Origin of the sequence: Neobacillus drentensis (assembly GCF_036965245.1) — a bacterium.
Lineage (GTDB): Bacteria > Bacillota > Bacilli > Bacillales > Cytobacillaceae > Neobacillus > Neobacillus drentensis_G.
Genome location: NZ_JBALPG010000022.1, coordinates 1 through 42,161 on the forward strand (window position 1 = coordinate 1; position 42,161 = coordinate 42,161).

Annotated in this window: 44 protein-coding genes; 8 read left to right on the forward strand and 36 right to left on the reverse strand. The window is 37.6% G+C overall.

Annotation, left to right across the window (positions count from 1 at the left end; genetic code table 11):
- Positions 1-169 precede the first annotated feature (169 nt).
- From V7150_RS06190 to V7150_RS06290, 21 genes are all read right to left on the reverse strand, one after another.
- The gene (locus tag V7150_RS06190) at positions 170-1,357 is read right to left on the reverse strand and encodes a M14 family metallopeptidase (protein WP_335514964.1); all 1,188 of its coding nucleotides are present in this window, start codon (positions 1,355-1,357) and stop codon (positions 170-172) included.
- Positions 1,358-1,454: 97 nt separating this feature from the next.
- Complete coding sequence (locus tag V7150_RS06195; protein ID WP_335514966.1) at positions 1,455-2,429, reverse strand: ROK family glucokinase; 975 nt, start codon at positions 2,427-2,429, stop codon at positions 1,455-1,457.
- A 10-nt stretch (positions 2,430-2,439) separates the two neighbouring features.
- Positions 2,440-2,649: a YqgQ family protein gene (locus V7150_RS06200; protein WP_283919468.1), complete on the reverse strand. Its 210-nt coding sequence runs from the start codon at positions 2,647-2,649 to the stop codon at positions 2,440-2,442.
- Positions 2,650-2,654: 5 nt separating this feature from the next.
- The gene (locus V7150_RS06205; RefSeq protein WP_335514970.1) at positions 2,655-4,370 is read right to left on the reverse strand and encodes a rhomboid family intramembrane serine protease; all 1,716 of its coding nucleotides are present in this window, start codon (positions 4,368-4,370) and stop codon (positions 2,655-2,657) included.
- 294 nt (positions 4,371-4,664) lie between these two features.
- A complete protein-coding gene (locus V7150_RS06210; protein WP_335514972.1) occupies positions 4,665-4,859 on the reverse strand; it encodes a hypothetical protein in 195 nt (64 codons plus the stop codon).
- Between the two features lie 85 nt (positions 4,860-4,944).
- Positions 4,945-5,898 (reverse strand): L-lactate dehydrogenase, encoded by a 954-nt coding sequence (locus tag V7150_RS06215; RefSeq protein ID WP_335514975.1) that lies wholly within the window; start codon positions 5,896-5,898, stop codon positions 4,945-4,947.
- Between the two features lie 127 nt (positions 5,899-6,025).
- Positions 6,026-6,814 (reverse strand): DUF92 domain-containing protein, encoded by a 789-nt coding sequence (locus V7150_RS06220; RefSeq protein WP_335514977.1) that lies wholly within the window; start codon positions 6,812-6,814, stop codon positions 6,026-6,028.
- Positions 6,811-7,377 carry a 5-formyltetrahydrofolate cyclo-ligase gene (locus V7150_RS06225; RefSeq protein ID WP_335514981.1) on the reverse strand — a complete coding sequence of 189 codons (567 nt, stop codon included), beginning with the start codon at positions 7,375-7,377 and terminating at the stop codon, positions 6,811-6,813. The genes V7150_RS06220 and V7150_RS06225 overlap by 4 nt, the downstream gene beginning before the upstream one ends.
- Positions 7,378-7,525: 148 nt before the next feature.
- Entirely contained in the window at positions 7,526-7,675 is a 150-nt protein-coding gene (rpmG, locus tag V7150_RS06230) for a 50S ribosomal protein L33 (RefSeq protein ID WP_256234289.1), read from the reverse strand.
- 195 nt (positions 7,676-7,870) lie between these two features.
- The gene (locus tag V7150_RS06235; RefSeq protein ID WP_335514987.1) at positions 7,871-8,491 is read right to left on the reverse strand and encodes a hypothetical protein; all 621 of its coding nucleotides are present in this window, start codon (positions 8,489-8,491) and stop codon (positions 7,871-7,873) included.
- Between the two features lie 16 nt (positions 8,492-8,507).
- A complete protein-coding gene (locus tag V7150_RS06240; protein WP_335514989.1) occupies positions 8,508-9,767 on the reverse strand; it encodes a glycosyltransferase family 4 protein in 1,260 nt (419 codons plus the stop codon).
- A complete protein-coding gene (locus V7150_RS06245) occupies positions 9,760-10,443 on the reverse strand; it encodes a DUF4912 domain-containing protein (protein WP_335514992.1) in 684 nt (227 codons plus the stop codon). The genes V7150_RS06240 and V7150_RS06245 overlap by 8 nt, the downstream gene beginning before the upstream one ends.
- Before the next feature lie 312 nt (positions 10,444-10,755).
- Positions 10,756-11,415 (reverse strand): phosphate signaling complex protein PhoU, encoded by a 660-nt coding sequence (phoU, locus tag V7150_RS06250; protein ID WP_335514996.1) that lies wholly within the window; start codon positions 11,413-11,415, stop codon positions 10,756-10,758.
- Positions 11,416-11,428: 13 nt separating this feature from the next.
- Positions 11,429-12,202, reverse strand: coding sequence for a phosphate ABC transporter ATP-binding protein PstB (pstB, locus tag V7150_RS06255; RefSeq protein ID WP_335514999.1), 774 nt, complete (start codon positions 12,200-12,202; stop codon positions 11,429-11,431).
- Positions 12,203-12,214: 12 nt separating this feature from the next.
- Positions 12,215-12,970, reverse strand: a complete 756-nt coding sequence (gene pstB, locus V7150_RS06260) for a phosphate ABC transporter ATP-binding protein PstB (RefSeq protein ID WP_335515216.1) — start codon at positions 12,968-12,970, stop codon at positions 12,215-12,217.
- Positions 12,971-13,053: 83 nt separating this feature from the next.
- A complete protein-coding gene (gene pstA, locus V7150_RS06265; RefSeq protein ID WP_335515002.1) occupies positions 13,054-13,941 on the reverse strand; it encodes a phosphate ABC transporter permease PstA in 888 nt (295 codons plus the stop codon).
- On the reverse strand, positions 13,941-14,861 hold the full coding sequence (gene pstC, locus V7150_RS06270; protein WP_420490259.1) for a phosphate ABC transporter permease subunit PstC: 921 nt from the start codon (positions 14,859-14,861) through the stop codon (positions 13,941-13,943). The genes pstA and pstC overlap by 1 nt, the downstream gene beginning before the upstream one ends.
- Before the next feature lie 82 nt (positions 14,862-14,943).
- Complete coding sequence (locus tag V7150_RS06275; protein WP_335515005.1) at positions 14,944-15,867, reverse strand: phosphate ABC transporter substrate-binding protein; 924 nt, start codon at positions 15,865-15,867, stop codon at positions 14,944-14,946.
- A 262-nt stretch (positions 15,868-16,129) separates the two neighbouring features.
- Entirely contained in the window at positions 16,130-18,226 is a 2,097-nt protein-coding gene (locus V7150_RS06280; protein ID WP_335515223.1) for a peptidoglycan D,D-transpeptidase FtsI family protein, read from the reverse strand.
- Positions 18,227-18,399: 173 nt separating this feature from the next.
- Complete coding sequence (locus tag V7150_RS06285) at positions 18,400-19,626, reverse strand: MFS transporter (RefSeq protein ID WP_283919482.1); 1,227 nt, start codon at positions 19,624-19,626, stop codon at positions 18,400-18,402.
- 109 nt (positions 19,627-19,735) lie between these two features.
- Entirely contained in the window at positions 19,736-20,344 is a 609-nt protein-coding gene (locus tag V7150_RS06290) for a superoxide dismutase (RefSeq protein ID WP_335515009.1), read from the reverse strand.
- A 379-nt stretch (positions 20,345-20,723) separates the two neighbouring features.
- Here V7150_RS06290 and V7150_RS06295 point away from each other — a divergent pair, with 379 nt between their 5' ends.
- From V7150_RS06295 to ispG, 4 genes are all read left to right on the forward strand, one after another.
- Positions 20,724-21,419, forward strand: a complete 696-nt coding sequence (locus V7150_RS06295) for a Crp/Fnr family transcriptional regulator (protein WP_335515013.1) — start codon at positions 20,724-20,726, stop codon at positions 21,417-21,419.
- Positions 21,420-21,539: 120 nt separating this feature from the next.
- Positions 21,540-22,313, forward strand: a complete 774-nt coding sequence (locus tag V7150_RS06300) for a DUF1189 domain-containing protein (protein WP_335515016.1) — start codon at positions 21,540-21,542, stop codon at positions 22,311-22,313.
- A gap of 101 nt (positions 22,314-22,414) precedes the next feature.
- Positions 22,415-22,747, forward strand: a complete 333-nt coding sequence (locus tag V7150_RS06305; RefSeq protein ID WP_335515018.1) for a hypothetical protein — start codon at positions 22,415-22,417, stop codon at positions 22,745-22,747.
- Positions 22,748-22,857: 110 nt separating this feature from the next.
- Positions 22,858-23,970, forward strand: coding sequence for a flavodoxin-dependent (E)-4-hydroxy-3-methylbut-2-enyl-diphosphate synthase (ispG, locus tag V7150_RS06310; RefSeq protein ID WP_335515021.1), 1,113 nt, complete (start codon positions 22,858-22,860; stop codon positions 23,968-23,970).
- 297 nt (positions 23,971-24,267) lie between these two features.
- Here the strand turns inward: ispG and V7150_RS06315 are convergent, their stop codons facing one another.
- Positions 24,268-24,612, reverse strand: a complete 345-nt coding sequence (locus tag V7150_RS06315; protein ID WP_420490263.1) for a hypothetical protein — start codon at positions 24,610-24,612, stop codon at positions 24,268-24,270.
- Positions 24,613-24,951: 339 nt separating this feature from the next.
- On the opposite strand from V7150_RS06315, the gene V7150_RS06320 reads away from it, so the two are divergent.
- Positions 24,952-25,554 (forward strand): 5' nucleotidase, NT5C type, encoded by a 603-nt coding sequence (locus V7150_RS06320; protein WP_335515026.1) that lies wholly within the window; start codon positions 24,952-24,954, stop codon positions 25,552-25,554.
- A 39-nt stretch (positions 25,555-25,593) separates the two neighbouring features.
- Here V7150_RS06320 and V7150_RS06325 read toward each other — a convergent pair whose 3' ends face one another.
- From V7150_RS06325 to V7150_RS06335, 3 genes are read right to left on the reverse strand one after another with little or no spacing between them, the layout of a single operon-like run.
- Complete coding sequence (locus V7150_RS06325) at positions 25,594-26,004, reverse strand: Fur family transcriptional regulator (RefSeq protein ID WP_283919489.1); 411 nt, start codon at positions 26,002-26,004, stop codon at positions 25,594-25,596.
- A complete protein-coding gene (locus V7150_RS06330; RefSeq protein WP_335515032.1) occupies positions 26,001-26,852 on the reverse strand; it encodes a metal ABC transporter permease in 852 nt (283 codons plus the stop codon). The genes V7150_RS06325 and V7150_RS06330 overlap by 4 nt, the downstream gene beginning before the upstream one ends.
- Complete coding sequence (locus tag V7150_RS06335) at positions 26,849-27,622, reverse strand: metal ABC transporter ATP-binding protein (RefSeq protein WP_335515037.1); 774 nt, start codon at positions 27,620-27,622, stop codon at positions 26,849-26,851. The genes V7150_RS06330 and V7150_RS06335 overlap by 4 nt, the downstream gene beginning before the upstream one ends.
- 177 nt (positions 27,623-27,799) lie before the next feature.
- Here V7150_RS06335 and V7150_RS06340 point away from each other — a divergent pair, with 177 nt between their 5' ends.
- Positions 27,800-28,057, forward strand: a complete 258-nt coding sequence (locus V7150_RS06340; protein WP_335515226.1) for a DUF2624 domain-containing protein — start codon at positions 27,800-27,802, stop codon at positions 28,055-28,057.
- 72 nt (positions 28,058-28,129) lie between these two features.
- Here the strand turns inward: V7150_RS06340 and V7150_RS06345 are convergent, their stop codons facing one another.
- A complete protein-coding gene (locus tag V7150_RS06345; protein WP_335515040.1) occupies positions 28,130-29,023 on the reverse strand; it encodes a deoxyribonuclease IV in 894 nt (297 codons plus the stop codon).
- A gap of 22 nt (positions 29,024-29,045) precedes the next feature.
- Complete coding sequence (locus V7150_RS06350; RefSeq protein WP_335515042.1) at positions 29,046-30,362, reverse strand: DEAD/DEAH box helicase; 1,317 nt, start codon at positions 30,360-30,362, stop codon at positions 29,046-29,048.
- A 267-nt stretch (positions 30,363-30,629) separates the two neighbouring features.
- On the opposite strand from V7150_RS06350, the gene vrrA reads away from it, so the two are divergent.
- Positions 30,630-31,322, forward strand: a complete 693-nt coding sequence (gene vrrA, locus V7150_RS06355) for a VrrA/YqfQ family protein (RefSeq protein WP_335515045.1) — start codon at positions 30,630-30,632, stop codon at positions 31,320-31,322.
- Between the two features lie 310 nt (positions 31,323-31,632).
- Positions 31,633-32,580: a 4-hydroxy-3-methylbut-2-enyl diphosphate reductase gene (locus tag V7150_RS06360; RefSeq protein WP_335515047.1), complete on the forward strand. Its 948-nt coding sequence runs from the start codon at positions 31,633-31,635 to the stop codon at positions 32,578-32,580.
- A gap of 191 nt (positions 32,581-32,771) precedes the next feature.
- On the opposite strand, the gene V7150_RS06365 is transcribed toward V7150_RS06360, so the two are convergent.
- From V7150_RS06365 to V7150_RS06405, 9 genes are all read right to left on the reverse strand, one after another.
- Positions 32,772-33,887 (reverse strand): Nif3-like dinuclear metal center hexameric protein, encoded by a 1,116-nt coding sequence (locus V7150_RS06365; RefSeq protein ID WP_335515049.1) that lies wholly within the window; start codon positions 33,885-33,887, stop codon positions 32,772-32,774.
- Complete coding sequence (locus V7150_RS06370) at positions 33,865-34,605, reverse strand: tRNA (adenine(22)-N(1))-methyltransferase (RefSeq protein ID WP_335515054.1); 741 nt, start codon at positions 34,603-34,605, stop codon at positions 33,865-33,867. Before V7150_RS06370 ends, V7150_RS06365 begins: the two co-directional genes overlap by 23 nt.
- Positions 34,606-34,756: 151 nt before the next feature.
- Complete coding sequence (gene cccA / locus V7150_RS06375; RefSeq protein ID WP_335515057.1) at positions 34,757-35,122, reverse strand: cytochrome c550; 366 nt, start codon at positions 35,120-35,122, stop codon at positions 34,757-34,759.
- 204 nt (positions 35,123-35,326) lie between these two features.
- Positions 35,327-36,466, reverse strand: coding sequence for an acyl-CoA dehydrogenase family protein (locus V7150_RS06380; protein WP_335515060.1), 1,140 nt, complete (start codon positions 36,464-36,466; stop codon positions 35,327-35,329).
- Between the two features lie 362 nt (positions 36,467-36,828).
- A complete protein-coding gene (gene rpoD, locus V7150_RS06385; protein WP_335515063.1) occupies positions 36,829-37,959 on the reverse strand; it encodes an RNA polymerase sigma factor RpoD in 1,131 nt (376 codons plus the stop codon).
- 41 nt (positions 37,960-38,000) lie between these two features.
- Complete coding sequence (gene dnaG / locus V7150_RS06390; RefSeq protein WP_335515066.1) at positions 38,001-39,809, reverse strand: DNA primase; 1,809 nt, start codon at positions 39,807-39,809, stop codon at positions 38,001-38,003.
- A 43-nt stretch (positions 39,810-39,852) separates the two neighbouring features.
- Positions 39,853-40,122 (reverse strand): DUF188 domain-containing protein, encoded by a 270-nt coding sequence (locus V7150_RS26565; protein ID WP_420490260.1) that lies wholly within the window; start codon positions 40,120-40,122, stop codon positions 39,853-39,855.
- A gap of 446 nt (positions 40,123-40,568) precedes the next feature.
- Positions 40,569-41,378 carry a pyruvate, water dikinase regulatory protein gene (locus V7150_RS06400; protein ID WP_335515069.1) on the reverse strand — a complete coding sequence of 270 codons (810 nt, stop codon included), beginning with the start codon at positions 41,376-41,378 and terminating at the stop codon, positions 40,569-40,571.
- A 35-nt stretch (positions 41,379-41,413) separates the two neighbouring features.
- Positions 41,414-42,046, reverse strand: a complete 633-nt coding sequence (locus tag V7150_RS06405) for a helix-turn-helix transcriptional regulator (protein ID WP_335515072.1) — start codon at positions 42,044-42,046, stop codon at positions 41,414-41,416.
- Between the last annotated feature and the right edge of the window lie 115 nt (positions 42,047-42,161).

Sequence of the window (42,161 nt, forward strand, 5' to 3'; positions counted from 1 at the left end):
GAGCAGAACATAGCCACACTAATCCAAAATGGTAAATATATTTTTTACATTATACAGGATTAACTGATTCATTAATGCGACGCTCCGCCCTTTTCCACAAAAAAACACTTTGATGATACCTTATTGTAATGAGTATATTGGGATATTACAAGCAGGCACGAATGAATATTTAATGATTAAGGGCAGCTAAAAATATCCCTTCTGCACATTTAAGAATTTTGGGAAATTGGGAAAGCGGAAGCGGATTGATTCCTTTGCCCAGCTCTAGTGTAAACCCCGGACGCTTAAATTCTTGAATAAACCAATCTTTATATCCGGCATGGCTGTTTACATAGCGAATTGCACGGTAGCCGCTTACTCTTTCAAATTCCTTTGCAAGATTCTCTGATTCTAAAGGTTCAAAGCCTTCATACCCCCAATAAAATTCCTCCCCTTGGGTGTGAAAGGCTATTACGCAGTCAAATAAATTATTTTTCGCTAAATCAACCATGGCGACTGCTTCAGGTTCCGTTAGCGGTGCAGCCCCGGGGAAGTCTCGCGGTGCAGGTGCCTTTTTCTGTTTGTTTTTCTTGCAAATGTCCCAGTTTGCCGGAAATTGGTTATTCAAATCAATTCCATTAATATTGGCTTTCCAATGAATGAAATCATCGCTTCCCTCGTTGATTTCCATGACATGATCTCGTAAATTGGAACGTGGACCGTTTAAAACGAGATCTACCCCGTCAGGATTGACCATCGGTACAATCGATAACTCGACTTCATTGTACAGTTGAATGGCCTGAATACCTTTCATTAAAGCTCCATTCGTTAAAGAGAGTAAGTACTTATTGACCAGGCTCATCAAAACTATAGTTGTAATCCATTCATTTGCATGGAATGAGGCATTCATATGTATTTTTTTTGCTCCCTTTCCAATCTTGATTTCTTGAATTGGATTACCTAGAACACTGCTGCCAATCGTATTGACGGCGATAAAAGGATATACCCTTATGAAGTTATTGATCAATTTAACCAGACTTTTATAATCACAAGGAGATTTTGAAGTAATAAAAGGTGTCACCATTTTTTCAGGAACAAAAATGGTCTCACCCACTTTTAACTGATCTTCTTCCTTTTTTTGATTAAGTAATAGAAGTGTATCAACAGTTAGTTTTTTGGCATCAGCTATTATCCAAAAGTTATCTCCCTCTTTTATCGTATATGGAACTGTAACATACCCTGGCAATTGAATTTTATCTGCTGCATTCAATTTATCTGGATTAATATTTGGGTTGGAATCTACAATGAGATTTAATGGCAGCCTAAACAAACTGCTGAAATAGGACAATGTATCCCCAGGACGTATAATAACTTCCATTTCCTTCTCCTCCCATCATAAAGAATCATATGAGAGATCATAGAAAAAATGATAAAAAGAAAAGCCCGAATCTTAAAACGGACTTTTGCAAGTAAACCTATTGATTTAATTTATTTTTAATAAGCCAGGCAGCCCCAAGCACACCTGCATCATTTCCTAATGTGGCCAAGGCTATATCGGTGGAATTCCTTACTGCTGAAAAAGCAAATTTTGCAAAGTTTTTATTTACTGCATCTAATAAAATATTTCCAGCTTTTGAAACGCCGCCGCCCAAAACAATTTTTTCAGGATTTAACGTGTTGGCAATATTAGCTAACACGAACCCTAAATGGAAGGAAACTTCATCCAAGACTTTCTTGGCCAACTGATCCCCACTTCTGGCACAGTCAAATACATCTTTAGCGGTGATTTTCCCATTTTCCACAAACAGTTTTCTTAATTCACCTGATGAATCATTTTTATTTAGTTCTATCATCGCTAAACGAACAATTCCAGTGGCTGAAGCAACCGTTTCAAGGCACCCTGTCTTTCCACAATTACAAGGAGAACCACCAGACGGAATCGCTGTAATATGCCCTATTTCACCTGCTGCACCATTTATACCTTGGACAATATTCCCATTAGCAATAACACCACCGCCAACACCAGTGCCTAATGTGACACAAACAAGATCCTTTGCACCGTTACCGGCGCCCTTCCACATCTCGCCCAATGCCGCACAGTTTGCATCATTTTCAATCGCAGCCGGGAGGGAAGATGCCGCTTCAAGACTTTCTTTAAGCGGATAGTTATCCTTCCAGCCTAAATTTACCACGTTTAAAATAATTCCAGTTTCATAGTCTACAGGCCCCGGTGCACCCATTCCAATTCCTACGAGTTTGTCTTTGGTTTCGCCAAGCTGGGCAAGTTTTTCATCGATTGCAGACGCAATATTTGTGGTAATATTCTGTCCTTCATTGGAATTATCCGTAGGAATTTCCCATTTATGAACGATTTCTCCACCCATCGTAATAAAAGCTATTTTAGTAGTTGTGCCACCAAGATCGACACCGGTTATCCATTGTTCTGCCACAAATTCTCACCTATCTTTGTTTACTTTTTTCTTTTTGTATTTGTATTTCATGTCTTAAAATTAAAAGTGCAGTTTGAAATTCCCTCGTTTCAATCAACTGCGCCTGATATAACTCTTTTAATTCTGACTCCATCAGTTCAAGGTCTCCAACACGATCACCAACATAAATAAACGTTCCAAACTGCTTTAAAAATTGCTGAATCTCATAAATCGTTTTCATTTCTGCTATTCATTCCCTCCTACTCCGCCGGAAGATTGAAGATGTTGATTAATTTCACGTACCAAATCAGAATATTGCTGTTGCTTTGGTTCTAGTTTATCCGCCTTCTCTGCATTTACTTTAGCACTTTCTACATCATTTTGCTTCAAGTTGATCAGTGCAAGATTAAAATAGGCTTCATCTAATTTAGGATCAAGCTTGATTGCATTTTGTAAATTTACTTTAGCACTTTCTACATCATTTTGTTCCAAGTTGATCAGTGCAAGATTAAAATAGGCTTCAACAAATTTAGGATTAAGCTTGATTGCTTTTTGTAAATGTTCCTTAGCATCGTTTAGCATTTCCTTCTTGATTTCCACAAATGATAAAAGGAAGTATGTTTTTTCGGATAGGTTGTCTACCCTCTCTTCGGATTCTTTTAAAACCTTGTAGGCATGATCATAATTACCTTGATTAATATATTCTTGCGCCATCAGTAAGTTAGCATTTTCATCATTCGATTCAGCTGATGAGCTAAATCCATAAGTTATTGCTCCCCATACAATCACAGCTGAGACAATAAAAAACAGCATTTGCCATAACAGTTTTTTCTTTTTAGGAAAATGGACAACACCTGCTGCCAGAAATCCACCAGCTAACCCGCCTAGATGAGCGTAAACATCGATTCCTGATGCTGTGAAACTAAAGACAAGGTTTATTCCAAGAACAACGATCAAATTTATACCCATTGTCCGGGAAAATAATTTTGGAAAGATTACACCAAAATACAATAACGCACCGAAACAGCCGTAAATTGCACCACTTGCCCCAGCTGAGATGGTAGAACCAAAGATAAAGCTGGCAATACAACCCGAAACACCCGCAAACATATAAATAAATAGAAAACGAACATTACCAAATATTCTTTCAACCGTCGTGCCAAGAAAATACAATGCAAGGGAATTCATTGCCAAATGCACAAATCCAATATGCAAGAAAATGGGTGTGATAAATCGCCACCAATCACCCTCGTAAATTAATGGGCTTACCATTGCCCCATATTTTATAAGTGTAGAAGTATTGGTGCTGCCGCCATGTAGTTCAAGCCAGAAAAAAACAGCTAACTGAATAATGATAAATAAATAGGTAAAGAAGGGTTTTCCATTAGAAAAAATGGCCCTTTCCGTATTTTCTTTTTTAATAGCATAATCTAATGCTGCTTTCTTTAAGGACTCAACATCCTGTTCAGGATATTCTTCTTCAAAGGAAAAGTAAATCTCTTCCCCCAATCTTTCGGAAATTCTCCCAAAACCATTATCATATTCCCCTTTTGCTAACAAAATTGAGCTAACTGACGTTTTATTTCCTTCCGGATAAACAAATGGTTTTGATAATCGATTTTCATATTCATCAACAGGATGAAATTGACTGATGTAAATATTCATCACGTTTACCTCAGGTCGGCCAAGTTGTTTGCGGACTCTTTCCCCGTTGGAAGCCGTAAACTCAATATCTCTTTGCATGGCATTGCTCCAATCTAAATCATGGAGAAGCATGCGAATAATGGGAGTCTTCTTATTTTCTAACTTTTCAAGCCATAATTCTTTTTGATTATCAAACAATTGAATAATTCGATAACCATGATCAGAGATGAAAGAATAGGCAAGTCTCCAAAAGATGTAACTCTCTCTTTTATTCATATCTCCCCCGCTTTCTATCATAAAGTGCCATTCCGAAGTCATCCATAATGACAATTTGATTATTATTATGTACTCATTTTTACCGCATTACTTTCATTATAAACGAAGTGAGTGGTTTACATTGCTGAAACTACCTGAAATGAAGATATTTAATAATTTCGACAAAGAAAACTCATCGATTAACGGGCCCTTAAGTACGGTTCATGAGGTGTAGTCCGTCAATAAACACAGCTTTTCGACTACGAAGTTATGCTCATGAAGCTTTCCTTAGTGCACTTATACCTGAGGAGGGTATACTACCCTATCGGCCAAAAAGTAAAAAACCATCTGTGGTTTTCACCATTCAGATGGTCTTCCTAATACAGATTGCATTATTTTATTTTTCACGCCAGGAACTCTCATAATGGATCCAACAGCAAGCCGGCGCATCCAGCTGGTGCCAAGCAGCACATTGATAATACGATATCGGTATCGGAATGCTAAATAACCTATGGATCCAATCATAAAAATCGATGTTAACATTCGAGACATCATACATCCCTCCTGCTATTATTCTGTGATGGCGGCAGCTATTTTATCCAAAGTAATTGAAAAAAAAGAGCGGATTTCATTCTAATTAGATATTTTTAAACACAGGCTCCATTGTCTTCTTTAATACTTGTACAGAATTCGTGAATTTTGCCATTTCCTCTTCATTTAAATCAAGTTCAACTACTTCTCTGACTCCTTTTCGGTTTACAACTGCTGGTACACCAATGTAAATATCGTTTTGTCCATATTCGCCTTCAAGATATGCAGAAACAGTAAGAACAGAGTTTTCATTTCGTAAAATTGCCTTTGTAAGTCGAACTAGGCCCATGGCAATTCCATAATAAGTGGCACCTTTCCGCTCAATTATCTGGTAGGCAGCATCACGGACATTTAAAAAAATCTGATTAAGATCTTCTTGATTAAATCCATCTTTATTTTTTGTCCACTCAGAAATGGATGTACCTGCGATATCGGCATGGCTCCAAACAGGAAGCTCTGTGTCACCATGTTCACCTATTATATAAGCATGAACATTCCGAGTATCAACATCAAAATAATCTCCTAGTAAAAAGCGGAACCGTGCGGTATCTAAAATCGTTCCGGAGCCAATTACCCGTTCTTTTGGGAGGCCGGAAAACTTCCAAACTGCATAAGTTAAAATGTCTACTGGGTTGGTGGCAACTAGGATAATTCCATCAAATCCACTTGCCATAATTTCTTCGACAATACCTTTAAAAATCCTCGTATTTTTTTCAACTAAATCAAGCCGTGTCTCACCAGGCTTTTGGTTTGCGCCCGCTGTGATTACAACTAAATCTGCCTCACCGCAATCCTTATAATCTCCATACCAGATTTTTGTACGTGATGGAGCGAATGGAAGTCCATGATTTAAATCCATCGCGTCTCCTTCTGCCTTTTCTTTATTTAAGTCAATTAACACTAGCTCTTCGGTAATGCCTTGATTTAAAAGGGCAAACGCATAGCTTGAACCAACAAATCCTGTTCCAATAAGTGCAACTCTATTAACACGTTTTAACAAGTCTATTCCTCCAGTAATATGTTTTTTAGGTGTAATTAATCGTTTTTTAATTCCTATTTACAATCCTTTATTGCTTCAACAATTAAATAAAACCTAATATATCAATATTATAACAATTAAAGTTAGATTAATTTGTAACTAGAACGATCACAATTGCTACCATTGCGGCAAAGAAGCCGGAAAGAAAATTCACCAAATCATTATCCACTAGAGGAAGTCCTTTTATTCTTGTTGTTGGCAAATGACAATGATTCTTTTTCTCAGTCTCCAGGCCACAATTCTCACAAACATACACTTGTTGGTAAAAAGCACCGATTACGGTATCGATGATATTACCAATAAAACCAAATAGAAAAACAAGTAACGTTAAAAAGATATCTATATCAAATATCCAATAACTGATTATTGAAATAAGAAATGATCCTGCAAGTGCAGCAGCACTTCCTAATAAACTGATCGCACCTGATGTCCCTCTTTCAATTCGCTTCAATGTACGGATGTAAATCGGATTCTTTCGGCTTAAGCTGCCGATTTCTGATGCCCATGTATCTGAATTAGCACTTGAGAGACAAACGATAAACCCAATTAGCCAAATAAGATCATGTTGAAGATAATGAATGATGCTAAAAAGTCCAGCTCCTCCCCCGTTGGCCATCACTTGGCGCCAATCTCTTGTAGAGCCTTTAGCCAATTTTTCTTCGATGCTCACTTTAGCAGAACTTTTATATTTTGACCAAAGACTGGAAGTGGCAAAGAAGACACCTAGTAATAGAAGCCCTCTTACACCAAAACCAGCATAAACAGCCAGACCAACCAAAATTGCTGCTGTTGCACCAGATTTAGTCAAGGATTTAAGGAGGTAACCACTAATTCCAGTTACGAAGATCCCAATAAAAATTAATAATTCGTTTATCATTTTATGTTAATGGTCGTATCGTTTGTAATAATTTTAAGAACCGGAATATCGTGCTCTTCCACAGGAAATTGCGGGATGATTTGTTCTTTAAAGGCGAGTGATAGGGTTTTACCGAAGTAATTTGGTAAGTATCGGTCATAATATCCACCACCAAAACCGAGGCGATGTCCTTCCATTGTAAAAGCTAAACCCGGAACAATTAAGAGATCAATCTTATCCGCCGAAACTTCGGTGGTTAATGCTTCAATTGGCTCGAGTAATCCATAGTAAACAGATTCAAGCTGAGAAAATTCCATTAATGTTCTAAAGGTCAATCTTTTTTCTTTCGGATGACATTTTGGTACCACAACTTGTTTTCCCAGTTCCCATGCTTTACGGATAATTTGATATGTATCAACTTCTGGCTGTTTCGAAATTGTAATCCCGATTACTTTTGCTTTTTTAAAGTCTTCATCTTCAAAAAGCCTTCCTGCAATTTTGAAGGAAAAATCTTCGTAGAGGGGTTTAGAAAGCTGTGAGAGAGAATCCTTTACCTGATTACGGACCAAATTTTTATCATTCATAAATGGAACCTCCTAACTTTTAAATAAAGAAAACTCGCCGATTGACGAGCCGTTAGGCGAAGACAGAGGCGTAGTTGCCCTTATGCCTGATAGGAAAGTTTATACTTTCCTATCGGCCAACAAAAAAAGCAGCAGGAAGCCCCACTGCTTATTTTGTTTCACGATGTGTTGTTGATTTCTTGTCTCTTGGGCAATATTTCTTAAGCTCAAGACGATCTGGGTTGTTACGTTTATTTTTTGTTGAAATATAGTTACGATCTCCACACTCAGTGCAAGCTAACGTAATATTTACACGCATGTCAATTTCCCTCCAAACGATTAAGCTAGTTCGTGCATACGACTTTTCTATAATATCATTTTTCAAAAGGAAATGCTAGTGTTTTTAAAGAAAAGCGTACGCACCCGTAAAGCGGCGTATGGACTGGAATACTATGAGTTATCGTAGAGAAAAGGGCAAAGTACGCTAGACGCTGGAACTGGGCAGTAATTAATGTTAAGTGCTTCCCAAACTTTTTATTAGAGCTTTTTCTATTGAAATCAATTCGTTTTTGCTTGAACCAGTAATAGTCCAAGTGTTCATTTTACTTGTTTCGTGGGGTGAAATGGACATCTTTACGGCAAAAATACTAGCAGCAGGCCCTTTTGCCATTGGCTGATACTTTAAGTTTCCCTTTTGAATTGAACCCCAAATTTGATCGGTGTAGGCATTCCATTGTGGAATGGCTGTGTATTCTATCTTGTCTGTTTTATTGTATTGTGCGTTAACGAGAAAAACCTTTTGATTTGCGTGATGAAAGATGTGACGATCTATTGGAGAAACAAATACAAGATGGTCTTGTCCCACATATAAAAAATAGTGCATAACTAAAACTTTTATCTCTTTCGTCTGATTGCCGTGATTACTTACATAAACGCTTGAAAAACGAATGTTAGAGTAAAGTTGTTCTTGCTTCACTTTTATAATTAATTCTTCGTCGTAAATGACCTTTTCCGTACAGTTTTGCAGCCAAAAATACTGGCCATTTACCCAGATGCCAGGAACAAATTGGAGTATATCTAACGGTAATATTGGTTTAGGGGTCTGTTGATTTATTTGTAGATCAGTTAGGTTCATCATCTTCTACACCTTTTTACATATTATTTGTTGTTACCTTTTGCTCATTCTCATTTACTCGTTTGTTTAATACTGTATCTGCCATTACTCTGTTTGTTTCTGAAGCAATCCGTTTCCATCCATACAAGCTTTTAACAAATTCCCTTCCCTTTCTACCAATTCCTTCTGCTTTCTCTGGATTATTCATTAGGAAATCAATTTGTTCCAACAGACTTTTGGCATCTCCAGGTACCATCAGCAACCCTGTCTGGAAGTGTTTCACAATCCCTTTCATACCACCCGTATTGGAGACAATCGTGGGTTTCCCAAGGATCATTGTTTCAAGTGCAACAATGCCAAATGGTTCATATAGGCTTGGTATGACTGCCATCTCACTTCCTTGGATAAGCGCATTTCTTTGTTCATCGGTAATATAACCAACAAAAGCAACGTATTTGTCTAGCTTTCTCGCAGTAATTTGTTCCTGATAGGTTTCGAGCATCGGACCTTTCCCTGCAACAACAAAAAAACAATCTAGTTCCTTCTCTTTGGCAAATGCTGCTGCCTCTAGAATTGTTTCAAAACCCTTCTCCTTTACAATTCTACCAATAGAAAAAATGTATTTTCTTTGTAACAGGTTAGGAAAAATATCTTCAATATTTCGTTCTACTTTCAAAGGTTCAATACCATTTGGAATGACGGTAATCTTTTCATCTTGGGCATTAAAAATGGATATAAGACTCTCCCTCATGTACTCACTACAAACAATAATCTGATCAGACTCTAGGATTAACTGTTGTTCCTTATCATGGATAAACTGCTGCATGTCAGTATGAATACCATTATTCCTTCCATGCTCTGTGGCATGAATAGTCGTTAATAATGGGACACTGAGCGACTCCTTTAATGCAATAGAAACTGCACCAACCAGCCAATCGTGTGCATGGAGAAAATCAAATTTAATCTCTTCAGTTAGTTGTTCTGCCTTGAATGCCATTGCTAAATTTAGGCCGGCAATCCACGAAAGGAAATGATCATCCAGGTCATTTAGTGGTTTTACACGATGTACATTCACTCCATTCATTTTTTCAAATGATAGAAGCCCGTTATTTTCCGCCGTTAACACATGGACCTCATGACCCATCGCTGCCAAATGAGTGGATAATCCGAATACATGTCTTGAGAGACCGCCAACAATATTAGGTGGAAATTCCCAGCAAAGAATTAATATGTTTAATGGCCAATTTATTAGCTTATTACAATCTGAGTCATCTTCCTCGGAAAAAATATTATTCATTGTTCTCCTCCAAGCTGTTTGATTTCAGGTAATAGCTGTAAGTACTTACGTGTTTCATCCATTTTGGGGGCTGGTCTTCGTATCGCTGGAATTGTAACAAATCCTTCTTGTATACATTACCGTTTGGAATTTCTGGTGACGGTGTACGGATGCAATTAGAGCGATAAAGTGGAAAAAATTCTGTGTCTGAAAAGTAAACGCCTAATTCAGCAACATAGCAGCGATTTTCCGCCAATCCTTTAATAAACCAATGTCCACTGTCGTAAGGAACAGATATTCCATGAAAGTGATGAGCATTTTTCCCATTAAAGAATATATCTGTTACATCATATATTCTTACAACATGTACAAGCTCTTCAAACTTTCGATTAAAAAAGAGCTCAATAATCTTCTTAGGTAATTCGGAAACATCCCAGAAAAGGATCATCTTTCGAGGGGTAACAAGCTTTGCCTTCAACTCACCCTTTAATGGCATTACATCTGATAAAGTAACGTTTTCCGAGGAATTTAAATCCTTGGAAGTTTGGTTATTACTCTTTATCATTAGTTCACTTTCAGTAAGATCCATCCATTTATTCCAACGATATTGAACTTTACCAACAGTTGTATTGAGTTCTGAGGCAATCTTGCTAAATGATAATCCATCCCCTCTTAATTTAATAATTTCATTTATCATTTCTTTCCTCCATTCTGTAAACGATCAACATATGTGCAATAAATTCAAATAATTCGAAAATAATTAATAATTTTATCGTATCATCAGAATTGGATGCATACAATATACACAATTTGTCGTATCTTGCTAGTCCCTACAGCATACATGTTCAAGGACTGGAAATTTTTTAAGGTTTTAGGACAAAGGCATCTTTCTACAAAAGTCAACAAGCCTCATTTTGGCGTATCCAACTTTTTCGACACTATTTCGCATGAAATAAAAAAAGATGAAGCTAATGATTAGCCTCATCTTTTACAAACTATTTTCAACTCTTTAAGCATTTAAATTCATGCGTTTTCCAGTTACCAGATAAATAACATTCTCAGCAATATTCGTTGAATGATCCGCGATCCTTTCAATATACCTACAAACAAATGCTAACTGGATAATCTGGTTTGTTGCATTCGGATTATGTGGGATACAGCTCAATAGCTCGTGTACCAAGTCCCCAAACATTTTGTCCACTTCATCATCTTTTTCCGCGCATTTCTTAGCTATCTCAATATCTTCAGAATAATAGGCAGTTATAGATTCAGAGACCATTTCTAAGGCCTTCTCCATCATTTTAGGTATATCAATGATTTCTTTAAAATGCTCTTCATTACCGATATGCAATGCAGATTTTGCAATATTTACTGCGATATCTGCCAACCGCTCCACTTCGGATGAAACTTTTAATGCTACACTAATTTTTCTTAGATCGGTTGCTACAGGTGATTCCCTTGCAATTAATAATAATGCCTTATTGTTAATTTCATAATCCAAATCATCGATTTCATTATCTCCATTAATTACCTTCTTTGCCTTGTCCATGTCTTGATTTAACAGAGCCAACATCGCTTCTTTAATTGCTAGTTCCGATTTATGGGCCATTTTTAAAAGCATTTCTTTTAACTCTTTTAAATTATTATCAAAATTTGCTCTTGTACTCATTTATGCCACCTCTTCATCCGAATCTTCCAGTAATATAACCTTCAGTACGTGAGTCTTTTGGATTTGAAAATATAGTAGAAGTTGAATCTAGTTCAATTAATTCACCCATTAAAAAGAAGGCAGTCTTATCTGACACGCGTGATGCTTGCTGCATGTTATGGGTTACAATAACAATTGTATATTTATCTTTTAATTCTAAAATCAATTCTTCTATTTTTAAGGTAGAAATAGGGTCCAACGCAGAAGTTGGTTCATCCATTAATAAAACATCCGGTTTTGTCGCTAATGCTCTAGCGATACATAACCTTTGCTGTTGTCCTCCTGATAATCCAAGTGCAGGTGCAGTCAAACGATCCTTTACTTCCTCCCATAAAGCCACATCCATTAATGATTTGATCACAACCTCATCAAGGTGCTTCTTTTTTTTGATTCCATGAACCCTAGGGCCATAAGCGACATTATCATAAATAGATTGTGGAAAAGGATTTCCCTTCTGAAAAACCATGCCAACATGTTTGCGAAGTTCGACAAGATCGATTTTCTCGTCTAATATATTTTTCCCGTTGAAATTAATTTCTCCAGTCATTTTAACATTTGGAACCATATTGATCATCAAATTTAGCGTTTTAATAAAAGTGGATTTGCCGCACCCGGACGGTCCAATAATCGCCGTAACCTCTTTATTGTTAATTGGAAAGTTGACGTCCTTTAATGCATGATGATCCCCATACCATAAATTTAACTTATTTATATCAAATACTTGTCTGGTCAATATTGAAGTTGTCATACTATTTCCCCCTTATCCAAACCTTCCAGAGATATATTCTTCCGTTTTCTTGACGGAAGGATTGGTGAAGATTTTTTCAGTCGCATCGTATTCAATTAAATCACCGCTTAAAAAGAAGGCTGTTTTATCAGATATACGGGAAGCCTGTTGCATATTATGAGTTACAATTATGATTGAATAATCGTTTTTCAATTCAACAATCAGCTCTTCAACCTTTGCATTGGAAATAGGGTCCAATGCTGAAGATGGTTCATCAAGGAGCATCACAGTCGGTTTCATCGCAATCGTTCTAGCAATGCAAAGACGCTGTTGCTGTCCTCCTGAAAGTGAGAGTGCAGATTTATGAAGCCTGTCTTTTACTTCATCCCACAATGCTGCTTTTTGCAGGCTCTCTTCCACCATTTGATCAAGTTTACTTTTATTTTTTATACCTGCAAATTTTAGTGCATGGGTAATATTTTCATATATTGATTTTGGAAAAGGATTTGGCTTTTGAAATACCATGCCAATTTCTTTTCGTAATGCCACCACATTTATTTGTTCAGACAAGATATTAAGGTCCTCATAAATAATTTCTCCTTGGGCCCTTGCACCGGGAATCAGGTCATTCATCCGGTTAATACTTCTTAAAAACGTAGACTTTCCACAACCTGAAGGTCCAATCAGAGCTGTTACTGAATTCTTTCCTATATCCATAGAAATCCCATTAACTGCTCGTTTTTCCCCATAGAATATTTCTAAATTATTTACTTTTAATATATTTTCCATTTGCAACTGGACGGTTGATTGTATAGTTTGCTCTATAGTTTCCTTTTCCAAATATGTTGTAACCATCCGTTCTCACCTGCCCTTTATTTAGTTGCAGTAATTTTTTTATGAATCATGCTGCCAATCCATCTAGCTAATAAGTTAAATAGTAAAACCGATATTACTAACACGGCTGCCGAACCACTTGATATTTCCTCAACATCAGGAACTAGCCCTTGTGTATTAACTGACCAAATGTGTACTGCAAGGGTTTCAGCAGGACGAAAAATATTCAATGGTGATTGATCAGAAAATGGGTTCCAATTTGTATAATCGAGTCTCGGTGTTGAAAGACCTGCTGTAAATAATAGTGCAGCGGCTTCACCGAATACCCTTCCCGCAGCCAGGATTACACCTGTTAAGATCGATGGGAATGCAGTTGGTAAGATAACGGTTTTAATTGTATGCCACTTGGTAATCCCTAAGGCAAGACTTGCCTCCTTTAAATCACGAGGCACTGAACGAATTGCGTCTTCACCCACCCGTACAATGGAAGGAAGGTTTATAATAGTTAGCGCTAAGGCACCACCCAGAATGGAGTACCCCCACCCTGTTATGTTAACGAACATCAATAATCCGAACATACCAATAACAATCGATGGTAGAGAGGCAAGAACCTCAATACAGGAACGAATAATATCGGTAACCTTACCTGGCTTAGCATATTCGGCCATATAAATGGCACCGCCTAAACCAAGGGGAATAGCAATCAACATTGTAATAAAAAGAACATAGAAAGAATTAAATAGTTGATCACGAATCCCCCCGCCAGCTCTTACGTTGCTAGAAGGAGTGGTTAAAAAATCAAAAGATACATGTTTAAGTCCATTCACTAAGATAAACGAGAATAACCCAACAAGAATAGAAATGATTATTATAGCAATGGCAATAAACACACCAGTGGCTATTCTGTCAGCTGTTTTGCTTTTCATTACATCTTCCTCCTTGATGAGAGATAACGAATCAGGAGAATAAACACAAAAGACATCACTAATAAAATAAAGCCCATGGACCAGAGTGTATTATTTTCTACACTTCCATATGTTGTATGACCCATGTTTAACGTGATAATTGTCGTTAAAGTTGCTGACGCATCTAAAAGATTTGAAGGTAAATCCCTCACGTTTCCGATTACCATCTGTACGGCTAAAGCCTCTCCAAATGCACGTGCCATACCGAGAACGACCGCCGTAAGTAATGAAGGAAGTGCTGCAGGGATAAGCACCTTTCGAATGGTTTGCCAGCGTGTTGCACCAAGAGCGTAAGAGCCTTCCCTTAAATTCTTTGGTAAAGAGCTCATCGCATCAGTTGCTATAGTGGTGATAGTTGGTAATATCATAATAGATAGGACAATGACACCTGAAAGTAAACTAAAACCAAGTCCACCAACATGTTCCCTTATAAATGGCACTAATACTGTAAGCCCGATGAATCCATAAACAACAGAAGGAATTCCAACTAATAGCTCAATGACTGGTTGTAATATTTTTCTTCCCCAGGAAGGCGCAATCTCTGTCATGAATATCGCGCCGCCAATACCTAATGGAGCTGCTACAATTGCTGAAAGAAATGTTACAGCAAATGAGCCGAAAATAAACGGGAAAGCACCATATTCCGGATTGGCCTTATTTGTAGGATTCCATTGTGTACTGGTTAAGAACTCAATAAGACTGACACCATTTTTAATAAATGATTGTAAACCCTTAGTGCCTAGAAATATGGTAATGGATATGGTTGCGGATATCATGATCACGGCACATATCGTCACGAGAATCTTTCCACGTAATTCCCCGTCCATCCATTTTTTTTCGGATTTTAACAATCTTTCCTTAGCCGGAATTATCTTTTCCATAATTCACCAAACACTCCTAAAAATACGTCATAATGGGGTAAATGCCTAACGCATTTACCCCGGTTTATTCATTTAAAACATTTTATAAATTCTTTTGATTTCCTTTTGCATCACGTTCTACTTTCATTTTTGTAACAGGAAGATATCCTTGTTCTTTTAATAAAGTATTTTGGATATCATCTGACATTAAATAGTCTAGGAAAGCTTTTGCTAAACCATCAGCTTCACCTTTAGTATAAGAATGTTGGTATGCCCAAACAGGGAATTTACCGGATTGTACATTTTCTGCAGTTGGTTCGATACCATCAATTGAAAGTGGTGTTACAGAATCATCAGTGAAGTATGAGAAGGCAAGGTAACCAATTGCACCTTCTGTTTCGTTAATAATTTTCTTAACTGTGTTAGAGGAATCTTCAGTAATTCCTTCGGCTGGTGTTGCACCATCTAGAGCGAATTTATTGAAAATAGCTCGTGTTCCAGAAGAATCAGGACGGTTTACAAGAACGATCTTTTGGTCTTTTCCGCCAAGTTCTTTCCAGTTAGTAATTTTTCCAGTGAATACTTTAATTAAATCTTCTTTTTTAATATCTTTAATACCAACTTTAGGGTTAACAGCGGCAGTCATACCTACAACAGCTACTTTATGGTCAACTAACTGATCAGCTGGGATACCTTCTTTTTCTTCAGCAAATACATCTGAGTTACCAATTTGAACAGATCCTTCAGCAACTTGTGATAAGCCTGTACCAGATCCGCCAGCATTTACTTGTATATCAACATTTGGATTTTCATTCATAAATTCTTCAGCTGCAGCTGCGACTAATGGCTGCATTGCGGATGAACCAGAAACGCTTAATGAACCGGAAAGTTCTTTCTTTTCTTCAGTTTTTGGTGTTTTGTCTGTTCCTTCTGTCTTATCTGTAGAAGCTCCGCCTCCACAAGCAGCTGCGAATACCATTAACGCTGCGAATAATGTAAGTAGGCTTAATTTTTTCAAACTCTTCATTTCCTATATTCCCCCTAAGGTTTTTGTTGGTGATGATGTTTGTCTGCCTTACATGTTTAAGAATAAGGCATGACTGTAAACTGCGTTTTAATGAATTGTAAAGGTTTTGTAAATTTATTTTGTTCTTTTGTAAAATCAACAAAAACCTTCGATTGACTAGATTTTCTAACATCAGTTTACAAATTCCCAGTATTATGTTGCTCATAAAGAATGTACTGTATGTAAAAAAACCCGCCTCAAACGAGACGGGTTTTTCAAAATTTTATTGCCCAGATTGCTGGCTGTTTTGAGTTGTGTCAATATTATCTGCTTGTTGGGTGCTTGTTGCAGTTCCATCGTTTACCGGACGTGACTTCTTCAAGTCAAAATAGGCATCCAATACTCTCTTGCCGATTGTCATATTAATACTTGGTCCCGTATTTCCTTGATATGCCCATGGTACAAGTACGGCCATTGCCACTTCCGGATTTTCATATGGAGCAAAGCTGACAAGACTTAGGTTCATGACATCTGCGTTCTTTTGCGATTTAACTGGACCGTCATAAAACGCTTGTGCTGTTCCTGTTTTACCAGCTGGGCTATATGAAGCACCTTTAAATGTACTAACCCCAGTACCGTCACCAACCTGCATAACCATTCGGAAGCCCTCTTGAACACGCTTAATCCATTCATCTTTCATATCTAAATGATTTAGCACTTTCGGTTGGATTTCTTCGACTATTGGACCTAATTCATTATTTTCCATGATCGGTTCGCGAATTTCCTTAACAATATGCGGCTGTACACGATTACCACCGTTCGCAATCGTAGACACATACTGTGCGAGTTGGATTGGTGTATACGTATCATACTGGCCAATCGCAAGGTCAAGAAGTAACCCGGGCTTATTCTCTGATCCTGGAAAGCCACTCATTTCATTTGGCAGGTCAATCCCTGTCCGGGTACCCAGACCAAATTGACTAAATGATTGCCGCATGGTATTAAATGTCTTTTCAGTGTCTAATACGAGCGGTCCGTTTGGAACATATTTGCCATTTCCCATAGCAATAACAGTTTTCCACATATAAACGTTGGATGATACTTGTAATGCTCTAAGATCATTAATGTTTCCAAATGTCTTCCAGGATTTTTTAGGTTTTGTTCCTTTGATTAGTAATGGCTCATCAACTAAGTATTCCCCTGGACTAATAGCGCCGGTTTTATAACCAGTTAAAATGGTCGCTCCTTTGACAGCTGAACCAACGTTATAGGAGGTGGTAATATTTCCACCAGCAAAATCCTTCATTACCGTTTTGCCGTCCTTATCCTTACCAATTTGCTTTCCAGCAAGTGATAACACTTCACCAGTATGTGGGTCCATTAATACCACAAAAGCACGATCCAAGAGGCCCGTACCTGGTTTTTGCTTGGCACTCCACAATTCCTCTTCAATAATTTTTTCTACTTGCTGCTGCAGGTCCATGTCGATTGTTAAGACAAGGTCTTTTCCACGCTTTCCCTCCGAAACGACTTCAGTAGATAGGATTTTTCCTGACTTATCCGTTACATTCTTTACTTTTGCCTTTTGACCATGGAGGACATCTTCGTACTGAAGCTCGAGATAACTTTTTCCTACGCGGTCATTTCGGCTGTAGCCACGTGCGAGATATTCATCGAGTTGTTCCTTAGGTATACCTGCCTCAGATGTAGTTACATCACCTAAAATTGATTTTAAGGTATCTCCAAATACATACATTCGTTCCCAGTCCGTAGTGGTATCAACTCCTGGGAGATTCTCTAAATTTTCACTGACCACTGCAAATTCTTCCGAAGTTACATCTTTGTTTTTGACTATTTGTGGTGTTAATGCATAGCCGCTATTAAATTCCCTATAGATAGCAAGCGTTTCAAGTTCTTCTCCTTGAATACTTGCTACTTCTTCATCTGTAACTCGGTCAACCTGCAGTTTATAAATTTGCGCATCATCTAATTTTTTTTGCTCATAAAGATCCCATTCTTTTTTAGTAATTTTTGCTTTTGCTTCTTTAGGGTGTTTAATGATCCAAAAATCCTTTTTATCTCGAACAGGAACTTTTGATGTATCTTTGTATATAAATTTTGCTAAATGTTCTGCTGTTTCGAGCATTTCCTTTTGATTGGTATTTTGGTTTTTAGTGTAAGTAATTGCATTTAACGGGGTATTATCCACAATGATTTTTCCATTTCGATCAAACATTTTTCCCCTTGGCACGGGATTATTAACGGTAATATCCTCCGTTCGTTCAATTTCACGTTTAAAATCATCACCAAAGACAATTTGTAATTCGCCAAGGCGAAGAATCAGAATGGAAAAAAGCACAAATACAACAAAGAATACCATGTTCAAACGAAACGTAACATGTGTCTTCTTCTTTTTCTTTTTATTTTTCAAGTTCAAAATACACTTCCTTTTTTCAAAACATAAAATAACTTTCTTTATTTTATAAGATAATGTCCCATTTATCTATGAATAACCCTTACCAATTTTAAAAATGCGATGAGTAACTAGCAAACTCATCGCATTTTCACTTCTGGTATTTGTACCCGTTTTATAAAAAAATAAATTAAGGAATGACCAGCACCTAAAAACAATAGTAAGATTGGAATACTTTGCGCCTCATTAAACCAAGTTACCGCAGCGAGGAAGGCAAGGATGGATACGATGCGCCCGATATTTAAAAATATTTCACGGACCACTATATACTCAATTCTCATTTCTGCCGCTTTCCATCCGCTTCCAATAACATCATATGTAGTTGACATATATGGGACGAGTAAAAGTGGATAGCCTATTGCAATCATCCCTGCATAAATTAACAATTTAACATAATTGACATCCCATACAACCAACAGGACAGCAGCATAAAGTATGATTCCGCCAATAAGGATGGCTTTTTTTCGAAAGCTTTTTTTAATCATCCGTGAAGCAAAGTAATAAGCAATAAAGGATATTCCCGAATTAATGAGTCCAAATGTTCCAAGAGCCATTTCACTACCCGTTGATATATACACAAAGACAGAGATAATAAATAAAAACGTCCCTTCTCTAAGTCCCTGGAAAAAGTGGGCATTTGTTATGAGACGCCAATTTTCATTTAGTTTTCTTTCCTCTAATATTCGTTTAAAGCAGTAGTTTCCAGATGCAGGTCTTGGTTTTAATGAAAAACTCATGAAGACAGCTAGCGCGAATAAAGCTAATGACAAACCAAAAACAAACGTGTAGCCGGTGAATTTTTCAAATCGAGTGATGATGATGCCAGCAGCTATCGGTCCAATCATTCCAGCAGCCGAGGTTAAAATCCCCAAAAATCCATTAAAAAAATCTCTCGTCTCAGGTTCAGTGATTTCAAAGGTTAGTACATTATAGGCGAGCCAATAAAAACCATAACCTATTCCAAGCAGGCTCCCCAATAATAGTAAATAGGTGGAAGCCTTTGTACCTGAAATTAATACTGATAAGTAAAAAATCGCTAAAAAGATGACACCAATTCGAAGTACAATCACCCTGTCGATTTTCTTTGCCCACCGCCCTGCTAAAATGAAAGTTAATGGCTGTAAAACAACAATCGAAAGGTTATAAAGGGCAATATCTGAAAACTTTCCTGTTTGTTTCCAAAGATAAATATTTACAAATGTATTAGATAAGGAAACGCTCAATGAATATAAGCCGCCAATAACCAGCAAGAGCAACAAGTCTTTTGTTAATTCTACTTCACCTAAAATCTTTAATTTTTTTCCCATAAAAAAAACTCCCCTTTGTCTTAAGGGTAGTCTTTATCATGGGCGTGGTTCTTATTCAAATTTAAAGCAAGTGAAAAAGACAGCTGTAAGCTGCCTTTTTCCCATTCAATTATTTTGCTTCATTGTACCGTTTTGTAACTTCATCCCAGTTTACTACATTCCAGAATGCACCGATGTAATCTGGGCGTTTGTTTTGATATTTTAGGTAGTATGCATGCTCCCAAACATCAAGACCAAGGATTGGAGTTTTTCCTTCCATTAATGGAGAATCTTGGTTTGCAGTGCTGGATACTTCTAATTCACCATTGTTTACAGACAACCATGCCCAGCCAGATCCGAAACGAGTAGTTGCAGCTTTAGCGAACTCTTCTTTAAAACCTTCGAAGCTGCCAAATTTGCTGTTGATCGCGTCAGCTAATTCACCAGCAGGTACTCCGCCGCCATTTGGAGAAAGAATTTGCCAGAATAAAGAGTGATTAGCATGTCCGCCGCCATTGTTACGTACTGCAGTGCGAGCAGCCTCTGGAACTGCATCCAAATTAGAAATTACTTCTTCCACTGATTTAGAAAGTAATTCTTCATTACCTGCTAATGCGTTGTTTAAGTTTGTAACGTATGTGTTGTGATGTCTTGTGTGGTGAATATTCATTGTTTCTTTATCAAAGTGTGGTTCAAGCGCATCTTCTGCATAAGGTAATTTTGGTAATTCAAATGCCATGATAAGCTCCTCCTATGTACAAATGTTTTTTTAGGGCTCTAGGAATACTTAAAAACAAGATAATTTATAAGAATATTTCTAAAGCTTTGTTCTTAACATACCAAAGTTGGTTCATGGTTTCAAATAAAATGCTTAGATTCCAACATAGATACAATGCCCGTTGAATAGCTTTTTATTCCCGTTTTTAATAGAAATTACATAACAAACATGTATGAATGAATTAATTCGAAAAATTGTCATGTTTCACCAAAACAGCATTCTGTCAACGATTTTTGTCATAACCTCTTTATCCCACTTCCAAATCATGTAAATTTCATATTGACATGATGTTAATAATACATTTAAATCAAGACTGTAGAGGTATAAAGGAGTGACAGATATGCAAAAAAATAGCATTTCATTATATAGCTTAATGCTCCAATTTTTCCAAAAAAGTGAGCCAATCCAAAAGTTTAAATCTGGTTCTGTTCTTTTTCAAGAAAAGGATTCTGTCGAATTTGTTTACTTATTGCTTAAAGGCAGTATTGCCCTTGGGAGAGTTCACTTAAGAGGAAAGGATTTTATTTTAAAAATCTTAGATGACCGAGAAGTAATTGTCGAATACCAGCTTTTCAAAGCAAATCCTCATTATCAATTTTATGCTAAAACATTAACAGACTGTGAATTGCTGCTAATTAAAAAGGAGCAATTTGAAGAATTTATTTTAACAGATCCCGAAGCCATGAATGAACTTGTTACGTGGTTAAGCACTGGGTATTTAAAAGCACAAATGAAATGCCAGGACTTAATTATGAATGGAAAAAAAGGCGGCCTATACTCCATCCTCATACGCCTATGTAATTCCTATGGGGTGAAAACAGAGGATGGCATTCTTATTGATCTGCCTTTAACACATCAGGAATTAGCTAATTTAACCTATGGAACTAGAGAGGTCATTCAACGTGCTTTAAAGGATCTGCGCGAAAAGGATATTATTTTATATGAAAACCAAAAGTTCACCGTAAAAAATTTAAGCTTTTTAAAAGAAGAAGTAGATTGCCAAAACTGCTCATTTGAAATTTGCGGTCTTAATTAGTAAATGAAGCCACCACTTTTTCAGGTGGCTTTTTACTATTTTTGAAAACATTTGTCATCCTTGTATATAACGAAAACACAAGCTACAATAGAAATTGAATCTTTATAAAGGTGGTCCAGTATGAATATTTTCAAACAATTTTATAAAAGCATCTACTCTCCAAAAGATATTGCCTTATTTCGTTTTCAAGGAATTGGGAAAACCATTTTATATGTTTTTTTCCTAACTTTCATCTCTATTCTTCCGTTTATCCTTTTTTTAAGTACCGATCTTTCTACCGGCATAGATTCTGCAAAATCCATTATCAAGGATGAAGCACCTGAATTTTCGATAAAGAATGGTCTGTTGTCAGCTAAAACAGAGGTACCCGTTACAATTAATAAAGATAATTTTACTATTATTATTGATCCAACTGGAGCCATTTCTGATTCGGATGTAGAGAATGAAGGGAATGCATTTGCTATGCTGAAGGATGAGTTTGTCTTCTCATCAGGCGGAAGGATTGATACCTATCCATATTCAATGCTACAAGGCTTAAACATTACAAAGAGCTCGCTGCTAGATTTTATTGACAAAATTGGTGGAATGAAGAGTATTATCATCCCTGTGATGTCAGTGTTTATTTATTTGTTTTCAAGTGCTGCAAGCTTTATTGAAGTATCCATATTAGCCATGTTCGGTCTGGCTTTAGCAAATCTTTTAGGCAGAAATCTGAATTACCGTCAATTATGGAGAATGGCTGCATACAGTGAAACCTTGCCTACCCTATTTTTCACCATTATGGCAGCTATTAAAACATCAGTACCATACAGCTTTGCCATTAATTGGGTAGTCGCGATTATTGTCTTATTCTTAGCAATTAACGAGATTCCAAAACCGAAAAAAGCGAACTAGAATTACGCCCAAACATTTGGGCGTGTTTTTTTATTAGGGGTTCTTTTTACGGTAAGACAAGCATAGGAATGTACAAACATTCCATTATGGAGGCTTGTCCGATGAAAAAGTTATTTGGTTTTCTTTTTGCTATTTTAATCATTTATGTCATTTATTTCGATCTTACCATCGGCACCCTTCCTGCCTCCAATTCCAAACAGGTTGGTGCAAAAGTCGAGACAGTTTCAAAGAAACCTAAAACGGACATTCATTCTTTTGAGGCAGAAGTACAACCTGGTGAAACCGTAATCTCGATTGTCGAGCACAAGCTAAAAAAACCACTGCCTGTTTCAATAACTGATTTGATCGAAGACTTTCGAAAACTAAATCCAGGACAAACCCCTGAAAAAATCCAAATTGGGGCTACATATCATTTCCCTGATTACTCAAAATAAACAGGATAGAGCTTATTCTTGTCAAAAATAGCACGAGACTGATACAATTAAGGCGGATTATTTTAAAGAACCTATTATTCGAATCCATTTTGAAGGAGAGCGAATTACACGTGAGTGAAATTATACATCGTACAAAAACCCGTCCAATTAAAGTGGGGAATTTAACAATTGGCGGGGGCAATGAAATTATTATTCAAAGCATGACAACAACAAAAACGCATGATGTTGAGGCAACAGTTGCTGAAATTAAACGTCTTGAGGAAGCAGGGTGCCAAATCGTACGTGTGGCCTGTCCTGACGAGCGAGCCGCTAATGCCATTCCAGAAATCAAAAAGAGAATCAACATTCCACTTGTAGTCGATATTCACTTTGATTATAAATTAGCATTAAAAGCCATTGAAGGCGGAGCAGATAAGATCAGGATCAATCCAGGAAACATCGGAAAACGCGAAAAGGTCGAAGCGGTCGTAAAAGCCGCTAAAGAACGTGGTATTTCAATTCGGATTGGCGTTAATGCAGGATCCCTTGAAAAGAAAATTCTTGATAAATATGGTTATCCAACTGCAGATGGAATGGTAGAAAGTGCCCTCCATCACATCAAAATTCTAGAGGATTTAGATTTCCATGACATTATTGTTTCTATGAAGGCATCTGATGTTAATCTTGCCATCGAAGCATATGAAAAAGCTGCCCGTGCTTTCGATTATCCATTACATCTGGGCATTACGGAATCAGGAACGCTTTTCTCAGGAACAGTAAAAAGTGCCGCAGGATTAGGCGCCATTATTAGTATGGGGATCGGAAACACACTTCGTATATCCCTAAGTGCAGATCCTGTTGAAGAAGTAAAAGTTGCTCGTGAACTCTTAAAAGTATTTGGTCTTTCTTCTAATGCAGCAACACTAATTTCCTGCCCAACCTGCGGAAGAATTGAAATTGATCTTATTAGTATTGCAAATGAAGTCGAGGAATATATTTCAAAAATAAAGGCACCGATTAAGGTTTCCGTGCTAGGCTGCGCCGTCAATGGCCCTGGCGAAGCTCGTGAAGCAGATATCGGTATAGCCGGTGCACGCGGTGAAGGTCTATTATTTAGAAAAGGAGAAATTGTCCGGAAAGTTCCTGAAGCAGATATGGTTGAGGAATTGAAAAAGGAAATTGATCAAGTTGCTGAGGAGTACTTCCGAAAAAAAGCGGAAGAAGAAAATAAAGTAACAGAATAAAGTGAAACTTCAAATAGTGGGGGTTCATTCCATCCTCCACTGTTTGGTAGGTGAACAAATCGGGCTTTTACGGGCAGTTGACCCCTACTTATTCTTTATTGGTTCCCAAAAGTCTTAAATTAGGGGTCTTACTGCCCGTTAATGCGGATAAACATCAAGAAACCCGGTATTTTACCGGGTTTCTTTTTTGGCCGATAGGAAATTATACATTCCAATCAGGCTAAGTGCAACTACGCCTCTGTCTTCGCCTAAGGGCTAGCCAATTGGCGAGTTTTCTTTACTCCTATGCAAGACATGTTAAAAGAACGGAAGAATGAAGATACCAATAACAATTGATACTACACCAATACCAATTGCCCAAGCACCAAGGCCTGTGGCACCTCTATTTCTTGCAACGAATCCTAACACTATACCTGCGGCACCAAAAAGAATAGGCAAAACAAACAGTGATATAATCGATAGCGCTAATGCAAGGGTACCCATGCCGGTTCCACCTGCTGTTCGTTCCCGAAATTCATCCTGTTCTCCACTTCGTGTATCAGTAAAAGGTGCAGCTATTTCTGCAGCTGTTTCTTCCCTATATTCAGAAGTTCTTATCGGAACAGATGCACCAATTTCAGGAACAGACTCTTCTTTTTTCAATGAATAGGATGTCTTAACAGGTTCATCGACTTCCGACGCTGTTTCCTCCCTGAATTCTGCAGGAGAATTGGGGATATCCTCACCAATTATTGAACTTCGAAGAGCTTCTTGCACTTTCGTGTCTCTTTCATCTGCCATCCTAATCCCTCACTTTCAGTTATAGGAGCATTAATTATTGTTTGCGTCTCGCTACTTTTTTAATTATGTTAATGTTTGTCTTAAATAGTTTTTTATTTCAATTATCGAAAATTTTTTCTTGAAAAATAAGTACTTCATTGTTCACACTACTTTGGTAAAATATAATGAGATACCCTAAAGCCAGATGAAGGTGAAGACAAAATGAGAAAAAGATTTGGAATCGATATTGATGGTACCGTTACATGCCCAAAATCCATAATACCGTTTATTAATAAAGCATTTCGTATGAATATTTTATATGAGGATGTAAACCAGTATGAATTAACACCATTTGTGAATGTTTCTGAAGAAGTGTTTGCAAAATGGTTTACTGAAAATGAACCGATATTATACAAAGAGTCACTGCCTGCACAAGGGGCTGTGAACGTACTTAAAAAATGGAAACAAGACCATGAGTTGTTTTTTATCAGTGCACGCGGTCCTCACTTACTTGCTGTCACGGAAGAGTGGTTCTTTCATCACGGTTTGACCTTTCATCATATGGAATTAATCGGCTCGCACGATAAAGTGGAAACTGTAAAAAAACATAAGGTGGATATCTTTTTTGAGGATAAACATGATAACGCCGTCATGATTCATGAGGAGTGCCAGATACCTGTTATATTATTTGATACACCATATAATCAGGAGCCGATTCCTAAAGGTGTCATTCGCGTTAAGAATTGGGAAGAAGCCAATATCTGGGTTGAAAACTGGTTAAAGCAGGAAGAGACAAAACGTGAAGCAGCTGCCACATTCAACTAACATTTAAACAGCTTGTGCGGGACGCGCACAAGCTGTTTTTTAATGGCATTCCGGACAGCGACCGTAAATCTCGAATTTATGCCCGGATATATCATATCCTTTTAAATTTTCACTTAATCCATCCATTGGACATGTATCTATTTCTTTTGTTTTTCCACAATCTAGACAGATAAAATGGTGGTGATGATGGTGTCTTGAACAAGTAAAGCGGAAATGTTTTTCACCAGAGAGCTCTGTCATTTCCAATATCCCCATATTTACAAACAAAGTTAGGTTTCGATAAATGGTGTCAAAGCTCAAACCTGGATAATCATCCTTTAATTGATCAAGAACCTCCTTTGCCGTTAAATACTTATCGCTATCTGCAAATAATTGGAGCATATCCTCCCTTTTCCCTGTCTGTTTAAATCCATTTTCCTTTAAGTATTGAATTGCTTCATGTACGTTCACCTTTCTTCACCACCTATAGCACTTGTAAATTTTTTATAAAGAATTGTTAATACTAAAATGAGAACAGCAAGTATGACAATCGTTCCACCAGGAGCCAAGTCAAGGTAATAGGCTGAAAAAAGCCCTCCGAGCACAGAAATTTCACCAAAAAGGATAGAGAAAAAAATGGTCTGTTTAAAACCATTGGCAATTCGAATACTTGCGGCAACCGGTAATGTCATTAATGAAGAAACTAACAGAATCCCGACAATTCTCATTGAAGCAGCAATGACAAGGGCAACCATGACGATAAAAATGAAATGAATGCTTTTGGCTGCAATGCCAGAAGCCTTTGCATGCTCTTCATCAAAAGATAGTAAAAATAACTCTTTATACAACATAATAATGACTGAAATAACCACGATACTTATGAAAAAAATAACCCATAAATCCGTACGGCTAACGGCGGACACACTGCCAAACAAATAACTAAACAAGTCAGTGTTAAATCCGTTAGCAAGTGAAATAAATATGACCCCCAGCCCAATTCCGCTTGAAAGAATAATGGGTATGGCTAATTCCTGATAGTGCTTATAAACCCCTCTTAGTTTTTCAATGAACAACGCTCCCCCTACTGAAAACACCATTCCCAGGTAAAGGGGATTTAAGCCTGACATAATCGAAAACTTCGTTTCAATAAGGAGGCTCGCTGAAATTCCAGCTAATGTCACATGGCTAAGGGCATCAGCAATTAGCGATAGTCTTCTAACAACAATAAAAACCCCTAGCAGCGGGGCAATAATCCCGATCATTATCCCTGTTAAGAAGGCATTTTGTAAAAATTCATAATGAAAAATTCCTTCAATCATTTTACATCGCCTCCATGTTCGTGTTGATGGGTCAGCAAATGGACATCATGACCATAAACTTTAGATAAGCCATCTCTGTTAAGCTGCTCAAATTCTGCTGTTTCTCCATGAAAGTGCAAATGTTTATTTAAACAAGCAACATGAGAGACCTTATCAGAGATCGTACCAATATCATGTGTAACCAATAACAGCGTAATTTCTCGCTTTTTATTTAACTCTTCTAGCATTTGATAAAAGGAATAAACATTTTCCGCATCAACACCAACGGTTGGTTCATCTAGAATTAGGAGACTTGGTTCACTAACAAGGGCACGGGCAATAAAAACTCTCTGCTGCTGTCCCCCAGAGAGCTCACCAATATTTCTGCTTCTAAATCCCTTCATTCCCACTGCATCTAAGGCTTCGTTTACCTTTGTTGAATGTTCTTTTTTAAAAAACTTAAACAGGCCTAACTTTTTGGTTAATCCACTTGCGACCACCTCAAATACGGTTGCCGGAAAACCAGTGTTAAAGGAATTAGCCTTTTGTGATACATAACCAATTTTTTGCCAATCTTTAAATTTATTTATTTCCTGGCCAAATAAAAAGATATCCCCTTTTTGTGGTTTTAATAAACCTAAAATTAATTTTAATAGTGTTGATTTTCCAGACCCATTAGGACCGACAATCGCCAAAAAGGAGCCATCTGGTATAGTCATGTTAATATTCTCAAGGACTGTGTCCTTTTCATAACGATAGAAAAGATGTTTTATTTCAATAATTGATCGCATAATTTGTACTCTCTCACCCTTAATTATAAGAATCATTCCGATTTAACATCAAGTAGTATACAATAGGAGTTTCTGAATGTAAAGGCTGAAAAACTGAACATTAACTACTCGCCCACTCTAAATCTATTGTCACACTCCTGTTCCCTCTTCATACATTAGCATGGAGGAGTGGTGAGGGTGAAAATATTTGAAAACATCATTAATCATAAAATTAACACAATAACTGCTGAAGAGCTGATGAAGTATGCGAATCAGTTTGATATTGCAGTTAATCGGCACCAGGCTAGGAAAATCGCCGAATACTTACGTGGTAAAAATGTTAATATTTTTGACGACAAAGAGCGTGCCCAATTAGTAAAGCAAATCGCTAAGGCGGCTGGGCCGGAAACTGCACGTGAAGTAAATAAATTATTTATGCAATTTACAAAGCAGTAAGAAAAACAAAAGCGCCTTGTTTATGGGCTGGAGCTAGGCAGAAAAAAAGCTGTGCAGAGGCACAGCTTTTTCTTATGATTGCATAATTTGATCTAGCAGATTATCATTGAACTTCTGTTCGCGAAGCATATTAATTTCAAATTGATATGGAGCTTTTTTGTTGTTCTTATCTTCACCAACAAAAGGGGTTTCTAGGATTTTAGGCACTTCCATTAGTTGTGGATGATGAACAATATAGTTAATGGCCGTAAAGCCGATATGGCCAAACCCGATATTCTCATGCCTGTCCTTTCGCATTCCTACAGCATTTTTACTATCATTAATATGAAGTACTTTTAATTTTTCAAGGCCGATAATTTTATCAAACTCATTTAAAACACCGTCAAAGTCTTCGACAATATTATAGCCTGCATCATGTGTATGGCATGTATCAAAGCAAACAGATAGCTTATCACTATAGTTTACGCCATCCATAATCATCGCCAATTCCTCAAACGATTTTCCACATTCCGAGCCTTTACCGGCCATTGTTTCCAATGCAATTTGTACCTGTTCCTTACCGGTTAATACTTCATTCAAACCCTCGATGATTTTCTTAATTCCCGCTTCCGTACCAGCACCTACATGAGCACCAGGATGAAGAACGATTTGTTTTGCTCCAATGGCCTCTGTTCTCTCAATTTCACTGCGGAGGAACCTGACACCTAATTCAAAGGTGTCAGGATTAGTGGTATTACCAATATTAATGATATAGGGAGCATGGACAACAATCTCTGAAATCCCGTTTGCTTCCATATGTCTTCTTCCTGCTTCAATGTTCAGGTCTTCAATTTTCTTTCTTCTTGTATTTTGCGGTGCCCCCGTATAGATCATAAACGTATTGGCACCATAAGACACGGCCTCCTCACTTGCAGCAAGGAGCATATTCTTTCCGCTCATGGAAACATGTGAACCTATTTTCAACATTCCGTTTCTCTCCCTTCACCAATTACTTTTTTCTTTGGTCTATTTTTCTCTGCCGTTTTTTAATTTTATCCATTTCCCATTGCATTTTCTTTTTATAGCCTGGTTTTACTTTTTGAGGCTTCTTTACCATAGATTTAGCTTTTTTATCAGCCTCGTCCTCTTTCCTTACCCTCGTCTTTCTCTTATTCCGTTCATCTGCTTCAACAAATTCGTTATTTTTCAGATCGACATACTTAAACTGAATCCCCATTTTTTCTAAACGATTTAAGGCGTCTTCATCAGAAATATCATAAACCGTAAGCGCAATCCCCGAATTTCCTGCTCGCGCAGTTCTCCCCACCCGATGGATATAAAAATCCAGATCAGATGGAAGTTCATAGTTAATAATATGGCTGACCCCTTCAATATCAATCCCTCGTGAAGCAAGATCGGTGGCAACGATATATTGGTATTCCAAATCCTGAATCTGCTTCATCATTTTTTTCCGCTCACGCGGGTTTAAATCGCCATGGACACGGCCAACCTTTAAACCTTTCTCATTTAAAAAGTAGGCAACCTCTTCAGCCATCTTTTTTGTATTGGTAAATACAATTGCTAGATAGGGATTGTAGGCAAGCAAGGCATCATGAACAAGTTGTTTTTTATTGCGATGCCTTGATGGCAGCAGATAATGCTCTAAATTTTCCGCTGCTTTCCTTTTGGATTCAATTTGAATTGTCTTTGGATTTTCCATATATTTTTTAAGAAAAGGTTTTAATTTCTCAGGAATGGTGGCTGAAAAGACCAGCATCTGCAGTTTTTCCGGCATTTTAGCAGCAATCTGATCCACATCTTCAATAAATCCCATATCCAGCATCATATCGGCTTCATCAACAACAAGAATATCCGAGGTATGAATGAACAGTGCTTGGTCAATCATAAGATCTTTAATTCTTCCTGGAGTTCCAACAACAACATGTGGTTGTATTTTCAATTTTTCGATGGTCCGCTGCTTGTCTGTTCCGCCAATATAGCATCTGGTCATGATTGGGCTATCAGGGTTACATTGCTCAGTTACTTTCAGGATTTGTTGATAGATCTGCGATGCTAACTCCCTTGTCGGTGCAGTAATGACAGCCTGCACCTCTTGACGATTCGGATTAATTTTTTCAAGGATCGGTAACACATAAGCAAATGTTTTCCCTGTTCCCGTTTGTGATTGACCAATCGCACTTTCTCCTTTTAATACTAACGGGATCATCCGTTCCTGAATTTCAGTCGGCTCATTATATCCAAACTGATTCAGTGATTCTATAATAAAAGGTTGAAACTTAAAACGTTTAAATCGATTCTCTTTCATATAATAGCTCCTTATTTTAAAAATAATCTAAAGATTATGGTGTAGTTTTCTTCCCATAGCAAGAGCTTCCACTTTACTCCCGCATCATGTAATTATAGTAAAAATTCGCCTAAATAACCAGCTAACTTTCCTTTTATCCTCATCTTTTACTTTTTTTCCTCTTTTTAAAAACTAAATTTAGTTTCTTCCTTGAGTATAATACCTAAACATAATTAGGGTAAATGCATATTTTAATGTATCAAGGATTGATGAAAGGAGGTGGTGAGGATGCAGCCAAGACCAAGAATGCCCATGCAAGGTAGGATGGGTCCAGGTCAGTTTGGTGGCAGAGGCCCAATGATGGGAGCTGGAGGGAATCCATTTGGCAGAATGGGTCCGATGATGAGGCAGCAAGCTGGTCAAGTTGGCGGAGGGAACCCTTTGATGCGGTCTATGATGGGACCCGCACAAACGAACCGGGGCGGCGGTGGTTTACTTTCGAGACTTCTCGGAAGAGGAACTCAAGCTGGCGGCCAGGGAGGAATTATGGGAATGCAAGGAGCGGGAAGAGCAGCAGGAGGCGGCGGCGGCGGCTTACTCCAATCCTTAAGTAATCCAGGTGGACTATCGGGAATTTTAAATAACACCCAGAATGTATTAAAAACTGCACAATCAATTGGTCCCATGGTTCAGCAGTTTGGCCCAATGGTCAAGAATCTTCCTGCGATTTGGAAGCTGTATCGGGGCTTCAAAAATGCATCAAATAGCTCGGATTCGACTTCAGAAAAAACAACCAAAAAGAAAGTATCAGTTGCGGAAGAATCTTCAAGCAATGAATCAACTGATATTAGAACTTCAAAGAAAAATACAAGCCGGAAAAAAACTCAAAATACAAGTACCGAAAAAAAGAAACAACCGCAAAGTTCTAAGCGTAGTAGTTCATACCAAAAAGGAAGCTCGATACCTAAAATGTATATATGAGCAGGAGAATGCTGGGGCCACCGGCATTCTTTTATTTTCAGAAAACTTCACAAAAAAATGTATCTTTGTAATATAACTATTAGTCTTATATAATAAATACATAGGCTTTAAGAAAAGCCCAAGCAGTCCATTTTAGAAGTGTAGGGACTAGAGCGCCCTGACTGCCAGAAAAGCTGTAGCGCCTTGCACAGGCCTAGACAACATGGTGAACGATAGCGAACCGATGTTGACTCATCGCAGAGAAGAAAGCGAATTCCACTAGCCGCTGGGCTAGATAGTTATCAAAGTTCAATATAGGGGGACTTAATATATGCAAATTATTAAAATTTCACCACGTGGATACTGTTATGGTGTTGTGGATGCTATGGTCATCGCAAGAAATGCCGCATTAGATAAAACACTGCCTCGTCCTATCTACATCTTAGGGATGATTGTTCATAATAAACATGTTACGGATGCCTTCGAGGAAGAGGGGATCATTACCCTTGACGGAAAAAATCGAAAAGATATTCTCGATAAAGTAGACTCTGGTACGGTTATTTTTACGGCCCATGGTATTTCTCCAGAGGTAAGAGAACTTGCGAAGAAGAAAGGTCTTGTAACAATTGATGCCACATGCCCTGATGTTACAAGAACACATGACTTGATTGAAGAGAAAACAAAGCAAGGATATCAAGTCATCTATATCGGTAAAAAAGGCCATCCAGAGCCAGAGGGCGCTGTTGGTGTAGCTCCAGGTATGGTTCATCTTGTTGAGACTCCGAGTGATGTAGAAGCATTAACGATTGACAATCACAAACTCATTGTCACAAACCAAACCACCATGAGCCAATGGGATGTTGCTGATACAATGAAAAAGGTACAGGAAAAATATCCTCATGTCGAGGTTTATAATGAAATTTGTCATGCCACACAAATACGTCAAGAAGCAGTAGCAGAACAAGCAACGTCATCAGATGTGACTATAGTTGTCGGTGACCCAAAAAGTAATAATTCCAATCGTTTAGCGCAAGTTTCAGAAGAAATTGCCGGAACAACGGCCTATCGCATTGCCGATATTACTGAATTAGAAATTGATTGGATTAAGGATGCCAAAACTGTTGCAGTTACATCAGGTGCATCAACCCCAACCCCAATCACAAAAGAAGTCATTACGTTTCTTGAACAATTTGACCCAAATAACGAAGCAACATGGGAACGTAGGAAAAAGGTACAACTTAGCAGAATATTACCTAGAGTAAAAAAGACTGAAGAATAAAAAGCAAAGAACCGCGTCAACTTTGACCGGTTCTTTTCATTTAGGATCGATTTAAACCATTTCAGAACAAACTGAGGGTTTCTGGCCTTTTCCTATTTTAAGAGCTCTTTTTGCGATACGGAGCTTTGGTTTATCGCTTTTTCGGTCGCTTAGAACCATATAGAAAAATTTTTTCTCGGTTTCACAAAACTCTATATAAATTGAAATGGGTCAGTGTTTACTTCGGACGGAAAAATGTCGACTTCATAACCTGATTCCTGGCACATCTTATGTAACGCTGCTGCTAGCCCTTTTTTCATTACTTTTTCGACGTTATGACCTGGATCTATCATATTCAAGCCTTGCATCATGGCATCATGGGCGGTGTGATAATAAATATCCCCTGTTACATACACATCTGCCCCTTTAAACTTGGCATTCATGAAGTATTTGTTGCCATCCCCGCCTAAAACAGCTACTTTTTTTACTTTTGAGGTTAAATCACCCACTACACGTACTTTTTCCACTTCAAGTGCTGTTTTCACCTTTTCTGCAAATTCTGCAAGAGTCATTTCACTGACTTTACCAATTCTGCCAAGTCCGAGTACTTCTCCTTTGTTATCCAATGGATATACATCATAAGCTACTTCTTCATATGGATGCGCCTTAATCATAGCGGTAATTGCTTTTTTTAAAATCGGTTCCGGAATAATTGTTTCAATCCGAACTTCATCGACTTCTTCTAGCTTGCCAGCTTTACCAAAGTATGGGTTAGTATTGTCACCCGGCAAAAACCTGCCAGTTCCATTGGCAGAAAAAGAACAATGACTATAATTGCCAATAAATCCTGCCCCTGCATTGCCAAGGACTTGTCTAATCTCTTCTGCATGGCTTGCAGGGACGAAAACGACTAATTTCTTAAGCTTTGTATCGAAAGTGGGCACAAGCACCTCTGCATCTTCTAATCCTAATGCAGATGCCAGCAGGTCATTAACCCCGCCCTTTGCTACATCAAGATTGGTGTGTGCGGCATAAACAGCAATATCATGTTTAATTAATTTTTCAATCATTTTACCCTGTACCGTATCTGTCAGCAAATTTTTAAGCGGCCGATAAATAATCGGATGGTGGGCGATAATGAGCTGGACATTTTTTTCGATTGCCTCATCGATCACATTTTCCAGTACATCAAGAGCGATCATAATCCGTTCTATCTTTTTGTTTAATCGACCGATCTGCAAGCCAATCTTGTCACCTTCCATTGCCAGCCCTTTAGGCGAAAACTGTTCAAATAGGTGGATAATTTCATGACCATTTGGATTCTTCATCTTGGATTACCTCCTTCACTAGCTTTATTTTATGTAATAGTTCCTGCTTTTTTTCGATTGTGTCAGGGGTTTGTACTGCGTTTTCAAGCTGTTGATAAATTCGCTGCCAATTTTTCTTTTCATTGATCCATTTTTTCTTAAAAACTGTATTCCGTTCTTTCACAAGATAAGGTCCTAATAATAAGCCTTCTTCTAAGCTTTGACCATATGGTATCAATGGGTCTATGGCATCCTTTCCTTTTTCTGCAACTAACACCTCATAAATTTTTCCGTCTTCTTCGAGTATTTCTTCAGCCACAAGCTTCCAGCTATTGTCTAATAGCCATTGCCGGATGGAAATAGCACTGATATTAGGCTGTAAAATCAGCCTTTTTACAGACCCTAGCTTGTCTTTGCCCTTTTCTAAAATACTTGTAATTAAGGTACCGCCCATCCCAGCAATCGTTACATATTCTACTTCTCCATGCTTAACCACATCAAGCCCGTCACCTAATCTGACAGAAATAATTTCAGATAATCCTTCCGATAAAACATTCCCTTTAGCAGATTGATATGGTCCAACAGCTACTTCTCCTGCTACTGCATATGTAATACCGATATTCTTCGCTAAAAAACAAGGTAAATAAGCATGATCAGAACCTATATCGACTAATATTGCACCCTTAGGAACATAATTTGCAACGGTTGCTAACCGTTTTGACAATCTATCTGAATTCATCAAAAAACACCACACTTTTTTCCGATTTATATATGTATAGTATAAAAAAGGCCCTTTACAGATGCAAAGGGCCTTAGATAGAATAGTATAACTTTAACATTGAAACCTGTCAAACCAACGAGTACGCATGGCAATCTCAGATTTCTTAAACTTACTTTAATTTAGAAACCCACTCTGCCATTGCGTCTAATTGTTCTGCTTTAACAAGACCTGGCGGCATACCTGTACCTTTACCATTAGTAAGAATATCCTTGACTTCATCTTTTGATAAACCAGTACCTTTTAATGAAGGCCCCACTCCTCCTTGGTATTGATCACCATGACAGCCGATACAAGTAGATTTATAAATATCTTCTGGATTTGATGCGGCAACTTCTGTTTTTCCCCCACCTTTACCTTCTCCCTTATCTTTAGCTACTTCCTCCATATCCCCAAGACCTTTGAAAGATAAGAAAAACACTAGGACAATTCCAAAAACAAAGACGAGAATGTAAGGAATTACCGGATTTCGATTCATGATATAACCTCCCTTATGTACGTACCCCGTTAATTAAATAAAACTATACCTGCAAACAACTACTATTTTACTTGAAAAAGAACAGAAGGAAAAGCCCTAAACTTGTTTTATCACTATAATCTTTATAAAAATGATAAAAGAGGTGAAACAAAGTGAAAATTACACTTATAGTTCCTCCTCTTGGTATCTTCCCCTATTTACTTATTAACAACCAATTAATCGTGAAATAACCATTCTTTGAACTTCCGATGTACCCTCACCAATTTCAAGCAGCTTTGCATCACGCATCATTCTCTCAACATGATATTCCTTCATATAGCCGTATCCGCCATGGATTTGCACAGCTTGATCTGTTACTTCCATACAAATTTCTGAAGCATACAGTTTACACATAGCTGCTTCCTTTGAAAAAGGCCTGCCTTTGTCTTTTAACCATGCTGCTTTATACACCATATTTCGTGCTAATTCAATTTTCATTGCCATATCCGCGAGCTTAAATTGAATTGCTTGAAAGGAGGAAATCGATTTGCCGAATTGCTTCCGTTCCTTTGCGTAGGCAAGGGCCTTTTCATACGCTCCTTGAGCAATGCCTACAGCCATTGCACCAATCCCGATACGTCCACCATCAAGCGTAATTAAAAACTGTCTAAAGCCCTCTCCACGCTCCCCTAAAAGATTTTGGGCAGGCACTCGTACATCTTCCAATACAAGCTCCGTCGTATTCGATGAATTCAAGCCCATTTTTTCATAATTATCAATGACATTAAAACCATCTGCATTCGTTGGGACAATAATCGCACTAATTTCCTTTTTACCGTCTTTCTCACCAGTCACGGCTGTTAAAGCTAAATGCTTAGCAAAACTTGCATTGGTAATAAAACACTTATTACCATTTATAACATATTCACCGCTTATTTCTTTGGCAGTTGTTCTTGTGCCCCCTGCATCTGAGCCGGCATTTGGTTCCGTTAATCCAAATGCACCAAAAGATTCTCCTGTACAAATAGGAGTTAAATATTTTTGTTTTTGCTCCTCCGTTCCGAACAAATAAAGAGGTGCTCCGCCTAAAGAAATATGGGCAGAATAAGTTATTCCAGTCGAGCCGCATACTCTGCTTAATTCTTCCACAACAATGGCAAAGCTAACCGTATCTGCTCCTCCACCCCCGTATTCTTCCGGAAAAGGCAACCCCATAATCCCCATCTCTGCCAGTTTCTTAAATACCTCTACAGGAAATTGCTTTGTTCTATCACGTTCTAAAGCACCAGGTGCAACTTCTTCATCCGCAAACTGGCGTATTGTTCGTTTGATCATTTCTTGTTCAGAAGTTAAATCAAAATTCATTTTCATCCCCCTAGAGTAACTTTGTATACGCTTTCTTTTTTATTATAAAAGAAATTGTCTAAATTTCTCAACATTTAAAAATTTTTAAAAGATTATATTTTATGAATATAATCTAAGCATCTTTTGCTCAGGGAATAAAAAAATGAAAGACGCTTTAATCTTATTGGCAAAGCAGAAATTAGGTTCAATTAAAAACAAAATATCGAAACTTACCTAAAAAAATCTGATGGATGTTTGCAAAATGAGAGACAATTCAGTAAAATAAAGAAAAAATGCAGAAAGTGCTTTCATTCCATTTAAATGGAATAGCCAAAAAAAATAGTCTACTCCTGTTAAGAAGTAAACTATTTTGTAACAGTATTTTATTCTAAGAAATCTTTTAAGCGTTTGCTGCGGCTTGGGTGACGTAATTTACGCAATGCCTTGGCTTCAATTTGACGAATACGCTCACGGGTTACGCCAAAAACTTTACCAACTTCTTCAAGGGTACGAGTCCGGCCATCATCCAAACCAAAACGCAGGCGAAGGACATTTTCTTCGCGATCCGTTAAAGTATCAAGAACATCTTCGAGCTGCTCTTTTAATAATTCGTAGGCAGCATGCTCAGATGGAGATGTTGCATCTTGATCTTCAATAAAATCCCCAAGGTGCGAATCGTCTTCTTCACCAATTGGTGTTTCGAGTGAGACAGGCTCCTGGGCAATTTTTAATATTTCCCTTACCTTATCAGGTGTTAAATCCATGTCCTCACCAATTTCTTCAGGAGTTGGTTCGCGGCCAAGATCCTGTAGTAATTGACGCTGAACACGAATAAGTTTATTAATGGTTTCAACCATATGCACAGGAATTCGAATCGTTCTTGCTTGGTCAGCAATCGCCCGTGTTATCGCTTGACGAATCCACCATGTTGCGTAGGTACTGAATTTAAAGCCTTTACGGTAATCAAATTTCTCAACGGCTTTGATTAGACCCATATTACCTTCTTGAATGAGATCAAGAAACAGCATTCCACGGCCAACATAGCGTTTTGCTATACTTACAACAAGGCGGAGGTTTGCTTCGGCAAGACGTCGTTTTGCTTCTTCGTCGCCTTCCTCAATCCGATTGGCCAGTTTAATTTCTTCTTCAGCGGAAAGTAAGTCAACACGGCCAATTTCTTTTAAGTACATACGCACTGGATCATTAATCTTAACTCCTGGTGGAACGCTAAGATCATTTAGGTCAAATTCTTCGTCATTTTCTTTTGCCAATTTTTTAATATCTGGGTCTTCATCCTCATTATCACCGACTAATTCGATTCCTTGATCACCTAGAAATTCTAAGAATTCATCCATTTGCTCAGATTCTAATTCAAAATTAGCCAGCTTTTCAGCAATATCATCATAGGCAAGGACACCGATTTTTTTACCCAGTTCAGTTAACTGGTCTTTTACTTGTTCAAGGGTTAATTCATTTTCAACCTCTTTTGAACGGGCTGATTTTTCAGCAGCCATATGTCCCCCTCCTTCCAGAATCAAAGACACTAAAATGGAATTTAAAGTAATTTACGTAATTGATTGATTTCAATACCAATTGCCGCAGCCTTACCAAAGTCACTTTGTCGCTCCGCTTCTTTTAGTTCCACTTCTTTTTCTTTTATTTTTAACAATTTTTGATAATTCAACACCTGTTTGATATAATCAGTTAATTCTTGAGTGCTTACCTCATCATTTATCGACATCATTTCAATGTTGGCAACCATTCTTCTAAGATTATCATCTTGAATATAGGTTAAAAAAGCACTACTATCTGGTTCCAAATGATCTTCATAAAATCCTAACAGATATGTTATTATTGCCTGATGTTCATCAATATTAAACGTGTTCCCTGCGAGTAATTCCTGAACCTTATAAGCCACATCACGATTTTTAAGCATATGGGCAATTAGACATCTTTCTGCCATATTATGTGCGGGCTTTAATTCCTCCACCGGCTTTGTGGTTAACAAAGGTTTGTGAAAAGACTCATTTTTTCCATTTGACTTTCTTTTTTCAGCAAAGAAAAGCTGCTTTTGCTGCTGCTTTAAAGCATCTAACGAAAGCGAAAATTCTGTTGCAAGCTGCCGTAAATAATGATCCCTTTCAACAGCTTTATTCAATTGGCTGATTTCTTTAATTATCACTTCGATATATGCAAGCCGATCTCCTTCATTCTGAAGATTTTTTCCCCTTCGAAAATAAAGAAATTTAAACGCCATCCAGGTTAAACTTCCACCAATCACTTCATTGCGGAATTTATCAGCGCCATTCTTTTTGATATATTCATCTGGATCCTGTCCATCAGGCATCATGGCTACCTTAATTTGAAAACCCGCTTCGTGAAGATGGTTACCTGCACGGTAAGCAGCTTCTACACCTGCTTTATCTGAATCATAACAGATAGTAACGGATTGAACGCTTTGACGCAAAAGGGCTATATGTTCATCTGTCAATGATGTCCCCATTGTGGCAATACCATTCTGCACTCCTGATCGATCTGCTGCAATACAATCAGCAAAACCCTCAAATAAAACAGCATGCTGCATTTTTTTGATACTTGGCTTAGCCAACTGATAATTATATAAAATTTTACTTTTATTAAAGATTGCTGTTTCGGGACTATTTAAATATTTTGGCTCTTCAGCCCCTAGTGATCTCCCTGAAAAAGCAATCGTATTACCATGCCGGTCAAAAATGGGAAACATAATTCGATCTCTGAATCGATCGAAAAACGTCCCGTCCCTTTCTCGTTTAATAATTAATCCGGCTTTTTCCATAAATTCAGGTGAAAAATCCCTTTTAGAAAGGAATTTACAAACAAAATCCCATGAATTTAATGAGTAACCAATTTGAAACTTATCAATCGATTCTCGGGTAAAACCTCTTCCCAGTAAATACTCTAATGCATGCTGACCTTCTTTTGTATTTACTAGTAAATGATGGTAAAATTTCCGTAATAGCTCGTGAGCATCAAGCATGGATTGAAGCTCATTGGAAACTTTTTTTCCACCATGTGCTGAAGATAATTTAATTTCAAGGTCGATATTTACCTTCGCTGCTAATTTAATGGCTGCTTCTTGGAATGATATTCCTTCTAGCTCCATTAAAAAGGAAAATACATTTCCCCCAGCTCCGCAGCCAAAACAATGGAAAATTTGTTTGTCAGGTGACACTGAAAATGATGGGGTGCTTTCACCATGGAATGGACATAATCCGAAGTAATTTCGCCCCTGTTTTTTCAGTTGAACATAATCGCTGATTACCTCGACAATATCAACATCCTGACGAATTTGGTCAATCTTTTCTTCGGCAATACGGTCTGCCATGAAAACAACTCCATTTATACTACAGGTATTCGGCAGGCAATCATTAAATTCCTGCAAATTTCGACAAAATTTTCGTTAATTCTGTCGTAAATCTTGCTCGATCCTCGGATTGAAAAGGCTTTGATCCTTTTCCGTAGACTCCCCTTCTCCTTGCCATAGCATTTAAGAACCGTAAATCAAGGGCAGTCTGAATTCCACTTTCCTCAAATACAACTCCCTTTGGGGATATAACATGAACGCCCTTTAGCAGTAATGTGGATGCAAGTCCGATATCCTGCGTTATGACAATATCTCCATTACCCGCATGGTTCATAATGTATAAGTCCGCGGCTTCCTTTCATGAATCAACATATTTCCAAGTAGCATATGTACTTATGTCTTTCACATGATGATCATAGGAAGCAATAAAAAAAACTTCAACGGAAAATTTGGAAGCTATTTCGACAATCTCCTTTTTGAAGGGCCAGAATCTGCATCGACAAAAATAGCCGGTTTGCTTTTTACATAAGTATTAATTCTACATCACTCCACATATTCCTTCTTAAAGAGCTAACTTTTATTAAAGGAATTATGTCGAATTTTTTTAGGGTCCCTGACTTGACATCTAACAATAAATAGTTTATTCGTTCCCATGCAACTCTAAACCTAAAAAGATATATTTTTATCACAATTTTTTATTATAGTATATTCGTTATCATTTTGCCATAACTTTTTCTCATTTTTTTCACATAGTAAAACACATAATCAAATGATTATGTGTTAGAATCTGCCCTTTTGAATATAATTTAAGATGACATTTGCTGTTTCTTCGACCGCCTTGTTAGTCACATCGATAACCGGACAATTTATTTTCTTTACGATATTTTCAAAAAAAGATAATTCTTCTTTTATCCTTTCAATATTGGCATAACTTGCTTGATCATTTAATCCTAAAGAAATCAATCGCTCCCGTCTAATATTGTTTAACTTTTCAGGACTTATTTTCAATCCAAAGCATTTCTCGATGGGAACCTGATAAAGTTCTTCTGGCGGATCCACTTCAGGGACAAGAGGAACATTTGCCACTTTTAAACGTTTATGTGCCAAGTACTGTGATAAAGGCGTCTTGGAGGTTCTGGACACCCCGATTAATACTATATCTGCCTTTAAAAGCCCTCTTGGATCACGCCCATCATCATATTTTACCGCAAATTCGATGGCTTCTACCTTTTTAAAATAATCCTCATCAAGCTTCCTCACAAGGCCTGGTTCACATAAAGGTGTTTTCCCGCTATAAATCTGAAGTTGGTCCATTATTGGGCCAATTAAATCAACAGCAATGATTCTTTCCTCTTCTGCTCTTACCTTTAAATATGTACGCATTTCTGGCTTGACTAATGTGAAGGCCACCATACCTTTATCATGCGAAACAAGTGATAACACTTCATCGATATGTTCCTTATCCTCTACATAGGGAAATCTTTTTAATATCATACCAGAACCATTAAATTGGCTAATCGCCGCTTTTGTAACTAATTCTGCTGTCTCCCCAACTGAATCAGATACAACATAAATGATAGGCAAACTCATTCTCCCTCAACAGCTCCTCATAAAAAATCTATTGCTTACTCATCACCTAATGATACAAAGGCTTTTGTGATGTTTGTTTTCGTGACTCTGCCAATTACCTCATAACCTTTTTCTGATTTTTTAACAACCGGCAAGGCATCAATTTGTTTTTCTATTAATTTCTTTGCAATATCGATTAATAAATCTTCCCGTTCACACATGGTTATGTTTGGCATTCTTGTCATTATTATATTGACAGGTATACTTGAAAGCTCCTGCTTTCCAATACTTGCTCTCAGCAAATCCTTTCTTGAAAGAACCCCAACGAGGCTGGAGTTTTGATCAACGACAAATAACGTTCCTACATCCTCAAGGAACATCGTGCAAATAGCATCGTAAACAGAAACATTTTCACTTACGACCACAGGAATGGACTGATAATCTTTCACAAAGATTTTCTGCAGATTTTCCGTCAATAACTGTGCTCCCGATTTCCCCGTATAAAAATACCCGACACGAGGTCTTGCATCTAGAAAACCAGCCATCGTTAATATTGCAAGATCGGGCCTTAACGTCGCCCTGGTCAAGCTTAATTGATCCGCAATTTGTTCTCCCGTTATTGGACCATTTTCTTTCACTATTTGCAAAATATGTTCTTGGCGTTTAGTCAGTTCGATTGTCCTCACCACCTTAAAATACCCATTAACTATTTTAATTACTTTATAAAAATATTATATACTACTTAGTTTTTATTTGAAATGATTCAATTCCATCTATAAAGAAAACTCGCCGATTGGCGAGCCC

Coding starts and splice junctions, on each gene's coding strand:
- rpmG (WP_256234289.1), bottom strand. CDS start 7,675: ATGCGTGTAAATATTACGTTAGCTTGCACTGAGTGTGGAGATCGTAAC.
- V7150_RS06320 (WP_335515026.1), top strand. CDS start 24,952: ATGAGAAAAAGATTTGGAATCGATATTGATGGTACCGTTACATGCCCA.
- V7150_RS06220 (WP_335514977.1), bottom strand. CDS start 6,814: ATGATAAACGAATTATTAATTTTTATTGGGATCTTCGTAACTGGAATT.
- V7150_RS06280 (WP_335515223.1), bottom strand. CDS start 18,226: ATGGTATTCTTTGTTGTATTTGTGCTTTTTTCCATTCTGATTCTTCGC.
- V7150_RS06360 (WP_335515047.1), top strand. CDS start 31,633: ATGCAAATTATTAAAATTTCACCACGTGGATACTGTTATGGTGTTGTG.
- V7150_RS06305 (WP_335515018.1), top strand. CDS start 22,415: ATGAAAAAGTTATTTGGTTTTCTTTTTGCTATTTTAATCATTTATGTC.
- V7150_RS06225 (WP_335514981.1), bottom strand. CDS start 7,377: ATGAATGATAAAAATTTGGTCCGTAATCAGGTAAAGGATTCTCTCTCA.
- V7150_RS06300 (WP_335515016.1), top strand. CDS start 21,540: ATGAATATTTTCAAACAATTTTATAAAAGCATCTACTCTCCAAAAGAT.
- V7150_RS06210 (WP_335514972.1), bottom strand. CDS start 4,859: ATGTCTCGAATGTTAACATCGATTTTTATGATTGGATCCATAGGTTAT.
- vrrA (WP_335515045.1), top strand. CDS start 30,630: ATGCAGCCAAGACCAAGAATGCCCATGCAAGGTAGGATGGGTCCAGGT.
- V7150_RS06350 (WP_335515042.1), bottom strand. CDS start 30,362: ATGAAAGAGAATCGATTTAAACGTTTTAAGTTTCAACCTTTTATTATA.
- rpoD (WP_335515063.1), bottom strand. CDS start 37,959: ATGGCTGCTGAAAAATCAGCCCGTTCAAAAGAGGTTGAAAATGAATTA.
- V7150_RS06245 (WP_335514992.1), bottom strand. CDS start 10,443: ATGATAAATGAAATTATTAAATTAAGAGGGGATGGATTATCATTTAGC.
- V7150_RS06235 (WP_335514987.1), bottom strand. CDS start 8,491: ATGAACCTAACTGATCTACAAATAAATCAACAGACCCCTAAACCAATA.
- V7150_RS06275 (WP_335515005.1), bottom strand. CDS start 15,867: ATGAAGAGTTTGAAAAAATTAAGCCTACTTACATTATTCGCAGCGTTA.
- V7150_RS06380 (WP_335515060.1), bottom strand. CDS start 36,466: ATGAATTTTGATTTAACTTCTGAACAAGAAATGATCAAACGAACAATA.
- V7150_RS06290 (WP_335515009.1), bottom strand. CDS start 20,344: ATGGCATTTGAATTACCAAAATTACCTTATGCAGAAGATGCGCTTGAA.
- pstA (WP_335515002.1), bottom strand. CDS start 13,941: ATGAAAAGCAAAACAGCTGACAGAATAGCCACTGGTGTGTTTATTGCC.
- V7150_RS06335 (WP_335515037.1), bottom strand. CDS start 27,622: ATGCGATCAATTATTGAAATAAAACATCTTTTCTATCGTTATGAAAAG.
- V7150_RS06345 (WP_335515040.1), bottom strand. CDS start 29,023: ATGTTGAAAATAGGTTCACATGTTTCCATGAGCGGAAAGAATATGCTC.
- V7150_RS06200 (WP_283919468.1), bottom strand. CDS start 2,649: ATGAAAACGATTTATGAGATTCAGCAATTTTTAAAGCAGTTTGGAACG.
- V7150_RS06295 (WP_335515013.1), top strand. CDS start 20,724: ATGCAAAAAAATAGCATTTCATTATATAGCTTAATGCTCCAATTTTTC.
- V7150_RS06240 (WP_335514989.1), bottom strand. CDS start 9,767: ATGAATAATATTTTTTCCGAGGAAGATGACTCAGATTGTAATAAGCTA.
- phoU (WP_335514996.1), bottom strand. CDS start 11,415: ATGAGTACAAGAGCAAATTTTGATAATAATTTAAAAGAGTTAAAAGAA.
- V7150_RS06205 (WP_335514970.1), bottom strand. CDS start 4,370: ATGACTTCGGAATGGCACTTTATGATAGAAAGCGGGGGAGATATGAAT.
- V7150_RS06370 (WP_335515054.1), bottom strand. CDS start 34,605: ATGAATTCAGATAGATTGTCAAAACGGTTAGCAACCGTTGCAAATTAT.
- V7150_RS06330 (WP_335515032.1), bottom strand. CDS start 26,852: ATGATTGAAGGAATTTTTCATTATGAATTTTTACAAAATGCCTTCTTA.
- pstB (WP_335514999.1), bottom strand. CDS start 12,202: ATGACAACTTCAATATTGACCAGACAAGTATTTGATATAAATAAGTTA.
- V7150_RS06400 (WP_335515069.1), bottom strand. CDS start 41,378: ATGAGTTTGCCTATCATTTATGTTGTATCTGATTCAGTTGGGGAGACA.
- pstC (WP_420490259.1), bottom strand. CDS start 14,861: ATGGAAAAGATAATTCCGGCTAAGGAAAGATTGTTAAAATCCGAAAAA.
- V7150_RS06365 (WP_335515049.1), bottom strand. CDS start 33,887: ATGAAGAATCCAAATGGTCATGAAATTATCCACCTATTTGAACAGTTT.
- V7150_RS26565 (WP_420490260.1), bottom strand. CDS start 40,122: ATGAACCATGCGGGTAATGGAGATATTGTCATAACGCAGGATATCGGA.
- cccA (WP_335515057.1), bottom strand. CDS start 35,122: ATGAATCGAAATCCGGTAATTCCTTACATTCTCGTCTTTGTTTTTGGA.
- V7150_RS06285 (WP_283919482.1), bottom strand. CDS start 19,626: ATGGGAAAAAAATTAAAGATTTTAGGTGAAGTAGAATTAACAAAAGAC.
- pstB (WP_335515216.1), bottom strand. CDS start 12,970: ATGGAAAATATATTAAAAGTAAATAATTTAGAAATATTCTATGGGGAA.
- V7150_RS06190 (WP_335514964.1), bottom strand. CDS start 1,357: ATGGAAGTTATTATACGTCCTGGGGATACATTGTCCTATTTCAGCAGT.
- dnaG (WP_335515066.1), bottom strand. CDS start 39,809: ATGGCAGACCGTATTGCCGAAGAAAAGATTGACCAAATTCGTCAGGAT.